The organism is Candidatus Aminicenantes bacterium (assembly GCA_026393855.1).
Lineage (GTDB): Bacteria > Acidobacteriota > Aminicenantia > Aminicenantales > UBA4085 > UBA4085.
In genome coordinates this window covers 1-57,671 of record JAPKZJ010000020.1, presented here as the reverse complement: position 1 = coordinate 57,671, position 57,671 = coordinate 1, and the positions used below count along the sequence as shown (strand labels likewise).

Below are 57,671 nucleotides of genomic sequence, written 5' to 3'. Positions count from 1 at the left end.
TCAGGACCTTGTCGTGCAGGACGGGCCGTTCCTTGAGGCCGCGCACCGCCCGGTGCGGCGGCTCGCCGGCGATTTCACTCAGCCGCTCGATGGCCGCGAATTCGTCGGGCTCGGCCTTGCCGGTGATGGCGGCCAGGACGTCGCTTCCGAACTTGAAGGCGCTGGCGGTGGAGGCGATGATCACGGCCGGCCCGTCGGCCGCCCCCCTGTCCCGCGATACAGCCGAGGCCACCGCGGTATGCGTGTCGATGATCCGCCCCGTTTCCTCATAGACTTTCTTGATTTCGGCAAAAACCCGGGCTTCGTCCGCCCAGCCCGGCACGACCAACGCGTCCATGGCCGTCTTGGTTTCGGCGTCCACTTCGAAGACCCCCTTGCGGAAGCGCTCGGTGAACCAGGTCTTGATCTTCTCGGCGTTGCGGCCGGTCAGCTCGAACAGGAAGCGCTCCAGGTTGGACGAGATCAGGATGTCCATCGAGGGCGAAGAGGTCCGGTGGAACTCGCGGTGGGTGTCGTAGACGCCGGTCTGAAAGAAATCGGTCAGGATGTTGTTCTTGTTCGAAGCGCAAAAGAGCCGCCGGACCGGAAGGCCCATGGCCCGCGCATACCAGGCGGCCAGGATGTTGCCGAAGTTGCCGGTTGGGACACAGATGTCGACTTCCTCGCCGGGCCGGATCTCGCCGCGCGCTTGGAGCAGGGCGTAAGCCCGGACGTAATAAACGATCTGGGGAGCCAGCCGGCCCCAGTTGATCGAGTTCCCGGTCGACAGCTTGATGCTGTTGCCGGCCAGGTAGTCGCGCAGGGCCGAGTCCATGAACAGCGCCTTGACGCCGGTCTGGCAGTCGTCGAAATTGCCGCGGACAGCGAAGACCTTGGTGTTGTTGCCGTCGGTCGTGGCCATCTGCAGGCGCTGGACCTCGCTGACCCCGCCGTGGGGATAGAAGACGACGATCGAGATGCCCTCGGCGTTCTTGTAGCCCTCCAGGGCGGCCTTGCCGGTATCGCCCGAGGTGGCGACCAGGATGAGAGTGTGGGTCTTGTCGCCGGTCAGCGTTTTGGCCGTGGCCGTAAGCTGGGGCATGAGCTGGAGTGCTACGTCCTTGAAGGCGGCCGTCGGGCCGTGCCAGAGGTCGAGCAGAAAGCGCCGCCGGCCGAGCGGGCGCAGATCGACCACGTCGGGGACGTCGAAGGTCGTCTCGTTGTAGGCCTTGCGCAGGCAGGCGTCTAGGATGGCAGGCGTGAAGTCGGAGAAATACGGCGCCATGATGCGGCGGGCCGTCTCGAGATAGGACGTCTGGGCCAGCGTGTCCGCGTCGAGGGCGGGGATCGTCTCCGGCACGAACAGCCCGCCCCGCGGCACCATGCCCAGCAGGACGGCCTCGGAGGCGGAGGCGAAGGGGTGATTGGCGTGGGTTCCGATATAGCGCATGAGGGACCTCGGGGGACGATTCTAATGCACCCCCCGGCAGTGAGTCAAAAGAGTCAACTCCCATCTCCGGGGGATGGTCAGGCGGCACGGTGATCGGACAACGGCGAAACCGCGCGGGTTTAGACTTTTTTGCGAACCTCTTCGAGGGCACCCAACGGGCGCCGAGGGATGTTTGAGCACGCGACGATCATTGGGAACGATACGGAGTGGGTGATCATGCAGATCAGAGAGGTCAAACATGCGGAGTTCCGCAGGCGCCGAGAAGAGAAGCGCAAAAAAGGCGTGAAAAACCCGCGCCGCCGGTCCGATCATCGTGACGCAGGCCCCGGAGATGTAGATGAATCCAAAAAACGGCGCGGGGCTTATGATGCCCGGCCCGGTCCGTACACCAGCACTTTGAACGATCCGGGCTTCATCTTGGGCCGCGGCGCGGGCTGGCCGGCGACGGGCGCCGGCGCCTCTTCGTACTCGGCGGCGGAGAGATAGATCTTGTGCGTCTTGGGGTCGAGCGTCATCGTCCGTGCTCCCCGGGCCGTCGTCAGGGTCTGAACGGCCGTCAGCTTGTCGGGCGCCGTGTAGCTCGCGATCGTCACGAAGCCCTCTCCGGCAGAGGCCATGGCCAGACCTGTCCCGGCGTCGTAGACGCAGGCATCGGTGCCGTCGCCGGTGGGCACGGTGGTCACGATCTTACCCGTGGCGGCGTCCATGGCGATCATCAGCTTGTTGCCGGCGACGATGAAGAGCCGGTGGCTCTTCAGGTCGATGGCCATGCCCGAGGCTTCCTCGCCCGGAGCCAGCGGCCATTCGGCGGCCACCGTATGGGTTTTGGCGTCGATGGCCACGACCGTGCTCTTGGTCTCGATGTTGTTGTAGATCCGGTCCGCGGCCGGGTCGTAGACCGCGAACTCGGGTTTGCCGCCGAGCGGAATAGTCGCGATCACCTTGCCCGTCTTGGCCTCGAAGACCGTGGCCGACTGGCCGCGGCCGTTGAAGGTGTAGACCTCCTCGTGACCGGGGACGTAGAGGATGCAGTCGGGGTTCTCGCCCGTGTCGGCCTTGGCAATCGTCTTGAGCGTCTTCAGGTCGACGATCGAGGCCTTGTTCTCCCGGCCGTTGCTGGCGAAGCCGAGGCCGAGCTCGGGCGCCAGGGCGAAGCCGTGCACGCCGGGTAAGTCGGCGATCTCGCCGACGACCACGTCCTTGTCCATGTCGATGACCACGACTTTCGTGGCGTGCGAGACATAGAGCCGGCGGGCGGCGGCGTCGACGGACAGGTAGTCCCATCCGCCGTCGGCCCCGACCGGAATCGACTTCAGCAACCGATAGGTTGGACCCGCGGCGAATCCCGTCGCGGTCAGAACCAGCAGAAAGAGCACGATCAGGCTTTTCTTCGTCATCGAGTTCTCCTTTTTCTTGGACCGGCTTTAATAAATAGGGGGACACCATACATAACCACCTATCTCAATAAGAAAAGATCGGGGGTTATGTATGGTGTCCCCCTATTCTTTATCTCGATAGCGTAGGAACAAAAAGTAGACGGTCGGAGTGGCCACCAGCGAGAGCACGACCGAGATGCATAAGGCGCCGATGACGGCGACCGCCAGCGGCTTGAGCATGTCCGCGCCCGAGCCGATGCCGTAGGCCAGCGGCAGCATGCCCAGGGCGGCGGCCAGGGACGTCATCAGGACCGGCCGCAGACGGCGGCGGCCCGAGCGGACGAGAGCCTCGGCCAGGCCCAGGCCCTCGGCCCGGAGGTTTTTGACGAAGTCGAGCATCAGAATGCCGTTCTTGGCCACGATGCCGATGCCGATGATGGCGCCCAGAAGCGAGACGACGTTGAGCGAGGTGCCGGTGAGCCACAGGGCCAGGACCGTCCCGAACAGCGCCAGCACGGCGCCGAAGACGATGGCCAGCGGCTCGTAGAAGGAGCCGAACTCGAGGAGCAGCACGGTGAAGACGAGGAAGATGGCCATGAGCAGGACGAGGACCAGGTTCTTGAACGATTTCTGCTGCTGCTCATAAAGCCCGCCGTATTCGATCGAACCCGGGGGGATCGTCTTGTCCCGGCTCAGCGTGTCCTGGATCTCCTGCATGGCGCTGCCCATGTCGCGGCCTTCGAGCCGGGCGGTGACGGCGACGTCTTGCCGCGAATCCTCGCGCCGCAGCTCGAGCTGGCCCGGCTCTTCGACGACGTCGACCACTTGCGACAGCTTGATCAAGCCGCTTCCGGGCGTCCGAATCGGCAGATCGCGCAATCCGGCCACCCGCTCGATCCGCTTGGGATCGGCCTTGACCCGGATGTCGACGACCCGATCGCCCTCCAGCACGGATGAGGCGGTCTGGCCCAGCATAGCCGTGCCGGCGGCGGCCGTGATGTCTTCGGCGGTCAGGCCGAACCGGGATGCGTCGACGGACCGTACCCTTAGGCTGATCGTCGGCCCGGTGTAGACAAGTCCGTCGAAAACGTCGACGACTCCCTTGATCTTGCCCAAGGATTCGGCGATCTCGGGCGCTTTTTGCTTGAGGAAGGCCGGATTGGTGGAGAAGATCTTGATCTCGATCGGTTGCGGCGCCCACATCAGATCGCCGATGAGGTCGCCCAAGATGCCCGGAAATTCCCAGTTGATCCCGGGAAGCTGGGCGTTGAATCGCCGGCGCAGATCGGAGATGACGTCTTCGGTCTTTCTCCGCCGATCGCGCTTCAGCTTGACCAGGAAATCGCCCGTGTTCGGCTCGGCGATGGACAGCGCCAACCGCGCCCCGGTGCGGCGGGAATAGCTTTCCAGCTCGGGAACCGTCCGTAGGATCGTCTCTGCCTGCAGGAGCTGGCGATGCGTTTCCGCCAGGCTCGTTCCCGGGGGCGTGAAGTAATCGATGACGAAACCGCCTTCGTCCATCGGTGGCAGGAATTCGCTGTCGAGCCGGTTATAAATAAAAACCCCGGCCAGAAAGACGAAGCCGCATACGGCCATGGTCGGCCAGGCGTGCCGCAAGGCCCAGCGGACGCCCGCCTCGTAGACGCGGATGACGCGGGAGAGCCAGGGGCCGCCCAGCTCTCCGGCCGGGACTCGGCTCTCCTTCCGGCCCGGCCGGATGAGCCAGGCCGCCAGCGAGGGCGTCAGGGTCACGGCAAGAACCAGGGACATCAGCAGGGAGACGACCATGGTCAGGGCTAGGGCGCGAAAGAAGACGCCGGTGATCCCGTCGAGAAAAGCCAGGGGGATGAAAACGACGACGGGGGTCAGGGTCGAGCCGATCAAGGGATGGATGATTTCCCCGAGCCCTTCTTGGACGGCTTCCAACCGGGATTTCCCGGATGTCCGCTTGGCGTGGATGGACTCGACCACGACGATGGCGTCGTCGATGACCAGGCCGATGGCCGCGGCGATGCCGCCCAGCGTCATCAGGTTGAAGGTCAGCCCGGTGATCTTCATCGACAGAAGCGTGATCAGAACGGTGACCGGGATGACCAGCGTCGCCACCAGGGTCGTGCCCCAGTTCTTGAGGAAGGCATAGAGGATGAACACGGATAGGGCCAGGCCGAAGAGAATCGCCTCCCAGACGCTGGCGACCGAGGAACGGACGATCTCGGATTGATCATAGAAGAAGGCCAGCTTCATGTCGGATGGAAGCTCGGTTTTTAAGGTTTTGAGCTCCTCCCGCAGCCGCTTGGCGATCTCCAGGGTGCTGCCGTCGGGCTGGCTGCGGACGTTGAGCAGAACGGCGTTCTCACCGTCGGCGGTGACCACGTTGAACACGGGCTCCGGCCCCCGCTCGACACGGGCGAAATCCTTGATCCGGACGGGATGGCCCGCGGCCGAGCGGACGACGAAGTTTTCGATGTCCGGGATCGAATGGACGCGCCCGTCGACCACCGTCAAATAAAGCGTATGGTTCTCCTCGTGCATCCCGGCCGAAGCCACGAAATTGTTCCGGATCAGGGCTTCGGTGACTTCGGGCCACGAAAGCCCCGCCGCGCCCAGCCGGACCGGGTCGACGATGACATGGTATTCGGGGCTGCGCCCGCCGACGAGGTCGACTCGGGCGACCCCGGAAATCCGCAGGAAGCGTAGCTTGAGATTGTAGCGCGCCGCCTCCCAAAGCTCGGTGATCGAGCGGACCGGGCTGGTCAGGCTGACTCCGATGATGGGGAAGGCCGAGAAGGTCAGGCGGAAGACCGAGGTTTCGGCCGTCGCCGGCAAAGTGCTTCGGATCTGGGACAAGCGGCTGAGGACATAGAGCTCCGATTCGATCATCGGGACGTTCCAGGTGAAGAAAACGCTGATCTCGGCCGCTCCGCGCCCCGTGGCCGAGCGGACCGTGACCACGCCGCGGATGTCCTTCATGGCCTCTTCGATCGGGCGGGTGATCGTGGCCATCATCTCATCGGCGGGCATGACGCCGTTATCGACGAGCACGACGACGCGCGGGAAGTTCGTCTGGGGGAAGACCGACGAGGAGATGTTCAGGGCCGTGAAGGCCCCGGCCAGGCAGAGGGCCAGGCAGATGAAGGCGATCGACAGGGAATGCCGGGTGGCGAATTGCCCAAGGGCCGTCTTTGTATTCATGACGGGCTATTTGCCTGCCTTGGCCGCGGCTTCGACGGGATGGATCTTGACCCCGTCCGGGACCGCGTAGGCGTCCTCGGTGACGATGGCCAGACCGGCCTTGAGGCCTTCGCCCTCGACCTCGATCAGGCCGCCTTCGCGCAGGCCGAGCTTGACCGGCTTGCGGACGGCCTTGTCGCCCTGGATGAGGACGATCGTCCCGGCCCCGCTGCCCACAGCATCGGCGATGACGGCGGCTTCGGGCACAGCCAGGCATCCGGCCTTCTCCTGGCTGACGATATGGACGCTCAGGAACTGACCGGGTCGGAACCCGGCCCCGGCCGGGATCGAGATCCGCACCGGCAGAGTGTCGGTCGCTTCGTCGACCTGGGCGCCGACGTAGGTCACGGCGCCGGCGGCGTTGCTGTTTTCAAAACGGACGGGTTGTCCGGCTTTGAGGCCGACCGCTTCCGCGCTGGGGACTCGGACCGCGGCCACCAGCCGGTCGAGGTCGATGATGACCGCCAGCACGGTGTTGGCCTCGACGGCCTCGCCCGGCTCGGAGTTGATCTTGACGACGGTGCCGGCAAGCGGCGCGGTCACGGCCAGCAGGGCCAGGCCGGTCTCGGCGGCGCGCAGATCGCCCCGAGCCGCGTTGAGCTGCTGTTCGGCCTCGAGGTAGCTTTTTTTCGATGTCCCCTCAACCGGCAGGAGCTTCTTCTGGCGCTCGAAATTGTCCTCGGCGAAGGCCAGGGCCTTCTTGGCTTTCTCCAGGGCCACTTCGGCCACCCGGCCATCCAGGCGGAAGAGGACCGCGCCTCGATTGATCCGCTGGCCTTCGACGCACTCGACGCGGGCCACGATCCCGGCCGTCGGCGAGGCGATCTCGGAGTCGGCGGGAATGCGGCCGGCCATGGCCGGCTCGGGCTCGACCTTGCCGAAAGCGGTGATCAAGAGGTGGAGGGTGGCGGGCTGGATGGTCCCGAGGTGGACGGCGACATCAGCCTCCACGACTTCGCCTTCTGCGGCGCCGCCGGACTTGGCTTTCGTGATCAGGAAGACCACAACCAGTCCGGCCGCGATCAATAGAATAAGGGCGGTCCAGGTCCGTCGTTTATTCATCCTTGCGCTCCTTGACCGGGCCGGCGGGCCGGTCCGGTGTTTTCAGAACCCAGCCGTCGCCGTCGAGCGGGCTTTGCACAGCGTCTTCGAGCTCCCCGGCCGCCTGCCGGGCCTTGATCCGCGCCTCCAGCCGGGCCAGCTCGCCGGCGGCCAGCTCGATCCGTAACCCGATGAGCTCGAGCTTGGAGATCTCCCCCAACTGGTAGCGGGCGGCGGTCGAGGCCTCGCTCTTCTGCAGGTTCCGCCACAGGTCGTCGGCGGCCTTGGCCTTCTCCCCGGCCAGGCGGGCCGCGGCGGCCGCGCTTTCGATCTCCCCCAGCACTTTGGCCTGCAGGGCCTGGAAGCGGGCGGCCGCTTCGGCCCGCTTCGCCTCGGCCTCCGCGATCGGGCCTTTGTTGCGGTTGAGCAGGGGCAGGACGAGGGATAGGCCCAGCGACCACTTGGCGTCCGTTTGATCCAATTGGAAGCCGGGACCGAGGCTCAAGTCGGGATATTGCTTGGCGATCTCCAGCCGCAGGGCGGAATCTTCGGCCGCGTATTCGGCCAGGGCGGAGAGGATGTCGGCCCGGTTCACCAGGGCCCGGCGGCGGATCTCGACGGCGGGGAGGTCGGCGGCCGGGCGGAGCAGGCTGTCGAAGGACAGGGGAGCGCCGTCCAGCGCCGCGGCCGGAACGCCGATCGCATCGGCCAGCTTGACCCGGGCTTGGGCGCTCTGCTGGGCCGCATCTAGGGCGGCCAGCCGGCTGGAAGCCAAGGCCATGCGGGCCTGGGTGACGTCGGAGGGCGAGGCTTCACCTATGGCAAGCTGGGCCTCCAGGATGCGGACGTTTTCCGCCTGGGCCTCCCGCAGGCGCCCGAGGAGGGCTTCCGTCTCGCGGGCCGAGTAGAGCTCGAGATAGGCCTGGCGGAGGCGGCTGCGGACTTCCCAGGCGGCGGACAGGATGTTGAGGCGGGCGGCCTCCGACAGATTCTTGGCCTGGGCGATGCGATAGCCGCGCTTGCCGGCCGTCTCGATCGGGATCTCCAGGGCGGCCTCGGGGATCCAGGGCGTGACCTCGGAAGTGGGGGATGTGGAGTTGTAGCCCATCAGGATGCTGCCGGTCGGGTTGGGACGTTCGCCGGCCGTGATCCGGCCGGCTTGGGCCGTGGCCCATTGGGCCCGGGCCACGTCCAGGTCGGGGTGATAGTAGAACGCCGCCAGGGTCAAGGCGGTCAGGTCCCAGGCCGCCGGCGGCCAGTCCCGGTCCGCGTTCATTTTAAGGAAGGCGACGAATTCGGGCGAATTCAGACGGCGGGCTTCGAAATCATCCAGGACCGCTGCCGCCGTGACCGGACGCGGCGTGTAACGGACACAGCCGGCGCCGGCGGCCAGGAGGAGGCTTAAAAGAATCAGGCTCGCATGGGCTCTTTTCACGCTTTCACCCTTGGCGTTAAATATGCGAGGTCGCATGAACGGACGATGAACCGGTAGGCGTATTTTAGACTAGCGGCGATGCGATTTCTTCCTTTTTCTTGACGGCGGGGCGATAATAGATTCTCTCCCGTCTCCGGGTTGCTGAAGCGGCACGGCATGACCGTCGGGGGAATGCTCATGGAAAAAGCAGGCCTCTACGTCCATTTCCCTTTTTGCCGGGCGAAATGCCCCTACTGCCATTTCGCCAGCCGTTCCTATGACCGGGGAAGCGCTCTGGCTTGGGCCGCCGGCGTCCTCAAAGAAGCCGAGGCCGCCGCAGGGCTCGGCCTGCGCTTCGACACGCTGTATTTCGGAGGCGGGACGCCGTCGCTTATCGATCCCGACGAATTGGTCCCGCTCATCGACGGCCTTCGCGAGCGCCTGCGGCTCGAACCGCTCGAGTTCACCCTGGAGGCTAATCCCTCGACCAGAATCGGGCCGGGATCGTTCTCCGGCTTGTCCCGGGCCGGTGTCACGCGCTTGAGCGTCGGCGTCCAATCCTTCGACGATGCCGTCCTCGGAGTCCTCGGCCGGGAGGCGACCGCGGCCGAGGCCGAGCGATACGTTGCCCAAGCCGCGGATTCGAGCGGATTCTCCCTCGGCCTGGATTTGATGGCCGGCGCGCCCGGGGAGGCCCAAGCCGGCCTGGAGAAGACGCTCGAGGCCGTCTCGCGCTTGCGGCCTGATCACGTCTCGGTCTATCTGCTTGAAAACGTGGAAGGGCTTCCGTTCGAAGCGATCCTGCGGGAGCACCCGGTCGAGGACGACGCCGCGGCGGACGCCTTCGAATTTCTGGCTCGGGGCCTGGCTTCGCTCGGCCTGCGTCGATATGAAATCTCGAATTTCGCCCGTCCCGGGTTCGAATGCCGCCACAACCTCAAGTACTGGCGCTACGAGCCCTTTCTCGGCTTGGGTCCTTCGGCCGCGTCCCATATCGGGGCCGAACGATGGACGAATGCGGATCGGCTGGAGGATTGGCTGGCCGGACTGGAGGCAGGGTGCGATCCGCGTCGGGAGATTGTTCGGCTCGAGCCAGAGGCGTCAGCCCGCGAAGCCATGGCGGCCGGATTGCGGCTGGTCGAGGGAGTGGACTTGGCGGCCCTGGAGCGCCGGTTCGGCATCGATTTCGCTGCGACGACGGGCGCGGCGATCGCACGGCTCAAAGAAGACGGCTTGTTGGCCGGCGAGGGGAGCCGGATTTGGATTCCCGAGGAGCGCCTGCTCGTCTCGAACGCGATCTTGGCGCGGTTGATTTAGCCGGCGTCAGAGAACGATTCTTTTGACCAGCGGGTTGATCCTAGTCAGCATCTCATAGGCCGTCGTGCCGATCCGCACACCGAGCTCGGCTGCGGTGACGGTATGTTTTCCGTCTGTGCCGATTAAAGTCGCTATGTCCCCGACTTTGCAAGGGGCATCGGTGACGTCCACGATGATCATGTCCATTGAGATCCGGCCCCGGACCCGCGCCCGCCGGCCGTTGATCAGGACTTCGCCGTTCCCGGACAGGCCGCGGTCGTAGCCGTGCCAGTAGCCGATCGGGATGATGGCCAGCTTCGAGTTGCGATCCAGCCGCTCGGTCATGTCGTAGCCGACGAAGGACCCCTTGCGGGCGGGCTTGATCTCGGAGACGATGCTCCGCCACGACAAGACGGGGCGGAATTGCATCTCGCCGCCGAACCGCATCTCGAGCTCCTTGGACGGCCACAGCCCGTAGAGGCAAATCCCGAAGCGGACCGCGTCGAGATGGTAGCGTCGGTCGAGCAACGCCGCGCCGCTGGCCGCGCAGTGCGAGACCACGTGCGCCGGTCGGCCGGGGGCGGTTTTCAGAAAAGCCAGGGCTTTCCGGAATTCGTCATATTGGGCCCGGGCCGAGCCCGGATACCCGGGGTCCTTGGCGGCCATGAAGTGCGTGTAGACGCCGGCCAGTCCGGACTGGAGCCGGGCCTTGCGGATCTTGGCCCAAGCCTTGGGCAGGTCGGCGGGGTAGAAGCCCTGCCGGTGCATGCCCGTGTCGATCTTAAGGTGATAGCCCGGCCGCTTGGCTGCCTTGGCCAGGGCGTCGAGCGCCTCCCATCCCGATACGGTCAGGTGGAGAGCATGCTCGGCGGCCGAGGGCAGGAGGTAAGGCAGGGTCGGCCCCAGCACCAGGATCGGCTTGGTGACGCCGGACTCGCGCAGGCGGCTGCCTTCGACCACACTGTCCACGCAAAAGCCGTCCGCGCCGAGCTTTTGGCCCATCGTCGCCAGCGGCACGAGGCCGTGGCCGTAGGCGTTCGACTTGCAGACGAGCCATAATCCCGTGCGCGGCTGGAGCAGGGCCCGGCAGGCGCGGATGTTGTGGCGGAAGGCGGCCGGGTCGATCTCGACCCAAGTCTTGTAGCGGATCTCATCGAGGGGCATGGGGGGGGCCTCACTTGCCCTGGGCCAGGAGGGTCAGGACCCGGAGGACGAGGTCCGTCGTGTTGGCCAGATAGGCGAAGTCCACGGTCTCGGCCGTATCGCCGGGCCGGTGGATGAACGGGGTCGTGTCGTCGTGATGATACTCCTCGGTCAGGCCGACGGCCTTGAAGCCCAGCCGTCGGAAAGCCGAATGATCGGAGCCCCCCTCCTTGGTCACGAGGAGCGGGATGGGGGGCGTCATCTTCGAGGCGACGCCCGTGTAGAGATCGAGCGCGCCGTCATACGGGATCTCGAGCTCGACGGCCCGGTCGCCGTCCTTATCCCAGCCCATCTGGTCGATGGTGTGGACGGAATGGATTTTGGCGCCTTCGTCCTTGAGCTTCTGGGCGAAAGCGCGGCTCCCCCGCATGCCCCGCTCCTCCTCGTCGAAGAGGATGAAGATAATCCGGCGGGTGAGAGGCTTCAGGTCCGACAGGCGGGCCGCGGCGGCCGTGACGGCGGCCGTGCCCGTGGCGTTGTCGTTGGCGCCGGGCCCGTTGCGGACCGAGTCGTAGTGGGCGCCGAAGACGATCGTCTCCGTCGCCGGATCCGCGGGGCCGACGACGGCGTAGATGTTCTGTCCCTCGGCGCTGTAGTCCTGCGTCTGGACGGTGAGCCCGAGCCCCTGCCAGACTTCGATCAGGTAGGCGCGGGCCAGCTTTTTGTCCTCGATCGCCGCGCGGGCGGCGATCTTGATCCCCGGCTTGATCTCGACCTGCCCGGCCAGCTTGGTCACGATGTCCTTCTCCAGGGCGTTGATGTCGACATCCGGAGTGCGGAGGACGGCCTTGACGACCGGGATGCAGGCGGCGAGGCAGACGATCCCGGCGCATAACAGGGCGGTTCGCCAAGGCGGGACGTTCGCGCGGCGGGCGGCGGGGGCTTGGGAGTGCATGGCGAACCTCGTGCCGTCTACTCTAACAACCGGGCCGCGGGATTGTCAATCGCCGTTCCTCGCCCTATAGGAGTCCCTTGCGGCGCGCGGGCTACATGGGCAAGAGAATACGGGCGCGGCCGTTAGGCGCTTTGCGCCCGGAACGTGAGCCGGAATTCCGTTCCGCCGTCGCGGATGAGCTCGAACCGGCCGCTGATCTGGTCGGTCAAGGAATTTACGATGACCATACCCATGGATTCCGCTTTTTTCAAGTCGAATTCCGGCGGCACCCCGATACCGTCATCGTGGACGGCCAGGAGGACTTGGCCGTCCGGCAGGCGCCGCAGCCCGATATTCAGCCGGCCGCGCCGGCCATCGGCGAAGGCGTGCCGCATGGCGTTGCCGATCAGCTCGCCGGCGATCAACCCGACCGGGACCGCCGTTTCGATGGGGAGCCCGATCGTCTCCAGCTCGGGCGTGATGGTGATGCGGGCCGAGTCCACGGCGTAGGCCTGGGCGTAGTGGATGACCATGTCGCGCAGATAGTTCCCGATGTCGATTTGGGCCAAGTCCGGCGATCGATACAGGCTATCATGAACCGCGGCGATGGCACGAACCCGCCGGCGAATCTGGCGCAGGGCCTCCACACAAGCTGGGTCATTGATGTTGCGGGCCGAGAGGTTGACCAGGCTGGAGATGATCTGCATGTTGTTCTTGACCCGGTGGTGGATCTCGCGGAGAAGAGCCTCTTTTTCTTTCAGGGAGGCCTGGATTTTCGCTTCCGCCCGCCGCCGTTCGGAAATGTCGCGCGAGACGGTCAGAATGCCGGTGGGCCGCAGGTCCTCGTCGCGGATGAAGGACAGGCTGACTTCCGTCCATACCGTCGTCCCGTTCTTGCGGTACTCTTCCAGCTCGACGTTGCGCGAGCGGGTCGGTTCCGCGCCCTCCTTGGCTTCCAGCTCCATCTCTTCGATCAGGATGCCGGAGACGAGGGCTTTCGACTCGGGCGTCATGACCTGGTCGAGGGTTTGGGCCAGGGCTTCTTCCGGCGTGTAGCCCCGCAGCCGGACGATCGAGGAGTTGACATACGTGATCCGCAGGTTCATATCCAGGACGGTGATGACGTCGACGGTGTTCTCGGTGATCAGGCGGTATTGCCGCTCGCTTTGGCGGAGCGCCTCTTCGGCGTGCTTGCGCTGGGCCGTCTCCTGCTCCAGACGGGCTATTTTCTCCTCGAGTTTGTGAACCAAGCGTTCGGAGTAAAGCCTGAGAACCTCGGCTTCATCCGCCGGCGCGGCCGGCCGCCGGGGCCGGCTCCGAGCGACCTCCTCCAGAAGCCCGCGGACGTTGTTCATTAACACTCGCGGATCGAGGGGCTTGCGGTAGAACCGATCGGCCCCCAGGGTCATGGCGAATTCCTCATCCCTTTGATCGATGTAGGTGGCCGTGTAGAAGATGAACGGGAGATTCCGCCACCGCTCGTCCGCGCGGATCCGCCGACAGAGCTGGTACCCGTCCATGACCGGCATCAGGATGTCCGAGATGACCAGATCCCAGGTCCCCGTCTCGAGGAAGTCCAGGGCCGCCTTGCCGTTGGCCGCTTCCTCCGTACGAAAGCCCGTTCCCGAAAAAAGGTATTTCAGGAAATAGCGGTTCTCCTCCAGGTCGTCGACGATGAGGATGTTCATGGGGTTTCTCCGCCGGCTTGCCGGAAGCGCTCCAGGACTTTGATGAAGGCGGGTGGGTTAATCGGCTTTTCGACATAGGCCGTGCAGCCGGCGGCCAGGGCTTTCTCCTTGTCCCCGACCATGGCGTAGGACGTCACCGCGATGATGGGAACCGCCTTGAGCGCGTCGTCCTGCCGGATCCGCCGCGTGGCGGCGTATCCGTCCAAAACGGGCAATTGGATGTCCATCAGGATCAGGTCGGGCCGGTGGGCCTTGGCCATCTCGACCCCGGCCGCGCCGTCCCTCGCCTCCAAGACCGCATAGCCCAGCTTGGCCAGAATGAACCGCATCATGTAGAGATTGTTCTCGTTGTCTTCAATGATGAGTGCTGTCGGCATTAGGATTCTCCTTCCAGTGCAGGGGCAGGCTGAAGGTGAAGATGCTGCCGCTGCCGTACTCGCTTTTGACGCCGATGGACCCGCCGAGCATGGTCAAGATCTTCTTGCTCAGATACAATCCCAATCCGGTCCCTTCATACCGCTTGGTCGAGGACATGTCGATCTGCCCGAAGGGATTGAACAGTTTGCCGATATCCTCGGGCCGGATGCCGACCCCTCGGTCGGTGACGCTGATCGTGAGCTCGTCCGGCGAGGCGCCGGCGTCGACGCGCACGTCGCCTGTTTCGCTGAATTTGACGGCGTTGGCCAGCAGGTTCATCAACACCTGCTTGACCCGGCGCCGGTCGCTCTGCAGGACCAGGCCCGCGGGGACGCTCGCCGTCACGTCCAAGCCTTTGGCTTTGGCCAGGGGCATTACCGCCTTGACGGTCTCCTCCGTCAGCTCGGCGACGGAGAACGGCGCGATATCCAAATCCACGCGGCCGGATTCGATCTTGGAGATGTCCAGGATTTCGTTGATCAGGTCTAGAAGATGTTTGGCGCTGGATTCGACCATGGCCAGCTGCCGCGTCTGTTCGTCGGACAAGGCGCCCGACATTCCCATCAACAGCAGACCGGTGAACCCCAGGATGGAATTGAGCGGTGTGCGCAGCTCGTGGCTCATGGAGGCCAAGAATAGACTCTTGAGGCGGTCCAGCTCGATCAGGCGCTCGTTGGCCGCCGCCAGCTCGCGGGTCCGCTCCTCGACCCGGCGCTCGAGACTCTCGTTGAGGGCTTTGATCTCCGCTTCGATCTTTTTCCGCTCATTGATGTTCCGGATGATGACCAGGTCGGCCGGCCGGCCCCGGAAGGAGATCACGGCGGCGTTGACCTCGGCGTGGATGCGCAGGCCCGTCTTGGTGACGAAGATCGTCTCATACATAGCGGCGGAAACGACGCCCCGCAGCCGGTTGGAATAGTAATAGGCCAGCTTCTCCCGCTCTTCCTCCGCGACGTGTTGCAGGAAGGGCGTTCCGATGAGCTCTTCCAAGGGGCTCTCGGACATGGCCACCAGACTGGAGTTGGCGAAGACGAAGCGGTCGTCCTGGATGATGACGATGCCGTCCTTGGCGTTCTCAACCAGCGTGCGGTACTTGGATTCGCTTTCGCGGAGCGCCGACTCCGCCTGATCCCGATCCTTTTCCCGGTTCTGGATCATGGCCAGCATGGCGTTGAAGCCCCGGTAGAGCACGCCGAGTTCGTCCCTTCGGGGCTCTTGAATGCGGATCGATAGGTCGTTGGTCCGGGAGACGCGGCCGATGACATCGACCAGGCGAAGGATGGGGGTCGAGAGGGTTCGTTGGGCCAGGATCGCCAGGAGCCAGGCGATCGCCATCCCTCCGGCCAAGGCCGCTCCGGCCAGGAGATAGCCGCGAAACAATCTTTTTTGGTCCTCGCCCAAGTCGTAGCGCAAAACGATCGTCCCAAGCCGTTCGCTATCCTGGACGATCCGGCGCGACAGCGTGTAGGTCCGGCCCCGCCTGGCCTCGAAGTCGCCCGCCTCGGCCCGGGGGAGGGTTCCCCCGAGAACGGGCCTGCCGTATTCCGCAAAGACAAGGCCTGTTCCGTCCAAGATCCAGGCCCGGGTCACGGCGGTTTCGGCGGCCAGGGACCGAAGGGTTTTGGCGGCGTCCGCGGGATCGCGGAAATTCAAAGCCGAGGTGCAGTTGGTGCCGAGCATGTCGGCCAAGGAGGTCAGCTTGGCCCGGATAGCCGCGCGGGAGGCGCGCGCTTCATTAATAACATTGAAACCTGCGGACAGGGCCAAGACGGCGAAGGCGACCAGAAGCGGCAGAAGGATCAGCTTCTTCTTGATGGACAGATCCTCGAACTTCATGGCCGGATCTTCCCTTCCCGGGCGTCGACGAGGATGGCCAGCTTCAAGAGCTGCGACCCGATCTTCAGCCGGGTTTTGCTCACGGCTTTTTCGCTGATCTCGAACTTGACGGCTTCTTCCCGCAGCACGAAGTTGACGGCGACGCCCTGCTCCCGAGCCAGACCGGCCGCCTCGCCGACGGTGAGGACATCCTTCCCTTCCGTCTCTTTCAGAATCTGGGCCAGCCGGGCGGTCTCGGATTTGGCGATGAACAGGATCTGGGGGCGGCCTATCTGGGTCGGATCGAGGCATTGCCGGACGAGAAGCGGCTTCGGGCCGACGGTCTTTTTCTTGGCGATCTCCAGCAACGGAGCCGTGATTTCGCTCTCGCCGAAGACGACGATTGAGACGGCCTCGGCGGGCGCGTCCTCCGGCCATGCGACGTACCGGGTGAAATGGTAGAGAAAGACCGCTTTGACGTCGTATTCGGAAGAGGGCGGGTTGCCGACGGCCTGACCAAAAGCGCCGCCGGCGAGGCATCCGGACAAGACGAGGCCGGTCGCGAGGCGGAGGGCGAGCGATCGTCTCCTCACCGGCGGGCGGCCTCCGCCGGCTCCGTTCCAGGCCGCTCTCCTCAAAACGCGTACCCCATGGACAACCGGATGCTGCGCTGGGGCTGACGATAGCGGCTGGGCGGCAGGATGGAGGGGTGATAGTAGACGGCGTCCAGCAGATTGTTGACGACGAGCTGACAGTCGATCCCCCAGGGAAGGGAAAGAGTCAGGGCCGCGTGAAGGAGGAGCGCGGCGTCAATCCGATCGTTCCCCGTGGTTGGGATGATCTTGGAGTTCTTGCGCCGGCCGAGATATTGGCCGCGAAGGCTGATCCGGAAGCGCGGCGTGAAGGCGTAGAGAATCCCTGCGTTGCCGCCGTGGGGGGCGATTTCCGGCGCCTGCTCATCGAGGGCGTTTATGGATCGGGTGTAGGTGTAGTTGAGATAGGCCTTCAGCCGGCCCTGGCGGAATTCCAGTCCGGTTTCGCATCCGTCGGTCGTTAAAGCGCCGGCGTTGATCCACCGGAATTGATCTCCTTGACTCTCCCGGACCAGGAGGTTGGAAAGGCGGTTGTGGTAGGCCGAGACGTCGAACCGGAGGTGGGGAGAGAAAGACCAGCCGCCGGCGGCCTCCCAGGAAGCGATCTTTTCCGGTCCCAGGTCCGGATTGCCTATGCCGTTAGTGTAATCCCAGGGCTTCGGAGCCCGGAAGGCCTGCATATAAAGGATTTTGGTGGTCAGCTTGCCCTGGTTGAAAACGAATCCGAGGCGCGGCGTCGTCACCGCGCCGTAGTAGCTGCTCTCGTCGTGCCGCAGGCCGAGGAACAGGTCGATGGTTTTTGAAAGAGAGGTTTGGGATTGGGCATAGAGGCTGATCAGGCTGTTCGTCAACATATCCGGAGCGGCCGGGACGGCGGGGCGCATGTCCGCGGCCACGCTTTGGCTGATGGAAATCGTCTCGGCCAAACGCTCCTGCTCCAGGACGAGGCCGAACGATAGGCGCCAGCGGGCGTCGGGCGTCCAGCGAAGCTGGGATTCGTTTCCGATCGAGTGGTTCGGACGATAATACCGAGACTGCCGGCCCGGGGCATCCGACGTCGGAAGCTCGATGATCGGGATCGTATCGTCAAGGACGGTGGTGTCCCGGTAATAGACCGTAGATCGAATAGACCAAGTCTTGGCCCGATCATACGCATAGGCGGCCCAGGTGTTTAGAAATCGGATGTGCCAATTCACGCCGTGGTCGCTGATCGGCGTCATCCCGGGAGCGGTGAGGCCCATCTGGGCGGTCGCGTAAGAGGCGTCTTTGTCCTGGAACATCAAGCCGGCGCTGAAATTCTTGTACCGGACGCGGGCGTCGAGCGAGGCGTCGTTCTCGAAATTCTCCATGTTCTCGGTCCAGTTGAAGTCGCCGGCCGCGCCTTTCAGGTCCGCCTTGTCGCTCCGTTTGAGCATGCCCGCGATGCTGAATCCGAAGTCCGCCTTCTTGCCATAGGCGGCATAGCGGACGTCCGCTTGATAGGTGCGGTAGCTGCCGGCCAGGACGGAAGCCCGGCCGCCCGGGGCGTCCTTCGGATCCAGGGTGATGATGTTGATGATGCCGGAAACGGCGTTGGTGCCGTAAAGGGCGGACGCGGGGCCGTAGACGACCTCGATCCGGTCCACGTTGGCCAGGTTATACTGCCCGCCGCCGTAGTAGCCTCCGGAATTCAGCTCGTTGGTCTGGATCCCGTCGACCAGGAGAAGAATCTTGTTGTTCTGGCTGGGCACGCCCCTGATGAAGGCATAACTGTTGAAGCCCAGGATGTTGCGGAACTGAAAACCGGGCAGATCGGCGAGGGCGTCTTCCAAGGTCAAATACCCGTTGTCCCGGATCTGTTCCGCGGTGATCACGCGCACGGTGGCCGGGACCCGGTTGATCATCTCCAGGCTTTTGAGGGCCGAGACGACTTTCAAATTGGCCAGATCGGTCATATCGAGCGAGAGAAGCTCGTCCAGCGTTTTTTCCTTGGTTTGGGCGAGGAGAGGTGAGGCGAATACGACAAAGGCGATCAGGCCGGCTAAAAAACGACTCTTCATCGCCGGGCTCCTTTGGGACTAGGAACGCCACGTACGATCCCTATTTCTCATAACTTATCACCTTGAACCCCTCCGCGCAAGGCGTCGGGTTCGATCCTTGACGTTCGCCAAGAAGAAGAGCTACCCTGGACCCAAGCCGGTCCGCTTTCCGCGGCGACGGCGGAACGCGGGAAAGGAGCCGAATGATTTTGCACGCCGTGCCCAAAGCCTGGTTGGCCTGGGATTTCGACGTCCGGGATGACGCCGATCAACCCCTGGGAGAGGCGAGGCTTTCGTCCTGGCGAGAGCGGGGGGCGGTCTGCGCGGGGAACGTCGAGTATCGGGTGTTCCGTGAAAGCCTCCTCGGCGCCTTTGTCCTTGAAAAGGAGGGGCTGCCCCTGGCTCGGGCCGTGAAGCCGAGCGCCCTCCTCCGGTCCTTTGAGATCGAGCTTGAAGGACGGGCGTTCACTCTCAAAGCCTTGTCGCCGGTGCGCCGGGCCATGGTTTTGTCGGAGGGGGGCGTCGTCGTCGGCACGATCGAGCCCGAAGGGATTCTGACGCGTCAAGCCCGGATTAAAATGCTTGACGAGCTTCCCCTTGTCCTCAAGCTGTTCGTGATCTGGCTGACGCTGCTGATCTGGAAGCGCGAGTCGGATTCCGGGCATCCCGGAACGGGCGTGGATCCCGGAGCGATCGCGGGGGGCATGGGCTGACGCCGATCGGGTCTCGTCGGTCCGCCGGCTTGACAGGCGGCGCGGCGGCGCATTATCGTCCGGGACGATCGGAAACGATTCCCGGGAGGACGTCATGCGAAAAGCCGTCGTAGGCCTAGCCGCCCTGACTTTATTTGCGTCGGCCGTTTTGGCCGCGGAAATTCATGTCGCCGTCAACGGCAAGGATCATAACGCCGGGACTCCGGCCGCCCCTCTCCGTACCATTCAGCGGGCCGCCGAGCTGGCCCAGCCGGGCGACATCGTCACCGTGCACGCAGGCATTTATCGCGAGCGCGTCAATCCGATTCGCGGCGGCACCTCCGACTCCAAGCGGATCGTCTTCCGGGCCGCGCCCGGCGAAAGGGTCGAGATCAAGGGCTCGGAGATCGTCAAAGGCTGGCGCAAGGTTCAGGGCGATACCTGGCAGGCGCGAATCCCGAACGCCCTTTTCGGCGCGTTCAATCCCTACGCCGACCTGATCCGCGGCGACTGGTTCGATCCCAAGGGCCGCCCCCATCATACGGGAGCCGTCTACCTCGACGGCGAATGGCTGGCCGAGGCGGCGACCCTGGATGAGGCTTTAAAGCCCGCCGGTACTGCGCCGCTCTGGTTTGCCAAGGTCGAAGGCGAGGCGACGACGATTTGGGCCCAGTTTCCAGGGGCCGACCCCAACGCCCGGCTCGTGGAGATCAACGTCCGCCGGGCGGTGTTCTATCCCGAAAAGACGGGCGTCAATTACTTGACGGTCCGCGGCTTCATCCTGCGGCAGGCGGCGACACCTTGGGCGCCGCCGACGGCCGAGCAGGTCGGCCTGATCGGGACGAACTGGAGCCAGGGCTGGATCATCGAGGACAACGTTGTCAGCCACTCCATCTGCTCGGGCATCGCGCTCGGCAAGCACGGCGACAAATTCGACAATACTTCGAGCGACACGGCCGAGGGGTACGTCAAGACCATCGAGCGCGCCTTGGCCAACGGCTGGAGCAAGGCGAAGATCGGCGGGCACGTCGTTCGCAACAACGTCATCTCGCACTGCGAGCAGGCCGGCATCGTCGGCAGCCTGGGTGCCGCGTTCAGCACGGTCACCGGCAACGTCATCCACGATATCCATGTCCGGGCGCTCTTCACCGGCGCCGAGATGGCGGGCATCAAGCTTCACGCCGCGATCGACGTCGAGATCAGCGGCAACCACATCTATCGGGCGATCCGCGGGCTGTGGCTGGACTGGATGGCCCAGGGGACGCGCGTCTCCGGCAACCTCTTCCACGACAACTTGGACCAGGACCTCTTCGTCGAGGTTGATCACGGGCCGTTCCTGGTCGACAACAACATCTTCCTTTCGACCAGGACCCTGCTCGATGTTTCGCAGGGCGGAGCCTATGTCCACAACCTCATCGCGGGATCGCTCCATATCAATCCTTTCGACGCCCGGCAGACGCCGTACCACAAGGCCCATTCCACCGAGCTGGCCGGGATGCACGACAATCCCTACGGCGACGACCGCTATTACAACAACCTGTTCGCCAAGCGCGGAGACCTCACCCCTTACGATAAAACCCCGCTGCCCGTGAAGATGGAGGGGAATGTTTTCCTTGGCGGCGCCAAGCCTTCCAAGTTCGAGACGGACCCGCTGGTCCAGCCGGATTTCGATGCGGCGATCAAGCTGGTCGAGGCGCCGGACGGGTTCTATCTAGAGATGGCCTTCGATCCGGCCTGGTCGGCGCGAATGCGGCCGCTGGTGACCACGGCGCTGCTGGGACGGGCGACGATCCCCGACTTGCCCTATGAGCGGGCCGACGGTTCGCCGATTCGGATCGCGACGGATTTTTGGACCAAGGCTCGCTCCGAATCGAACCCCGCGCCCGGCCCGTTCGAGAATCCCGGCTCCGGGCGGATCCGGCTCAAGGTTTGGCCGCTCGCGCCTCGTTCTCTTTGATCCGGGCCTTGATGATCTTCCTGACCAGGGCCGCCGGAAGCGGCTTGGCGGCCGTGAAGTGGACCGTCCCCGTCGCGGTGTCGTAGTCTTTCAGCTCTTCCTTAAAGGCTTTGACGGTGGCGCCGGGAAAAAAGCTGAGGTGGGCCATGAACGCCGCGAAACCCGCCAAGTATCCTTGGTGTTTGAAAGAAGGGATTCCATAGCTGATCATCTCCTCGGCCTTGGGTGCCGCAGATTTGATGGTCGCGCGCAGCTTTTGCAGGACGGCCCGCTCCTTCGCCGGGACGGCCGCCAGATAGGCGTCGACGCTTTTGGCCGGGCCGCCGCGCTTGGGTTTCGCTTTCGCAGGGGATTGTTTCATGGCGCTTCTCCGCTGGCCGCCGGGTTGTCGGGCCGGCTCCCTGTTATCTGGGAGTCCTCGCGGATATTATATGACGAGGCGGGGATTTTTTCTGGTTCTTCTCCCATCTCCAGGAAACATCAGCGGTTCGGGGTGTCGGCCAACGGCGAAACCGCGCGGGTTCCGGCTTTTTACGCCTCTCCGCGAGGGCAGCCAACGGCCGCCGAGGGCTGTTTGAGCACGCGACCATCTAGCGGAATCGAAACGGAGTGGGTGGTCACTAAAACCGGGAGATCTCGAATGCGGAGTTCCGAGGCGCCGAGCGGATTGGCGTAAAAAGGAGTGGTGAACCCGCGCCGCCGGGACGATACTCCGAACCGCGTTTCCCGGAGATGGGAGATGATCCCTTTTTCTTCGGCCGGCGGCTTTGTGCTATGATCGCGACTAAGGACACACCCATGGACAACGACAGCCTGAATGAAACCCTGGTCAAACTGCGCGACGAGCTGCGCTACGCCCCGGTGGTCGACGACTCCGCGCGGGATTCGCTCCAGCGGCTAGACGGCGACATCCATCGCATCCTTCAGAGCACCGGCGACGTCCCGCCCGCCCATCATGTCCGCTTGCGGGAAAGCCTGCAGGACTCGGTCCAATATTTCGAGGCATCCCACCCCACGATTACGGCCTTGATGAACCAATTGCTCAAGGCCCTGGGCGATATGGGGATTTAAACCCGCGCGCTTGATTCGGTCCTCTCCATAGAGACGGCGGAACGATCTCGGCTTATCAGCCGAACAGGGGAGCGCCATGAACGCGAAAGTTTTGATCGTCGACGACAACAGCTCCAATCTTTGTTATCTGGAGACCCTGCTCCGGGCCCATGGCTGGGACGTGATCTCCGCGGCCAACGGCGAAGAAGCTCTGGCCAAGGCCCGCCTCGATCTTCCGGACATGATTGTGGCGGACATTTTGATGCCGGTGATGGACGGCTACACCTTGTGCCAGCAATGGAAGTCGGACGATCGATTAAAACAGATCCCCTTTGTCTTTTACACAGCCACCTATACGGAAGCGAGAGACGAGGCGTTTGCCTTGAGGCTCGGGGCGGAACGATTCCTCATCAAGCCCCTGGGTCCGGAAATCTTGATGAATCAATTGATGGAGGTGCTGGGCAAAAGTCCCCGCGCCGGGCGGGCGGCGGCGCCGTCTTTGGGCGAAGACGCCGAGTTTTTCCGGGGGCACGATGAGATCCTGTTTAAAAAGCTCGAAAAGAAAATGCTGGATCTGGAGATCGCGAATCAAAAGTGGACCGCCTTGGAGGAGAAATACCGGCTGATTTTTGAAAACATGACGGACATCATTTTTCGGATCGACGCGGATTTCACGATTTCCGCCGTATCGCCCAGCGTGGAGAGGGTCTTGGGGTATGGGCCGCAAGATTTTATCGGCCATCCGGTTTCGGACTTGGCCAGAGTTCTCGGTCCGGATTCTTTTCCGCGGGCTTTAGATGAGATCCGTTCGGTTTTTTCGGGGGAGACGATTTCGGCGACGACTTATCGGTTGATCGCCAAAGACGGTTCGATTGTCGCCGGCGAAGTCAGCGGGGCTCCCATGCGGCGTGAGGGCGTCATCGTAGGCGTGATCGCCGTGGCCCGCGATATTACCAAGCGCCGACAGGCCGAGGAGGATCTTCGGGAGAGCGAAAAAAAATACCACGGATTGTTTGATTTTTTGCCGATCCCGGTCTATGAGATGGATTTTGAGGCGAATATCACGGCGGCCAATCGGGCCATGATCGAGACTTTTAGAGGCACCCGCGAGGATTTGGAAAAAGGCTTCAGGGCCTGGCAGCTGCTTTCGCCCGAAGGCATCGCCCAATCGCGCGAGAACATCCAAAGGCTTTTGAAAGGCGAGTCGTTGGGCGGAACGGAGTATCTCCTGCGGAGGCTGGATGGGTCCGTTTTTCCGGCCATCGTCTTCTCGCGAGTCGTCTATTCGTTCGGCCGGCCAACGGGGCTTCTGGGGGCGATCGTCGATATGACCGAGCGCCAGAAAGCCGAAGAGGATTTGCGCCGGATGAACGCGTTTCTGGACTCGATCGTCGAGAATATCCCGAATATGATCTTCATCAAGGACGCCAAGGAACTCCGATTCGTCCGGTACAACCGGGCGGGCGAGGAGCTGCTGGGCTATTCGAGAGAAGACCTGCTGGGCAAGAACGATTACGATTTTTTCCCGCGAGAGCAGGCGGACTTCTTCGCGGCCAAGGACCGGGAGGTTCTGCGCGGCCGGGAGCTCGTGGAAATCCCGGAGGAGCCCCTGCAAACCCGGGCCAAGGGCGAGCGCGTCCTGCACACTAAAAAAGTGCCGATCCTATCCGCGGACGGAGAACCCGCGTTTTTGCTGGGCATCTCCGAGGATATCACCGAGCGCAAAGAGGTGGAGCGAGCGCTCCTCCGGACCGTCGAGAGCTTGAAAAAAGCCGTCAACACGACCATTCGGGTCATGGTCTCGGCCGTCGAAGCCAGGGATCCCTATACGGCCGGACACCAGATCCGGTCGGCCCATCTGGCTTGTGCCATCGCCGCGGAAATGGGCTTGCCCCAGGACAAGATCGAAGGCATTCGGCTGGCTGCGTCCATCCACGACATCGGGAAAATGTCCATTCCCGCGGAGATCTTGTCCAAGCCCACCAAGCTGACGGCCATCGAGTTCGCCTTGATCAAAGAGCACGCCAAAAGAGGCTACGAGATCCTCAAGACCGTGGAATCGTCCTGGCCGTTGGCGGAGATCGCCTACCAGCACCATGAACGCATCGACGGTTCCGGCTATCCCAGAAGCCTGAAAGGGGATGAGATCCTCATTGAAGCCCGCATTCTCGGCGTTGCGGATGTGATCGAATCCATGGCCTCCCATCGACCCTATCGTCCGGCCCTGGGGATTCAGGCCGCCCTCGATGAAATCGTGAAGAATCAAGGCATCCTCTACGACCCAGGGGTAGCGGAGGCCTGCCTGCGGCTTTTCGGAGAGAAGGGCTATCAGCTGACGGAGGCCTGATCGCGTCGGTCAGGACGCGAGGTCCGAGCCGAGCGGGAGCGTGAACTGGAACGTGCTCCCACGCCCCCAGCGGCTCTCGACCGAGAGGACCCCGCCCAGGCGCTCGACGAGCCGGCGGCTGATGGCCAAGCCCAAGCCCGTCCCCTCGTGCAGCCGTGCCGGGCCGCCGTCGATCTGATGGAAGGGCTGGAAGAGGGACGCGATATCCTCCGGCTTGATGCCGATCCCGGTATCGTTCACCCGGGTCACGATCCGCTCCCCGTCCAGGCGGCAGTCGACGCTCACTTCGCCGCGGTCGGTGAACTTGACGGCGTTGTCCAGCAGGTTCAGCAGGATCTGCTCGACCCGGAGGCGATCGCTCCGGATCCGGCCCACCTCCGCCGCGACCCGCGCTTCCAGCCCCAAGCCCTTTTTGTCGGCCAGGGGCTGAACGGCCAAGAGGACTTTCCGGATGGATGCGGGCAGATCGAACGACTCGTCGCGGATCTCGAACCGGCCGGCTTCGATCTTGGAGATGTCGAGCACGTCGTTGATGAGCGCCAGCAGATGCTGCCCGCTGTCCTTGACCATCCGGAGCTGCCGGGTTTGCTCCTCGTTCAACGGCCCGGCCGCGTCCAGCAGCAGGAGACCGGTGAAGCCGATGATCGAATTGAGCGGGGTCCGCAACTCGTGGGACATGGTGGCCAGGAAGACCGACTTGAGCCGGTCGGATTCCTCGGCCCGTTCCTTGGCCACGACCAGTTCCGCGGTCCGCTCGGCGACGCGCCGTTCCAGGCCGGCCTGCATGGCCCGCAGCTCCTCCTCGGCCCGCTTGCGGGCCGTGATATCCTGGCCGATGCTTAGGATTTCCGTCACCCGGCCCCGCGGGTCCAGCGTGAACTTGTTGGTCCAAGCGATCCAGACGCGCTCGCCGCCGCGGCGCATATTCTCGTTGACGTTCTGCTCGTGCGCCGACGGGTTGAGGCCGATCTCGTCCATCAGCGGCTTCAGGCTCCGGCCGTCGCTCTCGGCGTCGGGAACGATTGTGCCCATGACGGAGCGGCCGAGCAGCTCGGCCTCCGTGTAGCCGAAGAACCGCTGCCCGAACTCGTTCAGGAAGCGGATCTGCCCGTCGGGCTTCCAGCGCAGGATGATGCTGTTGGCGTTCTCCACGAGCTCGCGGTACTTACGCTCGCTTTCGCGCAGGGCCAGCTCCGAGCGCTTGTCCTTTGGGGCGAGAGGCGTTGGCATCACTCCCTCCGTCCGAGAGTTTTCATTCTTGACTTATCTTGTCAAGAAGTCAAGAAAGGGCCCTGAAAACTCGATGGCCAATGCCAAGCCGCCCGGGAAAAACAGAATCCTGACCCAATCTCCATCCAATCCTGACCCGGCCGAGTGTATGGTGGGGGGGCGATGGCGGATGCGAGGCGACCTATGGGCATAGCCCGCTGGAAACGGCCCCCCGGCCGCACCCTGGCGGTCTTTTTCGGCCTCATGCTCGTCATCGGCGCCGCCCTGGCCTGGTTCGGCTGGCAATGGCTGAAGCAGGACCGGGCGCTCGAAGGGCAGCGCTTCCAGGACCGCCTGGAAGTCGCGGCGGACCACATGGCCGTCGTCTTGCAGCAAAGCCTGATGGATCTGGAAAGCTATCGGGGCGCCGTCCCCGGGCCCGGCGCGAAGGAGCCGCCCGACAACGTGCTGGTCCTGCGAGGGACGAAGAATGCCGTGGAGGCTTTCCCGCCCGGCCGCCTGCTTTTCTATCCCGCGCTCCCCGATTCCGAAGGGCCCGAGGCGGCGGTCTTTGCCGCGGGCGAGACACTGGAGTTCCGGCGCGGCGATCCGGCTCGGGCCGCCGTCGTCTTTCGGGATCTGACCGGATCGCGGGATCCCGGCGTGCGCGCCGGCGCCTGGCTGCGGTTGGGCCGGAACCTCCGCAAGATCGGCCGCAACGAAGAGGCCCTGCAAGCCTATGACGAGCTGGCCCGGTTCGGCCGGTCGCCCGCCCTGGGACTGCCGGCGGAGCTGGCGGCGCGTGAAGCGCGCAGTACGGTGCTGGAAGCGATGGGCCGGCGCGCCGAGCTGCAGCGGGAGGCCTCGCTCCTGCGGACGGCCCTTTGGAGCGGCCGCTGGAATCTGCTCCGGCCCGTCTGGGAATTCTATCGGGGGGAAGCGGATCGGTGGCTCGAGGCCGGTCTTCCAACCGAGCGGGAACGGGACGCGTTGACGCTGGCAACGGCCGCGGATTCGATCTACGGCCAGTGGTGGGCCGGGCCCGAGACGAAGGGGCGCCGGATTCTGAAGATCGATGGCCGCCCGGTGCTCGTCTCGTGGGAGGGGACTCCGGATCGGCTGGCCGCGGTGCTGGCGGGGCCCGCTTACCTCGGTTCGGCGTGGACGCCGGTCTTGCAGGGCCGTCTGGTGCAAGGGGCTCTGATCGACGAGGACGGGCAGGTGATGATTGGATCGTTCAACAGAAGCGGTCCGCGGGCCGTGCGGACGGCGCCCGACACCAGGCTGCCCGGGACTCTCCACGCCACCAGCCCCGACCCCGGCGCCGACGCCGTGGGCGTGGTCGGGCGGCGCCGCCTGCTGTTCGCGGGCTTCGCGGTGCTGGCCCTGTTTCTCCTGGCCGGGACGTATTTCATCATGCGCTCCATCGACCGCGAGCGGGCCGTGGCCCGGCTGCAGTCCGAGTTCGTGTCGGCCGTGTCCCACGAATTCCGAACCCCGCTGACCTCGTTGCGCCAGCTCTCGGAGATGCTGGCCAAAGGGCGGATTCACGAGCCCGGTCAGCGGCAAAAATCCTACGGCATCCTGTCCCGCGAAAGCGAGCGGCTGCAGAGGCTGGTCGAGTCGCTGCTGGACTTCGGCCGCATCGAGGCGGGCGCGTTCCACTATCGCTTCGAGCCTCTCGACCCGGGCGCCTGGGCCGGCGAGGTGGTGGCCGAGTTCCGGGGGTTGGCCTCCGCCCAGGGCTGCGATATCGACCTGGCGCTCGACGCCGATCTGCCGCTTGTTCGCGCCGATCGGGCCGCCCTCGGCCTGGCGCTGCGGAGCCTGCTCGATAACGCCGTCAAGTATTCTCCGGATTGCCGGACGATCTGGGTCGAGATGGCCCGGGAAAAGTCCGGGCTGGCCATCCGTGTCCGGGACCGGGGCCTGGGCATTCCGGTCTCGGAGCAGAAGAAGATCTTCGAGAGGTTCGTGCGGGGTTCGGGCTCCCGGGCGGCCCATGTCCAAGGGACCGGCATCGGCTTGGCCATGGCTCGACACATCGTCGATGCCCACGGCGGCGAGATCCGTCTGGAGAGCGAGCCCGGCCGCGGCAGCACGTTCACCATCCTCCTTCCGCTGGAGAAGAAAGCATGAAGCGAATCCTCGTGGTGGAAGACGAATCCGGAATCGCCTTTGGCCTGCAGGTCGATTTGAAGACCGAAGGATATGATGTGGAGATCGCATCGGACGGCGAAAGCGCCCTGCAGCGCCTGCGGAAGCAGGTATTTGACCTGGTCCTGCTGGACGTCATGCTGCCGGGCAAGGACGGCTTCGAAGTCTGCCGAGAGCTGCGCAGGGACGGCATCAAGACGCCGATCATCATGCTGACCGCCAAGGTCCAGGAAGCGGAAAAAGTGCTGGGGCTGGAGATCGGGGCCGACGATTACGTGACCAAGCCATTCAGCCCGCGCGAGCTGCGGGCCCGGGTCAAGGCGGCCCTCCGCCGCAGGGGAGACGAGGAACCGCCGAATTACAAGTTCGGGGACGCCGAAGTGGACTTCGGACGATGCGAGCTGCGCCGCGCCGGGCAGCCAGTGGGGCTGACGGCCTTCGAGTTCAAGCTGCTGGCCGCGCTGGTCCGCAACGCGGGCAAGGTCTTGAGCCGCGATCGACTTTTGGATCTGGTCTGGGGACAAGGCGCGTTCGTCACCGACCGCGTCGTCGACAATCATATCGTGACCCTACGGAAGAAGATTGAGCCGGAGCCCGCGAATCCTCGATATATCATAAGCGTTCGAGGCTTGGGATACCGGTTCGACGGCTGAAAAAACCCAATCATGACCATAACGCGCATAATGGCCTGACAATGGAGCCGTAATATGATGGGCGGGAGGATGGGACAATGAAGAGGGCGCCATGGATCCTGTTGGCCGGGCTGCTTGGCGCGGCCTTGTCTTCCGGACTCCCGGCGAACCAGGCGAAGGCCAATCAAGCGGAGGTGGCCCTTCAGGCGGCGATCAAGGCCGAGACCGTCGACGGCGATCTGAGGGGCGCCATCGAGCTGTACCGGAAGCTCGCCGGCGACGGCGATCGCGCCGTGGCAGCCAAGGCTCTGGTCCGCATGGGCCAGTGTTATGAGAAGCTGGGCGATGCCCAGGCGCGTCAGGCCTACGATCGGGTGGTGCGGGACTTCGCCGATCAGAAGGAAACCGTCGACGCCGCCAAGGCGCGGCTGGCCGCGTTGAACCGCCCAGCCGAAGTTCCTCCCCTGGCCGTGCGCCGGGTCTGGGCGGGCTCCGATGTGAATACCGATGGTGCGCCTTCCTGGGACGGGCGATTTCTGACGTTTACGAACCAGGCGAGTGGCGCCGTTTCCCTTCGGAATTTGTCCACTGGAGAGACTCGGGAGCTGGGGAAGGCCTCAGCGGACCTTCAGAGTCCGGCCGGCCGTTCCCTCATCTCCCCGGACGGCAAGAAGGTGGCTTACGCTCGATCCTCCGGGGACGGCTTTTTTGAACTAAGGCTGATCAATCTGGACGGATCCGGAGAGCGGATCTTTTTCCGGAGCGATCGACTCGTCTCCCTCAAGCCCTGCGTCTGGTCGGCGGATGGCGCCCGCATCGTTGCCGCGTCCGCCACGAAGGACGAATCCGCCGGGATCGAGGTCAACCGGATCGTTTTGATCTCCCTCGGGGACGGTTCCGCGCGGATTCTGCAGGCGCTGGGCTCCCGCCGGCCCGAGCCTCGCGGCATCTCCCCGGACGGCCGGTTCATCGCCTACGATTGTCCTCCGCGCGAAGACTCGGAAAGCCGCGACATCTTCCTTCTGGCCGCCGACGGCAGCCGTGAGGTCACGCTGGTCGAGCATCCCGCCGACGACCAGCTTCTCGGGTGGGCGCCGGACGGGCGAGGCGTCCTCTTCGCCAGCGACCGGGCCGGCCAATGGGGCGCCTGGTTCCTCCGGATCGCCGACGGCAAGCCCGCGGGGCAGCCTGTTTCGATCCGACCCGAGATGGAGCCTGCGGAGCCGCTGGGCTTCACCCGCGGCGGGTCGTTATACTATGGAGTCGAAAGCGGCGGGACGGACGCTTATGTCGTCGAGCTCGATCCGACGGCTTCGCGAATGACGGCCGCGCCGGCCTTGATCAACGAGCGCTTCGCCGGCCGGAACCGGCTGCCGCTGTATTCTCCCGACGGACGATCGCTGGCCTACTTCTCGAACCGAAGCGCCGACCGCTGGACCCTTTGCATCCGCTCGCTCAGCGCGGGAGGGGATCGCGAGTTCTTGGCTCCGCGAGACCTGGAGCGCCTGCGGATCGCGCGCTGGACCCCGGGCGGACAGGGGATACTCGTCTCCGGTTTCGACAAGCTGCACCACCACATGGGGTTCTACGAGATGGATGCGCGCAACGGGGACGCCCGGGCCATTCTGTCGAGCAATCCCGAAACGGATACGCTGGACGGCCAGTGGGCGCCCGACGGGAAATCCTTTTACCTCACCCGAGCCGGCTTTGCCTTCGCCGATGCGGCTCCCCGCATCCTGCAGCGCGACCCGGCCACGGGAAGCGAGAAGGAAATCTATCGTCTTTCTCCGGGAGAGGATGTCACCAACCTGGCGCTCTCCCCCGACGGCCTCGAATTGGCTTTCACGGCTCGATCCCGCCGATGGAACGGTTCTTGCGATCGGCTCGGAATCGTATCGGCCCAAGGCGAAAATGCACGCGAGCTCCTTCGGCTGAGCGGGCGCGAAGCCGTTCGACGGGATGGGCTGGTGTGGACGCCCGATGGACGATACCTGTTGTTTGCCAAGACGGTCGAAGCCGCTCCGCGCTCCTTCCGGCTGGAGCTTTGGCGAGCCTCCCCGCGAGGTCAAGAGGCGCATAATGTCGGCGTTTTGGCCTCGGATATGGCTTTTGGGGACGGAGCTTCCGGGCTGCGCATCCACCCCGACGGAAAGAGCGTCGCGTTCCAGGCCGGGCGAAGGAAACCCGAAGTCTGGGTCATGGAGAACGTCCTGCCGGCCACGAAAGCCGGACCGGTCCCCGAATTTCTGGACGAGGTGACGCTGGAGGCCTGGATCAATTTCTCGAGTCTCGGGCCCGAACTGCAGGCCATCGCGGTAAAGGGGACCCATAACTACGACGGGGTCTCGTGTGCCATATACCTCAATACCGAGGGGAGGCTCCACCTAGGGATCAGGCACTGCCATACATCTTTCGGCGAGTCAGGGGACTGGAGCATCGAGTGCATCGTCGGCGATGCGGTCCTGCATCCTAACACCTGGTATCACGTGGCCGGCACGGTCTATTCCTCCAGGAGCGCCAGCATTTACCTGAACGGCGCCCTGATGAAGACGGGAGCGATCACGCAATCGATCCTGGCCCGGCCGACGGAGCCTTTATATATTGGATTGTCGACGCTTTTCGGAGTGCCTTCCTACCGCTTCAATGGGACAGTCGACGGAGCGGCGCTTTACGAGAGGGTGCTTTCCGCAAATGAAATACGGCAACACTATCAGGCCGGGCTGCCGACGCATAGAAACCAGAGCCGTTGATTCTTCTCTTTCATGGAATAGGGCCTCGACCCCCCTCTGGCTGACGCTTGAAATCTCATACACAACATTTGACTTTTCAATCATTATTCGCGATAGTGTTTATGGAGGTATCCATGGCTCCGCATTTCTTGCCTCGAACCGGGGACCGGGAAAGAATCGAAAACCTACTCAAGATATTCCGCGTCGTTGGATTGATCGGCGTCCGCCAGTGCGGCAAGACGACGCTGGCCAAGTCGTTTCCATCGGGCCAATACTTCGACCTCGAGAATCCCAGCGAACTGGTTCGTTTCGATAATCCCAGAATGGCTTTGGAAGAGGCCGAAGGCTTAATCATCATTGACGAGATTCAACGCCGTCCGGAGATTTTTCCGTTGCTCCGGCATCTTGTCGACAGCAAGCCCGAGCAAAAATACATGGTCTTAGGCAGCGCTTCCGTGAACTTGATCCGGCAGAGCTCGGAATCCTTGGCCGGCCGGATCGGCTATCATCATCTCGGCGGTTTGGCGCCTTGGGACGTCGGAGCCAAGAGCTGGAAAAAACTCTGGCTTCGTGGAGGATTGCCTCCGGCTTTCCTGGCGGCCGACGATGAGGCGAGCTTTTTATGGAGATCCAATTATATTGCGACATTTCTGGAAAGAGACGTGCCTCAGCTCGGTTTCCAAATTCCCGCAGCATCGCTGCGCCGATTTTGGACCATGCTGGCCCATTATCACGGCCAGGTCCTGAATTATGCGGAGCTCGGCCGGTCGTTCGGGATGTCCGACGTGACTGTGAGGAAGTACGCGGAGATCCTCGCGGGCGCCCTGATGATCCGCATCCTTCAACCCTGGCACGAAAACGTCGGCAAACGGCTGGTCAAGAAACCCAAGATCTACCTTCACGATTCGGGGCTTTTCCATTCGCTGATGATGATCGAGAATGAAAACGATCTGACCTCCCACAACAAGCTCGGCGCGTCTTGGGAAGGATTCGCCCTGAATAGCGTCTGCCGGAGCGTGGGACTTGACGACGCTTCCTTCTTTTTCTGGTCGACCCATGCGGGAGCCGAGCTTGACCTCGTCTGGCGGAAGCACGGGAAGCTTTGGGGAGTGGAATTCAAATTTGCCGATGCGCCTCGGATGACGGCGTCTCTCCATTCCTCGCTCCGAGATCTCTCGCCGGCTCATGTCTGGATTGTTTATCCGGGCAAGGAGCGCTATCGATTGGACGAGAAGGTCACGGCCTTGCCGTTGGTCGATATCAGAGAAGAATGGAATTACGGAGGCTGATCCTGTATGGCAAAGACGGGCCTTGCGGCTATAATCGAGCCATAGCGATCCGGGGAGGAAGGGATGCCTCGCTCTAAGCTGCGGCCGCCGTTTTCCGCGCCTTGGCACTCTCGAAGGATTCTCTGATCCGGGCCGGCGCGCTGATGCGTTTGGGGCGAACTCTGGGTTCTGGAGAACTTCCTGCCTCCGGCGAAAACCGCCAAGTAGCCGGCCGAAGCCAATCTGACTGAATCCTGACCGAAGCGAGATAGCCTTCAGACCGGAGCGGGGCTATAATTCTTCGCGATGCCGCTGAAAGCCCGAAAAGCCCGGCTCCGGCCCGGCTCGCGCCTGTTGGTGATGTTTTTTGCCATCACGTTCCTGCTGGTCGCGGCCCTGGCTTGGATGGGCTGGCAGCTGATGCGGCAGGACCGCGCTCTGGCCGGACAGCGCCTCGAGGAGAAGCGGGAGAATGCCGCGGACCTGGCCGTCGCCGCCCTGCAAAAAAACCTCTCCCAGCTCGAAAGCCGCTTGATGCGTCTGAGCACGGCGGCTGCCGCCCAGCTGCGCGCGCAGGCTGCGGAGTACGCTGCGGGACTGCCCAAAGACAGCCTGCTCTTGATCATCCGTCCGAACGACTTGGAATGTTACCCGGAGCACCGGCTGTTGTTTTACCCGAACACCCCGACAACGCCGGCGGCGGGGCACCCCGCTTTTGCCGCCGCGGAAGCTTTGGAGTTCCAGAAGCAGGACTATGCCAAGGCCGTCGCCGCCTTGCGTCCGCTGGCCCGCCACGCTGACCCCGCCGTCCGCGCCGAAGCCCAAGCCCGCCTCGGGCGGAATTTGTGGAAAAGCGGGCTGGCGACCGAAGCCTTGGCCGCCTACGACGAGCTGACCCGGGCCGGATCGACGCCCGTGGCGGGTTTGCCGGCGGAGCTTGTGGCCCGGGAGGCGCGCCTGCTCGCGTTCGAAAAGCAGAAGGACGTGGAAGCGGCGCGGCGAGAGGCGGCGGCGCTGTCGGCAGCGCTTCGAGGCGGCAAGTGGCGCATCGATCGGGCCGCTTACGACTTCTACTTGAGCGAGGCTTGCCGAGGGATGGGCCTGACCTCGCTGGAACCGGCCGAGGCCTTGGCTGCGTCGGCGGCCGCCGGATCGATGTGGGCAGAATGGCGGTCCCTTCGCCGCGCTGAAGACACCATCGCCGGCCGCCGTATTTTCTGGCAGGCCGACCAGCCGGTGCTGCTGGCGTGGCGGGGCACGCCCGAACGTCTGGCGGTCTTTGCCTTGGGTCGGCGCACGTTGGAATCGCAATGGCTGGAGCCGCTTCTGCCGACGCTCGGCCGTTTCGATGCGCGTGTCGTCCTCACCGATTCCGACGGCCGGGCCGTGTCGGGCCGGCTGCCGAACGGAAGCGAAGCCCAGGCCGTGCGCCTGGCTTCCTCCGCGCAGCTTCCCTGGACTCTGCACGCCGTTTCGGCGGGCGGCGCGGCCACGGCCGGGTGGGCGGCGAGGCGGCTCGTTGTGACCGGGCTCGCCACCCTGTTCCTGCTGGTGTTGGCTGGAGCGTATTTTATCGGGCGCGCGGCGTCCCGCGAGGTGGCGGTGGCGCGGCTGGAATCGGATTTCGTGGCTTCGGTCTCCCACGAGTTCCGCACCCCCATCACCGCGCTGCGGCAGCTGAGCGAATTGCTGGTGAGCGGGCGGGTGGAAAGTGACGAAGACCGCCAGGAATACTACCGTGCCCTGGCCCAGGCCAGTGAGCGCCTGCACCGGCTGGTCGAGGGGCTGCTGACCTTCGGCCGCCTGGAAGCCGGCGAGATGCCCTTCCGTTTCGAGCCGCTGGATGCGACCGAGTGGCTGCGCTCCGTGATCGAGGAATTTCGGCGCGACGCTGGGGCGAACGGGGGCAGGATCGCCATGCACACCGACGGTTCGGCGCCGCGCCTGCGCGCCGACCCCGCGGCGCTCGGCTGCGTGATCAGCAACCTCCTCGACAATGCCGTCAAGTACTCTCCCGACGGCTCCCCCATTCGCGTGGAGCTGGGCCGAGAAGACCGGCGCGTGGTGATCCGGGTGCGCGACCAGGGTCTGGGGATTTCGGAGAGCGAACAGAAGCTGATCTTTAGACGATTTGTCCGGGGTACTGCCGCGAAGACCGCCGGTATCCGCGGAGCGGGCGTGGGGCTGGCCATGGCGCGCCAGATCGCGAACGCCCACGGGGGAGACATCACGGTGGACAGCCGGCCCGGCCAGGGGAGCACCTTCACGGTCCGGTTGCCCGAAGGGGAGTGAGCCATGGCCAAGATTCTCGTCGTCGAAGACGAGCCCGCCATCGCCCTGGGGCTTAAGAACGACCTCAAGCTTGAGGGCTATGCCGTGGAGGTAGCCGGGGATGGGGAAACCGCCTTGCGGCGCGCCGGCCGGGAGGCCTTCGATCTGATCCTTCTCGACCTGATGCTCCCGCGCAAGGACGGGCTGGCGGTTTGCCGGGAGCTGCGGCACGCGGGGATCCGCACTCCGATCATCATGCTCACCGCAAAGGCCCAGGAGGCCGAGAAGGTTCTCGGGCTGGAGCTGGGCGCGGATGACTATGTGACCAAGCCGTTCAGCCCGCTCGAGCTGCGGGCCCGGGTCAAAGCGATCCTCCGCCGCGCCTCCGAGGAGGCCCCGGAGGTCTACCGGTTCGGCGATGTGGAGGTGGACCTCACGCGCGCCGAAGTGCGCCGCGCGGGCGCGGCCCTGGACATGACCCCGCTGGAGTTCAAGCTACTCGCGACGTTCATCCGCCGGCGCGGCCGCCTCCTGACCCGGGAACGGCTGTTGGACGAGGTCTGGAGGCCCGACAGCAGCCCCACCGATCGGGTCATCGACAATCACATCATGAACCTGAGGCGGAAGATCGAACCGGTTCCCAATGTGTCCCGCTACATCGTGAGCGTGCGCGGCCAAGGATACCGCTTCGACGGTTGACCGCGCAAACTCAGACCGAAATCAGATCGATCTCCGATTCGACTCTGATCAGCGCCGCGTACACTATTCGCGGAGGTGGAAGATGAACAAGCTTTTGTTGGCCATGATGATGGGTGCGACACTGTTGCTGGGCGGTCCGCAAAGCGACCGCAACAATCTGCAGCTCCAATCCGCGATCAACAAAGAGGTCGTGGAGGGCGATCTGAAAGGCGCCATCGAGCTGTACAGGAAGATCGCCGCTCAGCCCGGCACCGGGCGGGCCACGGTTGCGACCGCCCTGCTGCGGATGGGCCAGTGTTATGAGAAGCTCGGCGATACGGACACACGGGAAGCGCGCAGCGCGTATGAGCAGCTCGTGCGGCAATATGCGGACCAGTCCGAACAGGCCCAGGCCGCGCGGTCCCGGCTGGCCGTATTGGCCGGAACGTCCAGCCGGACGGCCGGCGCGGAGATGACGATTCGGAGAGTCTGGTCAGGTCCGGGTTCCGGTCGGGCCGGCTCCGAATCGCCTTCTCGGGATGGCCGATACCTTTCCATGATGGACCCCGATTCAGGCGATCTGGCCCTTTGGGAAGCTGCGAGCGGGCGGATGCGGCGGCTGACCAGCAAGGGGAACTGGTCGACTTCCGAAATGGCCCTGGATACGACGTGGTCTCCTGACGGAAAAAAGATCGCTTATGCTTGGATGACCAAAGACGCCGGTCTTGAGCTGAGGATCATCGGAATTGACGGATCCGAGCCCCGAATTTTGGGACCGGTCTGGCCACTGGATTGGTCCCCCGACGGCAGGTCCATTCTTGCCGTTGTTCCCAAGGATGGCTCCAAGCCCGAGAGGCTGGCCTTGGTTTCTGTGGCCGATGGTTCGTTGACGACCCTTGGCTCGGCTGAAGAGCCGATCTCTTCATCGTCTTGGGATGCAGGCTATTCCGCGGACGGGAAATTCATTGTCTATGACAACCGGCCGAAGGATGGGTCTCCGGAACGCGATATTTTCATATATTCCATAGACGGAAAACAGGCGTTCCCGCTAGTCAAGCATTCCGCCGACGATCAGCTCCTCGGCTGGGTGCCGGGAACTAACACGGTCCTCTTTGCGAGTAACCGGACAGGAACGCAGGATGCCTGGGCCCTTACCGTCGCTGATGGGAAGCCTCAAGGCGAGCCGACCCTGGTCAGGAAAGATATCGGACAGATATCGCCCCTGGGATTTGCCGACGGGGGCTCTTTTTATTATAGCCTCGGGGTCAACGTCGTTGATGTTTTTGAGGGCTCCCTGGATCTAGCCAAGGGGATCGTTGCCGCGCTGCCGAAGAAAGTCCCCCAGCGCGTGGTCGGCGCCAACTCCTCTGCGGAATGGTCCTCCGACGGCAAATTCCTGGCCTATGTTTCGGAACGCCTTGCGGGGACTGCGTCCCAAAGCTCGTACTTCCTGTGCCTTCGCTCCGAACAGACGGGAGAAGAGCGGGAAATCCCGCTGGCCACCGGCTCCTTCTGGAGGATGCATTGGGCGGCGGACGGCGGTGCGGTGTTTGCCACGATGGGCGACGCGACAAACCAGGGCCTTTTCAAAATCGACATCCGAACCGGCAAGCAGACTCTTTTGGCCCGAAGCGGTTGGTCGGATTCATTGATCAAGGATTTTGCGGTTTCGCCCGACGGGAAGTCGGTTTATTATGTCCATTTTCAATGGATTAAAAAGCTGACGCCGATCATCAAGTATGACCTGGAGACCGGACAGGAAAAAGAATTCTACCGGAACCCGGGCGCGGGCATCTTGGATATCGGCGGCATGGCGGTCTCACCCGACGGGAGATATCTGTCCTTCAGCACGGCGGATAGTCTGGCGGAGCAGAGGTACGTCATACGGATCGTTCCAACGGCGGGCGGTGAACCACGGGATCTTCTCCTGGGAAAGCTCGAAACTTTCGCCAGGCATGCCTGGGCTCCTGACGGCAAGAGCATCCTGTTCGTCAAAAGAACGGCCAGCGGGACCAAAGACGAGAAACGCGAGCTGTGGCAAGCGGATACGGTGGGTGGAGAAGCCAAGAAGATCAACGTAGGCATGGAGTTCCGTGATCTGCAGCTGCACCCGGACGGCCGGCGGATCGTCTTCACGTCCGGAAAGCCCGTCAGGGAGATCTGGGCCATGGAAAACTTCCTGCCGCCGGCGAAAGCCGGGAAGTAGCCGAGAACCGATCCCCTGCCGTCCGGGATGCCGTATTAGCCAAAATCAAACACAATCCTGACAATAATGCGTATACGATCCTGACATTGGGGCGGTAGTATTAAGGCTCAGGACAAAGGGTTTGATGTTGCCGCCAAGAGGTGGGGGCTGAAAGCGGGGCAGGCGTCGAGGTGTCGGCACTCGCCCGTGAGTTGTATCCACGGGCGAGTGCGGCGGAAAGGATCCCCAGCCCAAGGCTGGGGCCCCTGCCGCCGCGCCTGCCTCGTCGTTTTCGCCGCCGTGGTTAGACAATCTTTTACACTGTTTTGACATTTGCGTGGAGATATTTGTTAAGATTCGGCCCGGGAATCAGACGTGGCGACCTCAGTCACTCGGAAAGCATCCGGACGGCGCAGGATCGTATGGATCGTCTTGATCTCCGCCATCCTCCCTTCGCTCGTTGTCGGGTATCTGGGGTTCACTTCCCTCTCGAGACGCCGGGACGCGGCCCGCAAGCTCTACGGCATGAGCCTCTTTCTTTCCGGCGAAGCGGCCCTGAAGTCCATTGAAGACAGGATTCGCGGCTTGGAACGGGACAGGCTGGCCGGAGGCAAGGACGCCCCCTCCGACGCGGCCGCGGGCCGGGTATTCCTTCTCGACGCCGATTTTAGGATCCTGAATCCGGAAATCGCCGAGAAAGATGAAGCTCCGTTCTCCTGTTCCGAGGGGGCGGATGGTCGAGCGGGCGGAAGCCATTGGACCGAAGCGGAGAAGGCGGAATTCCAACGAAAGGATTTTCGGCTGGCCGCCGAGTTGTACGGAAAAGCGGCCGCGGCCTCGACCTCGGACCGGTGCCGGGCCCTGGCCCGGATGGCCCGAGGCCGGTGCCGGATCGCGCTCCGGGACTATGCGGGGGCTCTTGCGGACTTCGATGAATTGGCCGCCAAGTACGGGCGGCTGACGGATGCCTCCGGCCATCCCTTCGGGATCATCGCCGCGATGCGCAGCGCGGACATCGAAGGACTACGGGGGAACGAGGATCGCAGGCTCTCCGGCCTGATCGAGCTGAGGCGAAAAATGGATGAGGGGGCCTGGCCGCTCGATCTGGCCGGCTATCACTTTTTCCGATTCGCGATCGAGGCCATCCTCGAGCCGCGGATCAAGGGGCACCTTAACCCGGATCTCGAAAAGTCCTATCAGCAGGTGAAGGAGCGCGCGACCGGATTCCTGGAGGATCTGCGATTTCGCGACCTTCTCCAAACCTCGGTCGTGCTCCGGATCAAGGAAGCGTCCGCCCTCGATCCTTCTATCTCCCGGGACCGTCCGGGACGCTTATTTCTGCCGGGCGAAAACGGTTCCTGTCTCGTTTCCTTCGCGCCTGCCCCGCGCTCGGGCGCAGGAGGCCCGATGATCGCCGGAGTGTGTTGGGACGCCGAATCGCTATTAAAGCGCATTGTTCCATCAGCCATGGAAGGCCTGGACAAAAGCTCCGGCGTGACGGTGAGCCTCACGGATCGAGCGGGAAAAGACATTCTCTCCGAGAGACAGGGAGAATCCGCGGGTCTTCCCGCGCCCGCGGCGGGCACGATCTCGTTTTCGTTTCGCGAATTTCCGCTGCCGTTCAAGCTGATTGTTTCCCAGCCCGCCATGCTCGATTTCGACCGGGCCGCTGTCCGGGAAAACGTCTTTTATGGGCTGCTCATTTTGATCGTGGTCGGGTTGATGGCCTTGGGCGCCGGCTTGGTGGTCCGAGATATTTCCCGCGAAGCCCAGCTCACGGCCCGGAAGACGGAATTCGTCCATACCATCTCCCACGAGCTCAAGACGCCGTTGACCCTCATTCGGCTGTATGCCGAGACTTTGGAGCAAAAGCCGAACCTGGGCGATCCGGAAAAGAAGGATGCTTTGAAGATCATCGCCAAGGAGAGCGAACGGCTGTCCCATCTGATCAACAATGTTCTTGATTTTTCCAGGATCGAGATGGGCCGGAAGGAATTCGATTTCCGGATTGGAGACCTGGCGACCGTGGTGCGGGAAACCGTGGCCTCCTATCGCTATCACCTGGAAAAGAAAGGCTTTTTAATCCGAGAGGAGATCACAGCCGATTGTCCGGCAGTGCGGTTCGACCGCGAAGCGATGGCCAGCGTCGTCGTCAATTTGTTAAGCAACGCCATAAAATTCTCGCCGCGCGAGAAGGATGTCGGCATCCGTCTTTCGATCGAGAACGGCTGGGCCGTTCTCCGGATCGCCGACAAGGGCAGCGGGATCGCCCCGGCGGACCTGCCCCGGATATTCGACAAATTCTACCGCGGCGGAAACGATCTGTCCGGCGGCGCGGGCGGAAGCGGCCTGGGCCTGACCCTCGTCAAGCACATCGTCGAAGCCCATGGCGGCCGGGTCGAGGCGCGGAGCGAAGGCGGGAAGGGGAGCGAGTTCTCAGTTTACCTGCCGATCTTGGCCGAGCCCGGGGGAGAGTACAGGCCATGAACGAAAAGATTCTGATCGTCGAGGATGAAGAGGACTTGGCCAAGGGTCTCAAGCTCAACCTGGCGGATGAGGGCTATGAGATCATTCTGGCCGCGAACGGCAAGGAGGGGTTGCACCTCGCCTTGACGGAAACACCCGATCTCGTCCTCCTCGACATCCGCATGCCGGAGATGGACGGGCTCGAAGTCTGCCGAGAGATCCGGAAGACCGGGTCCGCGATCCCGATTCTCATGTTAACCGCCAAGGGTGAGGAGGCGGACAAGGTCGTCGGATTGGAGATCGGGGCCGACGATTACATGATCAAGCCGTTCGGGCTTAGGGAGCTGCAGGCGAGAGTCAAGGCCTTGCTGCGTCGGGCGAAGGCGGGCGGCCGGACGGCGGGATCCCGCTACCGGATCGGCTCCTGCGATGTAGATTTCGCCGCATTCAAGGTCCAACGAAAAGGGAAATGGACTGACGTTTCGTCGTTGGAGATGAGCATCCTCAAGCACTTGATCGAGCACGAGGGCGAAGTCGTCACCCGGGAGGCGTTGCTGGAGAAGATCTGGGGGTATGAAAAATTTCCGACCACCCGGACGGTCGACAATCACATCCTGAAATTGAGAAAGAAGATCGAGGAGGATCCGGCCCATCCGAAGCACATCCTTTCCGTCTATGGCGAGGGATATCGTCTTGTCTGACAATCTTTTACACTGGCTTGACAACTTCGACACATCAGCCGGCTATATTGGGAGCGCCAAAGGAACGTTGTCGGGAAGGAGCCGGATGATGAGAACAAGAATCATGGGGGTGGGGGCGATCTTCTTCAGTTTTCTTCTGGCGTTCGGAGCCCAGAGCGCGCCGGATGCGAAGGCCTTGTTCGAGAAGGCCAAGTACACGATGGAAAGCCTCGGGGACCTCGATGGGGCCATCAAGCTTTTTCGAGAGATCGTTCAGAAATTTCCCAAGGAACGCGAGTCCGCCGCGAAATCACAGCTCTATATCGGCCTCTGTTACCAAAAGGCCGGTGCGACGGAAGCCCAGAAAGCCTTTCAGTCGGTCATTAACGATTATCCCGAACAATCCGAAACGGTGAGGATCGCCCGGGAAAAACTCGCCCTGATGTCCTCGGGGGCGGCTGCTGCCATTCCCAAACCGACCGGACTCCAGGTGCGCAAGGTCTTGACAGACGCCTCCGGCGTCGGTGAGGTCCTGACCGCGGATGGCAAGTATATCAGAGGGTTAGACTGGGATACGGGTGACTTGATTCAGTTCGAAATCGCCAGCGGACAGACGAGCCGAATCAAAAATAAGGGGCCTTGGAGCGAGACTGACAAGTCCTCCGAGAACCAAGCGTTCTCACGCGACGGAAAACAAATCGCATACGATACGACGGGCCCTCATCAACTGCGGATTAGAAATCTGGATGGTTCGGGCCTTCGCACACTTTACAGTTGTAATGAGAAAGACGATCATCACGTCCTACCCTTGGTCTGGTCGCCTGACGCAGGGTCCATCCTTGCACTTCGCCTCCGTGACTTTAACGAGCGTAGCAAAAGGGTTGAACTGACGCTGATCTCGACAGCGGACGGCTCGATGCGCGTCCTGAGGAGTCTTACTTCGGGCTGGTTCTTGTTTGAAAGGGCCAGTTTCTCGCCCGATGGGCGATATGTCGCGTTCAGTTTCGTGCGTGAGGGCAGCCCACCCCAGGGCGACGTCTTCCTGATGACCCCCGATGGGCGGAATGAGGTGGTTGTTGCCGGGCATCCCGCGGAGGATCAACTGCTGGGATGGACCCCGGACGGGAGCAGCCTTCTCTTCCTCAGCGACCGCTCGGGGACGTGGGACCTCTGGTCCGTTCCCATCACCGGGGGAAAGCAGCAAGGAGAACCAGAACTGCTGAAAAAGGACTTCGGTAGTGGCTCTTATTATTCAAACGTTCTTGGCTTTGCACCCGACGGCTCCCTTTATTACAAGACTGACACCCGTTTCGGTGGCCTCTACAACGGTGCGGTCGACCTTGAAACCGGCAAGGTACTCGTGCCACCCGTGCCGGTCACGACGCGGTATACCGGCCCACCGTCAGAGCTAACATGGTCACCCGACGGCAGGAACTTGGCCTACCTTTCACGTCGGGGTCAGTGGGGTCCCGGAAACAACATCCTCACGATCCGGTCCACCGCAACCGGGGAAGAGCGCTTTCTGTCGCCGCGTCTTCGTGGCGTTGCCATGCCCTCCTGGGCGCCGGACGGCCGTTCCGTCATCGCGGCCGGGATTACGGGAACGGAAGGTGGCGTCTTCCGAATTGACACTGAAACAAGCGCGATCACTAAGTTGGTAGGTGAACCATTCTGGGCCCCCCTTCTCTGCCCGGATGGGAAAACCCTGGTATTCGTGAGGGGGGGGACGGACGGACCAAGCATCAAGAAACGCAACCTCGACACCGGTGAGGAGTCGGAAGTTGTCAAAGGTGTCAAAGGAAAGACATGGTACTACGACCTCTCGCCGGACGGCCGGGAAGTGGTGTTCCAGGTGAAAGGCGCTGTAAAGACCGTGTCCCTCAGCGGAGGGGAGCCGCGGGAGCTATTTCGCGGTTTGGCGCAGGAATACGAGCTGAGGTGGACGAGGGACGGCCGTTACATCATCGCGAAGGCAACCGGTACTGCGAGCAGTGAAATCTGGCGGGTTCCGACGCAGGGTGGGACGCCGCTGAAGCTGGATCTCTCCGTTCCAAAAATGGCGTCCTTCACGCTTCACCCGGACAACCGCCGCTTTGCGTTCAGCATCAATGAAGGGTCCAAGAGCGAGCTGTGGGTGCTGGAGAACTTCCTGCCGCCGGCGAAGGCCGGCAAGTAGCCCCGCGAGCCTTAATCGAATCTTGACCGAATCTTGACCCGCCGGAGGCGCAAACTCTCCCGTAGGGTGTTAAACTGGACGACGGGTGATCGGATGTCGCATGCTTCGCCTCGTCGTCCCGCACGGCCGGGCTCCTTCCGGGGTCCCGGCCGGAGACTCATCGCGGTCTTTGCTCTTTTCGTCCTGCTCCCGGGCGCGCTTCTCGGCGTTTTCGCGTTGCGCGTTCTGCGCCAGGAGAGCCAGCTCGCCAGGCAGCGGACACGCGAGAGCCTGGAAAGAACCGCGGCGGAAATCAGCCGCGACTTGGAGGCGGAGTTCCAAGAGTGGAGCGATACGGTGCGGTCGGCGGCTTCGCGGGAGAAGCCGCTAGCTGTCGGCTTCTTCCCAGAGTTCATCGGACAAGCCTTCTCGGAACCGGGCGGCGGCGTTTTTCTGTCATTAGCCGATGAAAAGATCGAGGTGTTTCCCCCCGGCGCTCTATTATTTGTTCCCCGGAGCCCCGCAACGTCCCCAACCGCTCTAAGCCGACCGCCGGTCGGCCTGGCCGAAGCAGAATCCCTGGAGATCGCTCAAAAAGACTATCCGAGTGCCATCCGAGCGTACCGGGGCCTGCTCGATTCGGCCGCTGCCGGGTCGCGCCCGCTGATCCTTCAACGCCTGGCCCGGACGCTCCGCAAAGCCGGCCGGCTCGAGGAGGCCGCCGGCGCTTACCGGGACCTCCGACGCTTGGCCGCGGTTTGGATCGGGGGGCTTCCTTCGGACCTCATCGCCCAGGCCGAGCTTTGTGCCTTGGCCTCCGAGCGCGGTGATACGGCCGACCTGGCCCGGACGGCCATGGCCTTCTATCGGGATCTGGCGTCGGGAAAATGGCTCCTGGACAAGCCCCGATACCTCTATTATTCCGAGCTCGGCCGGACCTGGTGCCGTGACAGCCGTGTGGAAGTCGGCGAATTCGACCGTCTCCAGGCGGCCGAGGGGCGTCGGTTGGCTCTCTCCCGCGCCGCCGAGGACTTCCTGAACGATCCTAGGACGGTTTTTCCCGGCGAAAGGAATAGGTATCTCGCTTTCCTGAATAAGGATCCTTTTGCCGCGGTCCTTGTCTCCGCAGACGTTTTAGCGTCGCGTTGGTGGCCCCGGATCTTGGCGATTCGGGCGAAGGACCTTGAAGCCGTCGTGTTCGCCGCCGACGGCTCCGCGGTTTTCGGATCATCGCCCCCGGTGCCCCCTCCCTTCGCCGTAACGCGTGATCTTCGGATCGATGGGGCCCGGTGGCTGCTTCAGATCTGGCCCGGACGGCCGGAGGGGATTTATGCGGACATCAGGCAAAAACGGACTCTGTCCCTGGCGATGCTGGGTTTTGTCACGATCATGCTTGCCTTTGGGAGCTACCTCACGGTCCGGATCGTCAAGCGGGAGCTTGAGATCGCCCGGTTGCGGGCGGACTTCGTCTCGACGGTCTCCCACGAATTCCGCTCCCCCCTGACGGGGATCCGGCAGCTCGGCAGCATGCTGCTCGACGGGCGAGTGCCCGACTCGGAGAAGCAGCGAGGCTATTTCAAGATGATCGTCCAGGAAAGCGACCGCCTTTCTCGTTTGGTTGAAAACATCCTCGATTTTTCCCGGATGGAAGAGGGACGCAAGGAATACCGGTTCGCGCCGCTCGATCCTACCCCGTGGCTGCGGACGGTGGTCGCGGATTTCGTGACCGAGTTCGCCGCGAATGGTGCGGCGGTCGAAGCGGACATTCCGGACGGACTGCCCCTGATCTCCGCCGACAGAGAGGCCCTGGGGTCCGCGGTCCGCAACCTCCTCGACAACGCCGTGAAGTACTCGCCCGGCTCGAAAACCGTCTGGCTCGATGCCGGGGCCGAGGGCGACGCCGTCAAGATCTCCGTTCGGGACAAAGGAGTCGGAATCTCCGAACATGACCAAAAGCATATTTTCGACCGGTTCTACCGGGCCGAAGCCGAAATCTCGAAGCGGGTCAAGGGGGTCGGACTCGGGCTCAGCCTCGTCAAACATGTCGTGACGGCCCACGGCGGCACGGTCGAATGCCGGAGCCGGGCCGGCGAAGGCAGCGACTTTATCATCCGGCTTCCGGCCGCGCCGGTTCGGGGAGGAGGATGAGATGAACGAACGCATTTTGGTCGTGGAGGACGAGCCGACGATCGCGACGGGCTTGCGCGACGACTTGGCGATCGAGGGGTTTGTCGTGGAAGTCGCCGAGGACGGCACGGCGGGCTTGAGCCGGATCCTCGAAGGCAAGTTCGACCTCATCCTGCTCGACCTGATGCTGCCCGGGATGGACGGCTTCAGCGTCTGCCGCGAAGCCCATTTGCGGGGCGACCGCACTCCGATCATCATGCTTACGGCCAAAGGGCAGGAGGTGGACAAAGTCGTGGGCCTTGAGCTCGGGGCGGACGATTACGTCACCAAACCCTTCAGCCGACGCGAGCTCCTGGCCCGCATCAAGGCGGTCCTGCGCCGCTCCCAAAACGATGCGGAGCCAAGCGCGGTCCATCGTTTTGCCGACTTCACCGTCGACTTCGCCCGATGTGCGGTTTCGCGCCGGGGCGGGAAGATCGATCTGACCGCCGTGGAGTTCAAGCTTCTGCGGGTTTTCCTGGAGCACCGCGGCCAGGTCCTGTCGATCGACGACCTGCTGGGAGAGGTCTGGGGGCGCGACGCCGTCCTGACGGACCGGGTCATCTATACCCATGTCAATAACCTCCGCAACAAGCTGGAGGAGAATCCCCAAAAACCGAAGTTCCTGATCGGTGTCCGGGGCCTTGGGTACCGCTTCGATGGTTAAGAAGTCTGGGCTAAGGGTGGACACCTTGACCGAAGCTTGTCCCAGGCTTGACCCAGGCTTGGAGCAAAGAAGACGCGGGTGCCTCATGATGTCCTCGAAGTCAGGAGGTGCATAATGAAAAAGTCGATGATTCTTCCGCTGCTTGCCCTGGCCCTGTCCATTGTCCTGTCCCCGCCGGACACGGCGGCCCAGAAATCCCAATCCGCGGACGTCCTTCTCGGCGCCGCACTCCATCAGGAAGAGGTGGAGGGGAATATCGAGGCGGCGATCAAATCCTATCAAAAGCTCCTGGCAGAGTTTCCGGGCAGCCGTCTGCCGGCGGCCCAGGCCCAGCTCCACCTCGGCATCTGCTACGAGAAATTGGGCCTGAAGCAGGCCCAGGAAGCGTTTCAGAAAGTCGTGGAGAACTATCCGGAACAAAGCGAGGCGGTGAAGGTCGCCCGTACTCGACTTGCCTTAATTGCAGGAAAAAACGGCGAGGCAAGCAACCAGAGGTCGGTCAAGCTCCTGTTGTCAGGAACAGGCTCGGGAGGGAAGCTATCACCCGATGAAACGCAAGTTGTGTATAGAGGGGGGGAGGGCAACCTGCTGGTGAAAGATCTCAAGACCGGCATAGTCAAAACTGTTGTGAAATTTGGAGAGAGAGAGGGAGACTACGCCGTAGATCTAGTCTGGTCGCCTGATGGGAAACAAGTTGTCTATACTTATGGCGCGCCGATGTTGGTGCATGATCTGAGGATCGGAAATATTGAAAGCGGCGAAAGTCGGATCATCTACTCGAACCCACTGACATACCCTTTTGCCCAGGACTGGTCAGCCGACGGGAAGAGTGTTGTCTGTATGTTAAGGAAGGGCAGTAATGGCACCTTTGCCGGCTATGGAGTGTTTGACATCGAAACTCGCAAGCTTGGTCAATTCGTGGCCGCTGAAGGGGGGGAAGCTGGGGTCGCAAGCTTCTCGCCGGACGGCAAGTCCATTGTTTACGATCTTATAGAAAAGGGGAACCGCGATCTTTTCGCATATTCGGTCGCGACGGGTGAGAAAACTCGCCTGACAGATTCACCTGCTGAAGACGGGAAAGCGGCATGGTCCCGCGACGGCAAGTACGTCGTGTTCAGCAGTAACAGACGAGGAAGCTGGGATCTGTGGGCTGTTCCAATTCGGAACGCAAAGACGGCGGGCGAGCCTTTCCTCGTGCAGGGGGACTTCGGGAATAAAAGCAAGAAGATGACTCGGACCGGTAAGCTTGTCTATAACGTCTCAATCGTAATGAACGATGTTTATACTTTGGATGTAAATCCGATGACTGGGGAATCGCCGGGAGTTCCGAAGCTTATCACTACCTCACACTACGGAAAACATAATACGCCGGCATGGTCGCCCGATGGGAAGAAGATCGCATATGTGCGCAACTCCGATCTCCTCTGCGTTCGCACTCTCGAAGATGGTCGTGAAGAATGTATTGAAACCGGGATGAATTGGATCGCTTGGATGTCTTGGTCTCCAGATGGCAAATCGATCGCACTTTCCTCTGTTGGACAGCCGGCCAAAAGCGGGGTTTATCTCTATTCATTTGAGTCCGGTAAATTGTCAACCATTTTCGAGAGTGACACCCTCATCCCAAGCCCACTCCTTAGACCACTAGGTTGGTCCTTGAACGGCAAGGAGTTCCTGTGCCTTCGATACATGGTGAAGGACGAACAGAAAAATCCCTTTGATCAAGAGGTGAATCCTGAGTTGATTGCGATCGACGTACGCACGAAGGAGAAACGGATTCTGGAAAGAAGTGTCAACAGGGGCTGGGATATCGCCATGATGCAACTCTCGCCTGATCGCACGCGAATGGCCTATGGGCAGTCCGATTCCGTAAAAAAAGAGATAAAGCTTGTGGTGTCCGATCTCAAAGATCAGGAAAAGAGAGCTCTGGTTACGCTGAGCGAAGATAAAGCTTATATTTTATCGCCAATTTGGTCCCCCGATGGTCGTATGATCGAGTACCACTTTGTTGATCGAACGGTGAAACCAAACAAGGCGGAGGTGAGAGTGATCGCGGTCGATGGGAGCTGGGAGAAGACGATCAAGACGGGAAAATTGGACATTCTCACCGGCAGGAGTCAGGATGCGTGGAGTCCCGATGGGACGAAGCTCGCCGTGACGTTGTCAAGTGGACCGACGGGAGAGCTGTGGGCGATGGAGAACTTCCTGCCGACGGCGAAAGCCGGCAAGTAAACCATGAGGGTGGGGGCTGAAAGCAGGGCAGGCGCCGGGCCTGCCCTGGGCTTTTTTGCGCTTGTGTTGCTGGTGGGGCGCCGTGAAGCCGTGGGACGGTTTTCGAGGCGCCGCGCAGCCCGATTTTTAGTAGTTGGTTGTAATGGTGTTTTGGTTCTTCTCGTCCTGGGCGATCCCGTTCTGCAGGAAGAGGGATGCCGCCTGGGCGACGATGAAGATCATAAAGCAGACGAGCAAGAGGTCGAAGATGATCAGGCCGGCCGATTTAAGGCCGGAAACTTTCTTGGCCAGGCCTTGCGGGGCGAAGATGTCGAACGACCATTTGCCGGCGTAGATCATGAAGATGAAGAGCCCTCCGGCCAGGCGGAGGGCCAGCTTCCCGGCCCGGAGATAGTCGGCCGGCTCGATCTTGAAAAACGGGGATACAAGCCAAAAGCCGTAAGCGAGGACTAGTGTGGAAAACGCCCCCCAGAGGATCTGGGAAGTCGAAGGCATGGCGGGCCATTTGATCTTTTTCATTGCTCTGTCTCGACTATTGGACGCCGGCGGAGGGCGATTTCTTCCCTCCGGCTTCTCTTATTATAGGCCATTTTTCCGCTACCGGCCCGTCACCTGGAGATAGGTCATCCGCTTGACCCGGTAGGCCGCCAGGGCTTCCGTCCATTGATCGTCGGCTTGTTGCCGCAGAGCCTGCGCCTCCAGCCAGTCGGAGACTCCGATCATTCCGTTGGCATAGCCGTCCTGATTGACTTTCAGGTTTTCCTCGGCCTGGGCCTTTGTTTCCCGGCTCAACAGCACCTGTCGATGCGCGTCGGAGAGATCCTGCCACGCTTTTTCCATCTGCAGCAGGAGCAATTCGGAATTGTTGGTCAGGCTGTTGCCCGCGATCTGTTCCCTGATCCTGCGCTCCTTCAACGCATGAGCGGCTTGCCACCAACCGGAAATCGGGATGGAGATCGTCCCATAGACGAGTCCGATCGTTCGCCCTTTCTGCTCGTCGGATTTCGTATAGAGGCCGCTGAGGCCCACGGCGACCTGGGGAAGAAATTCTCCCAGCTTCATCCGGGATTGAAGCTCTTCGGCCCGGACCGATGCTCCCAACAGCTTGAATTCGGGCCGGGTCTTGACCGCCTGCGCGGCTTCGACATGGGCGGGGAGATCGGGAATCGCCGAGGTCAACGAATCCGTTAGGGCCATCGCCGGGTCGAACGGGATGCCGAGGTGCTGGCAGAAGGCCATCAGCGCGAGATTTTTCCCATTTTCCGCTTTCGACTTGTTGACCAGGAGCTCGGACCGCTTGATCTTGACTTTCAGGACATCGTTTTTCATGACGAGGCCGGCGGCATAGGCGTCCTCCACCTGGCGGAGGAGACTGTCGAGGAAGGCTTCGTAGGTCCCGATCGTCTTGAGCTTTTCCTCCAGCGAAACGAGGAGCCAGTATTGCTCTTCCGTCTTCAGCAGGATATCGTTGCGTAAAAGATCTGTTTTATATTCGCCGGCCTCCACGCCCAGTGAGGCGAGCTTGTTGCCGTTCACGATCCGGCCGCCGGCGAAAACCGGCTGGACCACGTTGATCATCCCCATGGTGGCGGACTTCAGCAGACCCGTCGTCGTGCTCGGGAAATAGGCGAATTGCGTGGCCAAAGGCAGCGTCGCCGGATTCCCGTTGTAGACGGGAAGATTTCCCCCCGACGAGGTCATCTCCATGAGAGCCTTTTGCGCGTCGAAGCTGAATCCGCTCGCGCTGATAGTCGGGAAATAGCTCGTGAAAGCGGCTTTTCGGGCCTGCCGGGCGGCCTCCGTCTCGAGGTCGCTGTTCTTCATGAGCCCGTTGTTCTGAAGAGCCAGCCGTTTGCTCTCCTCCAGGGTCAGCGGACGCTGCGCATAAACCGCTTGGGCGCACAGCCCGACAATGATGATCCAGGCCGCCTTTTTCATGACGCCTCTCCTGCGGCCGGCGAAGGACGTTTCGGGGGCCTATGGGCATAATAGTAAAGCACCGGAAGGACCAGCAGGGTCAGGACCAGGGCGGCCATCAATCCGAAGCAGATGACCGCTCCCATCGGGCCCCACAACGACGATCCGCTGAGGACCATGGGGATGACGCCGACGGCGGCCGCGCTCGCGGTCAGGAAGATCGGGCGCATCCGCCGCTTGGCGGCGGCGATAGCCGCTTCTTCCACCGTATGGCCGTGCTCCGCGCACAGCTCCTCCGCGTAGGTGACATAGATGATCCCGTTCCGGATGACGATCGCCGTCAGGCCGATCACCCCGATGAAGGCCATGGCGCTGAACGGATATCCGGTGATGAACACCCCCAGCGCGGCGCCGAAAATGGTCAACGGCATCGTCGCCATGATCAGCAGGGACGTCTTGATCTTGCGGAAATGGACCATCAGGATCAGGAAGATCATGATGACGCTCGTCAGGAAGGCGTAATAGATCGGCGTGATGTATTCGATGATGTTCTGGAGCTCGCCGCCGTATTCGATGTGAACGCCCGGCGGCAAGGGCAAGGCGTCTATGGCCGGTTTGATCTTTTTGATGATGCGCGAGGCGTAGAGTCCCCGGTCCACATCCGCCTGCACGGTGATGGTTCGGACGCCATTTCGCCGGATGATGACTCCTTCGGTCCATCCGGGCTTGAGATCGGCCAGCTGCCGCAAGGGGACGGACGACACGACGAACGGCGATGTGACGTATTGATTGGCGATATCGGCGACGGCCGTTTTCGTCTTCTTGTCGACTTTCAGCTTGACGGCGACGGGAGTGTCCCCTTCCCAGACCGTGGCGACGAGAAATCCCTTCGTCCCGACCATCAGCGAATAATTCATGAGCGAGGTCGAATACCCCATGCGCGCGGCTTCGTCCCGCCGGACGTCCAGGTTGATTGTTTGCAGGGGCTGCCGGAAGTCCGTGGTGGTCGAGTAGACGCCCGGGACGGGGCGGATGATCGCCTGGACTTGGTCGGCCACGCCCTTGATGGCCGGAATGCTGTCGCCCGAGATGCGGACCTCGATGGGCACGATGATCGGCGAAAATTCCAGCTGTTTCCAACGGATTTCCGCGATCGGATAGCGTTGGCGATACTTCCGGCTGTATTCGTCGAGAATGGCTTCCGTGGCGTCGTTGGATTCCGTCAGCACGACCAGTTGTCCGTAATTCTTGGACGGGAACTGCGGTGCGTAGAGGGCGTGGAAGCGCGGCGAACTGGTCCCGACGAATGAGGCCACGACTCGAACCCGGGGGTCGTTTTTCAAAAGTCCCTCGAGGTCTCGGATCACGGCATCCGTCTGCTGCAGCGAGGTTCCTTCGGGCAGGGCCACTTCGACCGCGAATTGATTGCGGGCGATCTTGGGAAAGGCCTGCTGCGGCGTGCCGGCCAGGATGACCAGGCCCAGAACCAGCGAGGCCGCGCCGACCGCGACGACGAGGGCTTTTTTCCGGAACGCCTTTTCGATGAGGCGGTCGTAATAGGCCTGCACCCCGTTCAGGAAGGCCGCCCTTCGGCCTTTCGAAGCATCGCCCTTGACGCCCCGCTTGATCAGGTCGTAGCACAGGAGCGGGACGATCACGACCGAGACGACGAGCGACAGGGCCAGCGGAATCCCGATGGCCAAGGGCAGAGACCGCAGGAAGTCCGCCGCGGAGCCCTTCATAAAGAAGCGGATCGGGATGAAGCAGGCGATGATGATCAGGGTGGCGGTGAAGACCGAGGCGCACAGATCCCGGGGGGCTTGCGAGGCGGCCTGGTCCCTGGGGACTTGATGGTCCAGCTTTTCGACATAGTTGTCGATGATGACGATGGCGTCATCCACGACGATCCCGAGAACGATGGTCAGGCCGGCGAGGGAAACGGTTTGCAGGTCCATGCCCGCCGCCCACATGATCCCGAGCGTCGAGAGAATGGAGATCGGGATGGCCGAGGCGGCGACGAGCGCGACCCGGGTCGGCAGCAGGATGAGCGTCACCAGAATGACGGCGATGACGGCGATGGCGAATTCCTTCAAAAAGGACGTGACGGCCGTGGAGACGGCGTTCGGGACGTCCGAAATCTTGATCAGCCGGATGTCGGGAGGGAGCGACTTCGTGAACTCGTCGATCACCCGGCCGACCTCCCGGCCGAATTGGACGACATTGTTCCCGCTGTGCATTTCCAGGGAGACAAGGAGGCACTTTTTCCCGTTGACGCGGACATCGGAATCCGGCTCATCATATTCGCGGACGACCCGCGCGACGTCTTTGAGCCGGACGACGTTCCCCGCCGGATCGGAATAGACGATCTGATTGGCGATATCCGTTTCCGTTTTATAGGCCAACGGGACATGAATCGGGTAGACAAGCTTCCCGTCGTCGATTTCGCCGGCGTATCCGACGGAGCTTTGCGCTTGGAGGGCCGCCAGGAGGAGCAGCGGCTTGATCCCGGAATGGGTCAGCTTGGCGTCGTCGACATAGACGCTGACCTGCTCTTTCCGCATCCCGTATTGTTTGACCCGGGAGACCGACTCGACCTTCCGGACGTCGCTTGCGAACCGCTCCAGGCAGGCCTCGAGCTCCGGGTATGTTTTCGTATCGGATTGGACGGCCAACAGCACCGCCGACGCCGAGCCGAAGTCGTTGTCCGCGGTCAGGGAATTCACGCCGGACGGCAGCTCTTTTTTCAATTCGTTGAGCCCGTGACGGAGCTTCAGCCAGAACTCGTCGGGGTTCTTCTCCTTTTCCGAGACGTCTACGTAGATGACCATGACGTTTTCTTTGGACATCGACCAGGTTTTGGAACGGTTGACGGCGTGATATTGGAACAGATATTCCTCGACCTTGGACGTAAGCTGTTCCTCCACTTGGAGAGAGGACGCGCCCGGATAGATGCCGATGACGATTCCCTGCCGGATTTTGAATTCCGGGAATTCATCCCGGGGCATCTTGATCAGCGCCAGGATTCCAACAAGAACGAAGAGCCCGACGAAAAGGAACAAAATCTGTTTCAGACCGAGGAGGATCTCCAGCCACGACTTTTTGTTTTTCATGGTTCGATGCCATCCGCTGGTCAGGAATGGACGATTTTCACGGACGAGCGGTCGGCCAGCTTCTGGTGCCCGGCCGTGACGACCAGGTCGTCGGCGGTGAGCCCGGCCGTGATTTCGATGCCGTCCTTCATGAGCTTCCCGATCTGCACGTATCGAATGAAGGCTTCCTGCTTGGCGGCGTCGACGCCGTACACGAAATGGCGGCCCGTTTCGTCGACCAGCAGGGCCTGGTTGGGGATGACGAGTCCGCGGGCTTCGCCGGGGAAGCGCAGGACGGCGTTGCAAACCATCCCGGGCTTGATGACTCCCTCCGGGTTGGCGATGCCGATCTTGATCTTATAGGTGTGGGCCAAGACGTCGGCCATCACCCCGATTTCCTCGATGGTTCCCGCATATTCCCGCGCCCTGAGGGCGCCGATATGGATTTGCGCCGGCGCGCCTTTTTTGATCCGGGCGATCTCGTTTTCCGGCACGGCGACCCGGGCGAAGACTTTCGAGATCTTGACGATCGTGATCGAGGCGATATTCGGCAGGCTGACCATGCCGGGGTCCAAAGAGCGGCTGCCGACAAAACCGTCGGTCGTGGCATAAAGCCGGCAATTATCCAGGGCCTTCTTGGCCATGCCCGCGGCGGCTTGGGCCTGCTGGACGCCGGTCTCCACTTCCACGTATTTCACGTCCGTCAACGTGCCGTTCTTGTGCATCGGCGTGACCCGGCGATAGGCGTCCTCCGCCTGCGCCCGGGCGGCCAGGGCCATGTCGTACGCATTCTGGAACGAGGCCGGGTCGAGCTCGGCGAGAAGCTGCCCCTTTCGGACGGCGTCGCCTTCGGCCACCAGCACGCGGACGACGGTTCCGACGGAGGCGAAGCTCAGCGGGATGGACGTCGACGCTTCCATGGTCCCGCTGTACGCGAGATCCTGCGCTTCATCGGCGGGCCGGGCTTTTTGGACCTCGACGCTGACGGCCTCCGGGAGGGCCTCGGGGGGCGTGCCGCAAGCAGCCGCAAGCAGGACCAGGGCCAGGCCGCTCAAGAAAATATTGGGTTTGCGCATATTCCTTCTCCTGTCACATGGACGGATGATTTCTTCGGGTCGGGCCGAAGCTACAGGCCTCGGGACGTCAGGTCCAGGATGAGGCGGATGAGCTCCTGGTCGTCGTTCTCGACAAAGACGTTAATCAGCAGGCTCCGCTTGATGCCGAGCAGGGCACGAGTGAGGGCATCGATGTTCCGGGCGGAGGCGGCTTTGAATTCCTTGCGCTTGAAGCCGAACTCCAGGATGGACCGCATGATCTGTTCGTCGAGAATATCGTGCTTCTTGCGGATATTCCGGATAAATTCGTTGTCGATCTTGACCTCCCCCCGCATGACGTCGAACAGCGTCATGGTGTCCCGGATCTCCTTGAACGTTGTGGAGACGTAGGCCATGAGCTTCCCTTTGGCGGTCTTCTGTTTGTCGACTTCCCGCCGGGCGGACTCGAGGATCCGGGCGACCTGGCCGTCCAGAACGGCGAGGAGGATTTTCTCTTTGTCCTTGAAATAGTAATAGAGCGTGCTCTTCCCTTTGCCGGTCGCCTTGGCGATGTCCTCCATGGTGGTCTTCTTCAACCCCCATTTCTGGAACAGGGCTTCCGCGGCCCGCAGGATGTCCGCTCGAATGATGTCGTCTTTGCTCATCATGGTCCTTTCGACTAAAATCGTTTTCTATTCTAAAACGGGGACGAGGATTTGTCAAATCCGCAGGACGGGTTGGGGGCCGGGCGCTCGTGGACGCGCCGCTTCCGGACGGGGGGGCACGGTGCTTTGACACCTCCGTTTGGCTGTGCTAATTTCTATTTACCGAAGGGGGACCCGATATGTCTGACCAGAAACGGCTTTGCCATTTTCAAACAAAGGGCGTGTCGAGAAAGCGGCTGTATCTGGGGATTCTTGATCTTCCTTTTAGTTCGTTCGACACGCCGGCGAATGGCGCGACAGTCTGGTCCTCGATCGCCGTGACGGGCTGGGTGCTCGCCGAGCGCCGGACGGCCGAGCGGGCGGGGCTTAGGTTGGCCCAGATCAAGGCTACGGCTGGTCCTTAATTGGATGAAAAAACGGGGGGGGGAAATGAATTCCATTGTCGGATCGAAATTCCTGCGGCGAACTTCTGCGTTTATTATCGTGCTTTTATGGAGTGTCGTTTATTCGTTTTCCTTGCCTGATAACGACAAGGCCGGGAAGCGCTTTGTTTTGGAGGGGAATACGCCGGCTTTTTCCTCACTATCCGCGGCCATCCGGTCAGCGGCCCAACCTCATTGGCAGAGCCTGGGGCCCGGCTGCCTCTCCGTCAGCCAAATTATCGTCGATCCGCAGCGGCCGTCTGTAGTTTATGCCATTACTCAACAGGGGCGAGTGTACAAAAGTTCTGATGGAGGCGCCAACTGGCAGCTGGCAGGGGAGGGATTGCCGGCACAACCTGAATCTGAAGCCGCCTTAGCCATCGATCCCCAAAGGCCGTCCTTTCTCTATTTAGGATTATCATCCGGAGTCTATCGGTCCACGGATGGGGCGGCCACTTGGACGAAATTGCCTCCAGGCCCGAGCGGCATCAGTATTCTCGTCGCATCCCCGGCCGATTCTTTGACCCTCTATGCGGGCTGCTCCGAGGGCGCCTTAAAAAGCGCGGATGGAGGAAAGACCTGGACGGGGCTCGGGATCGCCATCCACGGAGTTCGGACTATCGCTTTCGATCCACAGAACCCAGCCGTCATCTATATCGGCGGATACCCCGCTTCGTACCCATCCGTTGGCGCAGCGCTATGGAAAAGCGTTGATGGCGGAGCCAATTGGACTGGCGCCGATGCCGGCATATTTTTAGGGAGTTATCAATTCGTCTCTTCCATCGCCGTCGACCCGAAATCTTCCTCGATCGTCTATGCCGGAACCTATCAAGGACTTTATAAAAGCACTGATGGAGGCTTGTCTTGGATTTGTCTCTACGAGACAGAGGGCCAAGAAAAAATCGTGATCGATCCCCAGGAGCCAAATACCCTCTACCTTGCTGTCGATAGCATATACGTCAGCCAAATATCGCCTATATTGCTCAAGAGCCGCGATGGAGGCCGTTCCTGGGCACTGATCATGAAGGGCCTTGAAGGCGCGTCGGGATTCTACGATATCGCACTCTCCGGACAAGAGCCTAACATTCTCTGGATCGGAAGGGCGCCCCTTGGGATCTCGAAAACATATGACGGCGGAACAACCTGGTATCCCTCTTCAGCCGGATTGCCAAGCTCAGGGCCCGTCATATCCCTGGTCTTGCCGCCATTGGCCGCTGCTCCTATCTATGTCGGAACCGGAGTGGTATTTCCTTTAGCCGGCGTCTTTCGAAGCATGACGGGGGGGGCGTCGTGGCAGATCAAAAACGATGGACTGAACCTTTTCACTTTGCCGGTTAGTTCTCGTAATCTCGTGTTTTTATCCGGCGACCCCTCTTCTCCGGCCAAGCTTTATGCGTACGTCAATGAATTCGTTTTGAAGTTGCCGCTCACTACTACCCTTTATCAATCCTCGGACGGAGGCGATCATTGGAGCGGTCTTTCAAGCAACGGGGCGTATAAATACGGCCTCGCCGTCGATCCGAAAAATCCGTCCGTCCTCTATGCGCCGAGCTCGCAGGGAGTCGCCAAAAGCTCGGACGGCGGGTCGACCTGGACCGATCTCAACGTACCGCCGGCGTCTGTACTGGTGATTCATCCTCAAACGCCGGCCCTTCTCTTCGCCGGCACGAAAAGCGCGGGTGTTTACGTGTCCACCGACGCCGGGGCGAATTGGACGGCCGTGAATTCGGGTTTGGCGGATTTGAATATCCTTGCCTTAGCTCTGGCCGAGAATTCCCCGGCCGTCCTCTATGCCGGAACGGCCAGCGGCATGTTCCAGAGCAGCGATGAGGGCGCCCATTGGACGGCCATCAACAACGGCTTGTCAAATCTCGTCGTCAAGGTCATCGCCGTCGATCCCCGCTTTCATAGCACAATCTATGCCGGGACCGATGGAGGCGGTGTTTTCCGAAGCGTCGATGGAGGGGTCAACTGGACGGCTTTCAACGCCGGCCTCGATAACCTGACCATCAATTGCCTGGGCGTCGATCCTTCCGACTCAAGCCGGGTCTATGCCGGAACGAATACGGGCCTTTTTTCGACATATGATCCCCCCTCGATTTCGTTAAGCCGCAACCGGATGACCTTCGGCGCTATCGCCGGAGGATCTGGTCCTCGACCCCAGACCGTGCAAATAAAAAATCAGGGTTCGGGAGCCCTTCAATGGACGGCTTCGGCGACAGCAAGTTGGATCCAACTTCTACCGGGGGCGGGGAGCGGTAACGGCCTTCTTCAAGTCGGCGTCAATCCTGCCGCTTTAATCGCCGGAAAATATGCCGGACTCATCCAGGTTTCCGACCCGGCAGCGGACAATTCCCCTCAGTTGATCGATATCGAACTGAACGCATATGCCCAGGGGACGACTGCCCCGCCTTTCGGCTATTTCGACACACCGCTCGACGGCACCACGGGGATAAGCGGATCGATTCCGGTAACGGGTTGGGCGCTCGATGACATCGAAGTGACGGGCGTGAAGATCTACCGCGATCCGGTTGGGGCCGAGCCGGCCGGATCGTGCATCTATATCGGCGACGCGGTCTTTGTCGAGGGGTCCCGGTCTGATGTGGAAGTC

39 protein-coding genes (1 of these 39 running past the window's edge) are annotated in these 57,671 nt (G+C 62.3%); 20 read left to right on the top strand and 19 right to left on the bottom strand.

The genetic code is table 11. The features are described 5' to 3' along the window. The 5 genes from thrC to NTZ26_02700 form a co-directional block, all read right to left on the bottom strand. Nucleotides 1–1,429 carry the 5' portion of a threonine synthase gene (thrC, locus tag NTZ26_02720; protein MCX6559406.1) on the bottom strand. Its footprint begins 62 nt before the window's first position, so the window shows 1,429 of its 1,491 coding nt (coding positions 1–1,429); its start codon is at nt 1,427–1,429; its stop codon lies beyond the left edge, outside the window. Nucleotides 1,430–1,791: 362 nt separating this feature from the next. Next, nucleotides 1,792–2,826: a YncE family protein gene (locus tag NTZ26_02715; protein ID MCX6559405.1), complete on the bottom strand. Its 1,035-nt coding sequence runs from the start codon at nt 2,824–2,826 to the stop codon at nt 1,792–1,794. Between the two features lie 102 nt (nt 2,827–2,928). After that, a complete protein-coding gene (locus NTZ26_02710; protein MCX6559404.1) occupies nt 2,929–5,997 on the bottom strand; it encodes an efflux RND transporter permease subunit in 3,069 nt (1,022 codons plus the stop codon). A gap of 6 nt (nt 5,998–6,003) precedes the next feature. Continuing rightward, nucleotides 6,004–7,098: an efflux RND transporter periplasmic adaptor subunit gene (locus tag NTZ26_02705; GenBank protein MCX6559403.1), complete on the bottom strand. Its 1,095-nt coding sequence runs from the start codon at nt 7,096–7,098 to the stop codon at nt 6,004–6,006. Beyond that, on the bottom strand, nt 7,091–8,512 hold the full coding sequence (locus tag NTZ26_02700; protein MCX6559402.1) for a TolC family protein: 1,422 nt from the start codon (nt 8,510–8,512) through the stop codon (nt 7,091–7,093). Before NTZ26_02700 ends, NTZ26_02705 begins: the two co-directional genes overlap by 8 nt. A 177-nt stretch (nt 8,513–8,689) precedes the next feature. On the opposite strand from NTZ26_02700, the gene NTZ26_02695 reads away from it, so the two are divergent. Continuing rightward, nucleotides 8,690–9,808, top strand: coding sequence for a coproporphyrinogen-III oxidase family protein (locus NTZ26_02695; protein MCX6559401.1), 1,119 nt, complete (start codon nt 8,690–8,692; stop codon nt 9,806–9,808). 6 nt (nt 9,809–9,814) lie between these two features. On the opposite strand, the gene alr is transcribed toward NTZ26_02695, so the two are convergent. The 7 genes from alr to NTZ26_02660 all read right to left on the bottom strand — a co-directional run bounded on the left by alr (nt 9,815) and on the right by NTZ26_02660 (nt 18,416). Then, entirely contained in the window at nt 9,815–10,951 is a 1,137-nt protein-coding gene (gene alr / locus NTZ26_02690) for an alanine racemase (protein MCX6559400.1), read from the bottom strand. A 10-nt stretch (nt 10,952–10,961) separates the two neighbouring features. Further along, nucleotides 10,962–11,885 (bottom strand): M20/M25/M40 family metallo-hydrolase, encoded by a 924-nt coding sequence (locus tag NTZ26_02685; GenBank protein ID MCX6559399.1) that lies wholly within the window; start codon nt 11,883–11,885, stop codon nt 10,962–10,964. A 122-nt stretch (nt 11,886–12,007) separates the two neighbouring features. Then, on the bottom strand, nt 12,008–13,552 hold the full coding sequence (locus tag NTZ26_02680) for a response regulator (protein MCX6559398.1): 1,545 nt from the start codon (nt 13,550–13,552) through the stop codon (nt 12,008–12,010). After that, a complete protein-coding gene (locus NTZ26_02675) occupies nt 13,549–13,929 on the bottom strand; it encodes a response regulator (protein ID MCX6559397.1) in 381 nt (126 codons plus the stop codon). Before NTZ26_02675 ends, NTZ26_02680 begins: the two co-directional genes overlap by 4 nt. Then, entirely contained in the window at nt 13,907–15,805 is a 1,899-nt protein-coding gene (locus tag NTZ26_02670) for an ATP-binding protein (protein MCX6559396.1), read from the bottom strand. Before NTZ26_02670 ends, NTZ26_02675 begins: the two co-directional genes overlap by 23 nt. Beyond that, entirely contained in the window at nt 15,802–16,377 is a 576-nt protein-coding gene (locus tag NTZ26_02665) for a YfiR family protein (protein ID MCX6559395.1), read from the bottom strand. The genes NTZ26_02670 and NTZ26_02665 overlap by 4 nt, the downstream gene beginning before the upstream one ends. A gap of 41 nt (nt 16,378–16,418) precedes the next feature. Beyond that, on the bottom strand, nt 16,419–18,416 hold the full coding sequence (locus tag NTZ26_02660; protein ID MCX6559394.1) for a TonB-dependent receptor: 1,998 nt from the start codon (nt 18,414–18,416) through the stop codon (nt 16,419–16,421). A 182-nt stretch (nt 18,417–18,598) separates the two neighbouring features. Between NTZ26_02660 and NTZ26_02655 the strand changes: the two genes are divergently transcribed. Both NTZ26_02655 and NTZ26_02650 read left to right on the top strand, forming a co-directional pair. Further along, nucleotides 18,599–19,108, top strand: coding sequence for a hypothetical protein (locus tag NTZ26_02655; protein MCX6559393.1), 510 nt, complete (start codon nt 18,599–18,601; stop codon nt 19,106–19,108). A 94-nt stretch (nt 19,109–19,202) separates the two neighbouring features. Continuing rightward, complete coding sequence (locus NTZ26_02650; GenBank protein MCX6559392.1) at nt 19,203–21,044, top strand: right-handed parallel beta-helix repeat-containing protein; 1,842 nt, start codon at nt 19,203–19,205, stop codon at nt 21,042–21,044. On the opposite strand, the gene NTZ26_02645 is transcribed toward NTZ26_02650, so the two are convergent. After that, on the bottom strand, nt 21,010–21,405 hold the full coding sequence (locus tag NTZ26_02645; GenBank protein MCX6559391.1) for a DUF1801 domain-containing protein: 396 nt from the start codon (nt 21,403–21,405) through the stop codon (nt 21,010–21,012). The two genes, NTZ26_02650 and NTZ26_02645, sit on opposite strands and share 35 nt — an antisense overlap. A 437-nt stretch (nt 21,406–21,842) precedes the next feature. On the opposite strand from NTZ26_02645, the gene NTZ26_02640 reads away from it, so the two are divergent. Together NTZ26_02640 and NTZ26_02635 are read left to right on the top strand one after the other, a co-directional pair. Further along, nucleotides 21,843–22,115 (top strand): DUF4404 family protein, encoded by a 273-nt coding sequence (locus NTZ26_02640; GenBank protein MCX6559390.1) that lies wholly within the window; start codon nt 21,843–21,845, stop codon nt 22,113–22,115. A 76-nt stretch (nt 22,116–22,191) separates the two neighbouring features. Further along, entirely contained in the window at nt 22,192–24,441 is a 2,250-nt protein-coding gene (locus NTZ26_02635) for a PAS domain S-box protein (GenBank protein MCX6559389.1), read from the top strand. 9 nt (nt 24,442–24,450) lie between these two features. Here NTZ26_02635 and NTZ26_02630 read toward each other — a convergent pair whose 3' ends face one another. Continuing rightward, a complete protein-coding gene (locus NTZ26_02630; GenBank protein MCX6559388.1) occupies nt 24,451–25,671 on the bottom strand; it encodes an ATP-binding protein in 1,221 nt (406 codons plus the stop codon). A gap of 183 nt (nt 25,672–25,854) precedes the next feature. Between NTZ26_02630 and NTZ26_02625 the strand changes: the two genes are divergently transcribed. From NTZ26_02625 to NTZ26_02565, 13 genes are all read left to right on the top strand, one after another. Further along, nucleotides 25,855–27,789 carry a HAMP domain-containing sensor histidine kinase gene (locus NTZ26_02625; GenBank protein MCX6559387.1) on the top strand — a complete coding sequence of 645 codons (1,935 nt, stop codon included), beginning with the start codon at nt 25,855–25,857 and terminating at the stop codon, nt 27,787–27,789. Continuing rightward, complete coding sequence (locus NTZ26_02620) at nt 27,786–28,460, top strand: response regulator transcription factor (GenBank protein ID MCX6559386.1); 675 nt, start codon at nt 27,786–27,788, stop codon at nt 28,458–28,460. The genes NTZ26_02625 and NTZ26_02620 overlap by 4 nt, the downstream gene beginning before the upstream one ends. A 77-nt stretch (nt 28,461–28,537) precedes the next feature. Further along, nucleotides 28,538–31,189, top strand: a complete 2,652-nt coding sequence (locus NTZ26_02615) for a hypothetical protein (protein MCX6559385.1) — start codon at nt 28,538–28,540, stop codon at nt 31,187–31,189. A 113-nt stretch (nt 31,190–31,302) separates the two neighbouring features. Further along, complete coding sequence (locus NTZ26_02610; protein MCX6559384.1) at nt 31,303–32,457, top strand: ATP-binding protein; 1,155 nt, start codon at nt 31,303–31,305, stop codon at nt 32,455–32,457. A 285-nt stretch (nt 32,458–32,742) separates the two neighbouring features. Continuing rightward, nucleotides 32,743–34,728, top strand: a complete 1,986-nt coding sequence (locus NTZ26_02605) for a HAMP domain-containing sensor histidine kinase (protein ID MCX6559383.1) — start codon at nt 32,743–32,745, stop codon at nt 34,726–34,728. A gap of 3 nt (nt 34,729–34,731) precedes the next feature. Further along, the gene (locus tag NTZ26_02600; GenBank protein ID MCX6559382.1) at nt 34,732–35,406 is read left to right on the top strand and encodes a response regulator transcription factor; all 675 of its coding nucleotides are present in this window, start codon (nt 34,732–34,734) and stop codon (nt 35,404–35,406) included. Nucleotides 35,407–35,488: 82 nt separating this feature from the next. Continuing rightward, the gene (locus NTZ26_02595; GenBank protein ID MCX6559381.1) at nt 35,489–37,591 is read left to right on the top strand and encodes a tetratricopeptide repeat protein; all 2,103 of its coding nucleotides are present in this window, start codon (nt 35,489–35,491) and stop codon (nt 37,589–37,591) included. Between the two features lie 411 nt (nt 37,592–38,002). After that, the gene (locus NTZ26_02590) at nt 38,003–40,057 is read left to right on the top strand and encodes an ATP-binding protein (GenBank protein MCX6559380.1); all 2,055 of its coding nucleotides are present in this window, start codon (nt 38,003–38,005) and stop codon (nt 40,055–40,057) included. Continuing rightward, the gene (locus NTZ26_02585) at nt 40,054–40,737 is read left to right on the top strand and encodes a response regulator transcription factor (protein MCX6559379.1); all 684 of its coding nucleotides are present in this window, start codon (nt 40,054–40,056) and stop codon (nt 40,735–40,737) included. The genes NTZ26_02590 and NTZ26_02585 overlap by 4 nt, the downstream gene beginning before the upstream one ends. Next, nucleotides 40,730–42,892, top strand: a complete 2,163-nt coding sequence (locus NTZ26_02580; protein MCX6559378.1) for a tetratricopeptide repeat protein — start codon at nt 40,730–40,732, stop codon at nt 42,890–42,892. Before NTZ26_02585 ends, NTZ26_02580 begins: the two co-directional genes overlap by 8 nt. A gap of 93 nt (nt 42,893–42,985) precedes the next feature. Then, on the top strand, nt 42,986–45,019 hold the full coding sequence (locus NTZ26_02575; GenBank protein ID MCX6559377.1) for a HAMP domain-containing sensor histidine kinase: 2,034 nt from the start codon (nt 42,986–42,988) through the stop codon (nt 45,017–45,019). A gap of 1 nt (nt 45,020) precedes the next feature. Continuing rightward, nucleotides 45,021–45,704: a response regulator transcription factor gene (locus NTZ26_02570; protein MCX6559376.1), complete on the top strand. Its 684-nt coding sequence runs from the start codon at nt 45,021–45,023 to the stop codon at nt 45,702–45,704. Between the two features lie 114 nt (nt 45,705–45,818). After that, nucleotides 45,819–47,933 (top strand): tetratricopeptide repeat protein, encoded by a 2,115-nt coding sequence (locus NTZ26_02565; protein MCX6559375.1) that lies wholly within the window; start codon nt 45,819–45,821, stop codon nt 47,931–47,933. Nucleotides 47,934–48,059: 126 nt separating this feature from the next. Here the strand turns inward: NTZ26_02565 and NTZ26_02560 are convergent, their stop codons facing one another. The 5 genes from NTZ26_02560 to NTZ26_02540 all read right to left on the bottom strand — a co-directional run bounded on the left by NTZ26_02560 (nt 48,060) and on the right by NTZ26_02540 (nt 54,641). Then, a complete protein-coding gene (locus NTZ26_02560) occupies nt 48,060–48,452 on the bottom strand; it encodes a hypothetical protein (GenBank protein ID MCX6559374.1) in 393 nt (130 codons plus the stop codon). A gap of 78 nt (nt 48,453–48,530) precedes the next feature. Beyond that, nucleotides 48,531–49,871 (bottom strand): TolC family protein, encoded by a 1,341-nt coding sequence (locus tag NTZ26_02555; GenBank protein ID MCX6559373.1) that lies wholly within the window; start codon nt 49,869–49,871, stop codon nt 48,531–48,533. Beyond that, nucleotides 49,868–52,960 (bottom strand): efflux RND transporter permease subunit, encoded by a 3,093-nt coding sequence (locus NTZ26_02550; GenBank protein MCX6559372.1) that lies wholly within the window; start codon nt 52,958–52,960, stop codon nt 49,868–49,870. Before NTZ26_02550 ends, NTZ26_02555 begins: the two co-directional genes overlap by 4 nt. Before the next feature lie 20 nt (nt 52,961–52,980). Continuing rightward, nucleotides 52,981–54,015 (bottom strand): efflux RND transporter periplasmic adaptor subunit, encoded by a 1,035-nt coding sequence (locus NTZ26_02545; GenBank protein ID MCX6559371.1) that lies wholly within the window; start codon nt 54,013–54,015, stop codon nt 52,981–52,983. Between the two features lie 50 nt (nt 54,016–54,065). Beyond that, complete coding sequence (locus tag NTZ26_02540) at nt 54,066–54,641, bottom strand: helix-turn-helix domain containing protein (protein ID MCX6559370.1); 576 nt, start codon at nt 54,639–54,641, stop codon at nt 54,066–54,068. A 176-nt stretch (nt 54,642–54,817) separates the two neighbouring features. Between NTZ26_02540 and NTZ26_02535 the strand changes: the two genes are divergently transcribed. Both NTZ26_02535 and NTZ26_02530 read left to right on the top strand, forming a co-directional pair. Next, nucleotides 54,818–55,042, top strand: a complete 225-nt coding sequence (locus NTZ26_02535; protein MCX6559369.1) for a hypothetical protein — start codon at nt 54,818–54,820, stop codon at nt 55,040–55,042. Nucleotides 55,043–55,067: 25 nt separating this feature from the next. After that, on the top strand, nt 55,068–57,671 hold a 2,604-nt coding region (locus tag NTZ26_02530; GenBank protein MCX6559368.1), incomplete at its 3' end, for a hypothetical protein.

Excerpts from the sequence above, each read along its gene's own strand:
- NTZ26_02650 (MCX6559392.1), top strand. The coding sequence starts at position 19,203 with ATGCGAAAAGCCGTCGTAGGCCTAGCCGCCCTGACTTTATTTGCGTCG.
- NTZ26_02555 (MCX6559373.1), bottom strand. The coding sequence starts at position 49,871 with ATGAAAAAGGCGGCCTGGATCATCATTGTCGGGCTGTGCGCCCAAGCG.
- NTZ26_02605 (MCX6559383.1), top strand. The coding sequence starts at position 32,743 with ATGCCGCTGAAAGCCCGAAAAGCCCGGCTCCGGCCCGGCTCGCGCCTG.
- NTZ26_02540 (MCX6559370.1), bottom strand. The coding sequence starts at position 54,641 with ATGATGAGCAAAGACGACATCATTCGAGCGGACATCCTGCGGGCCGCG.
- NTZ26_02695 (MCX6559401.1), top strand. The coding sequence starts at position 8,690 with ATGGAAAAAGCAGGCCTCTACGTCCATTTCCCTTTTTGCCGGGCGAAA.
- NTZ26_02680 (MCX6559398.1), bottom strand. The coding sequence starts at position 13,552 with ATGAACATCCTCATCGTCGACGACCTGGAGGAGAACCGCTATTTCCTG.
- NTZ26_02685 (MCX6559399.1), bottom strand. The coding sequence starts at position 11,885 with ATGCACTCCCAAGCCCCCGCCGCCCGCCGCGCGAACGTCCCGCCTTGG.
- NTZ26_02625 (MCX6559387.1), top strand. The coding sequence starts at position 25,855 with ATGGGCATAGCCCGCTGGAAACGGCCCCCCGGCCGCACCCTGGCGGTC.
- NTZ26_02645 (MCX6559391.1), bottom strand. The coding sequence starts at position 21,405 with ATGAAACAATCCCCTGCGAAAGCGAAACCCAAGCGCGGCGGCCCGGCC.
- NTZ26_02550 (MCX6559372.1), bottom strand. The coding sequence starts at position 52,960 with ATGAAAAACAAAAAGTCGTGGCTGGAGATCCTCCTCGGTCTGAAACAG.
- NTZ26_02710 (MCX6559404.1), bottom strand. The coding sequence starts at position 5,997 with ATGAATACAAAGACGGCCCTTGGGCAATTCGCCACCCGGCATTCCCTG.
- NTZ26_02585 (MCX6559379.1), top strand. The coding sequence starts at position 40,054 with ATGAACGAAAAGATTCTGATCGTCGAGGATGAAGAGGACTTGGCCAAG.
- NTZ26_02610 (MCX6559384.1), top strand. The coding sequence starts at position 31,303 with ATGGCTCCGCATTTCTTGCCTCGAACCGGGGACCGGGAAAGAATCGAA.
- NTZ26_02640 (MCX6559390.1), top strand. The coding sequence starts at position 21,843 with ATGGACAACGACAGCCTGAATGAAACCCTGGTCAAACTGCGCGACGAG.
- NTZ26_02595 (MCX6559381.1), top strand. The coding sequence starts at position 35,489 with ATGAACAAGCTTTTGTTGGCCATGATGATGGGTGCGACACTGTTGCTG.
- NTZ26_02655 (MCX6559393.1), top strand. The coding sequence starts at position 18,599 with ATGATTTTGCACGCCGTGCCCAAAGCCTGGTTGGCCTGGGATTTCGAC.
- NTZ26_02535 (MCX6559369.1), top strand. The coding sequence starts at position 54,818 with ATGTCTGACCAGAAACGGCTTTGCCATTTTCAAACAAAGGGCGTGTCG.
- NTZ26_02715 (MCX6559405.1), bottom strand. The coding sequence starts at position 2,826 with ATGACGAAGAAAAGCCTGATCGTGCTCTTTCTGCTGGTTCTGACCGCG.
- NTZ26_02575 (MCX6559377.1), top strand. The coding sequence starts at position 42,986 with ATGTCGCATGCTTCGCCTCGTCGTCCCGCACGGCCGGGCTCCTTCCGG.
- NTZ26_02565 (MCX6559375.1), top strand. The coding sequence starts at position 45,819 with ATGAAAAAGTCGATGATTCTTCCGCTGCTTGCCCTGGCCCTGTCCATT.
- NTZ26_02630 (MCX6559388.1), bottom strand. The coding sequence starts at position 25,671 with ATGCCAACGCCTCTCGCCCCAAAGGACAAGCGCTCGGAGCTGGCCCTG.
- NTZ26_02635 (MCX6559389.1), top strand. The coding sequence starts at position 22,192 with ATGAACGCGAAAGTTTTGATCGTCGACGACAACAGCTCCAATCTTTGT.
- NTZ26_02615 (MCX6559385.1), top strand. The coding sequence starts at position 28,538 with ATGAAGAGGGCGCCATGGATCCTGTTGGCCGGGCTGCTTGGCGCGGCC.
- alr (MCX6559400.1), bottom strand. The coding sequence starts at position 10,951 with ATGCCCCTCGATGAGATCCGCTACAAGACTTGGGTCGAGATCGACCCG.
- NTZ26_02675 (MCX6559397.1), bottom strand. The coding sequence starts at position 13,929 with ATGCCGACAGCACTCATCATTGAAGACAACGAGAACAATCTCTACATG.
- NTZ26_02670 (MCX6559396.1), bottom strand. The coding sequence starts at position 15,805 with ATGAAGTTCGAGGATCTGTCCATCAAGAAGAAGCTGATCCTTCTGCCG.
- NTZ26_02560 (MCX6559374.1), bottom strand. The coding sequence starts at position 48,452 with ATGAAAAAGATCAAATGGCCCGCCATGCCTTCGACTTCCCAGATCCTC.
- NTZ26_02545 (MCX6559371.1), bottom strand. The coding sequence starts at position 54,015 with ATGCGCAAACCCAATATTTTCTTGAGCGGCCTGGCCCTGGTCCTGCTT.
- NTZ26_02600 (MCX6559382.1), top strand. The coding sequence starts at position 34,732 with ATGGCCAAGATTCTCGTCGTCGAAGACGAGCCCGCCATCGCCCTGGGG.
- NTZ26_02705 (MCX6559403.1), bottom strand. The coding sequence starts at position 7,098 with ATGAATAAACGACGGACCTGGACCGCCCTTATTCTATTGATCGCGGCC.
- NTZ26_02620 (MCX6559386.1), top strand. The coding sequence starts at position 27,786 with ATGAAGCGAATCCTCGTGGTGGAAGACGAATCCGGAATCGCCTTTGGC.
- NTZ26_02570 (MCX6559376.1), top strand. The coding sequence starts at position 45,021 with ATGAACGAACGCATTTTGGTCGTGGAGGACGAGCCGACGATCGCGACG.
- NTZ26_02660 (MCX6559394.1), bottom strand. The coding sequence starts at position 18,416 with ATGAAGAGTCGTTTTTTAGCCGGCCTGATCGCCTTTGTCGTATTCGCC.